Below are 57,348 nucleotides of genomic sequence, written 5' to 3'. Positions count from 1 at the left end.
TCGCGGCAACCGCGAACAGCGCCATCGTGATCAGTCGCCCACTCCGCATACGCGCCACCCTACCGACGCCGTGTCCGAATCTCGGTCGCCGCAGGTCGCCGGCGAACGCTGCCGAGATCGGCCCGCGCCGCCGCCACCGGCCGTGTGCTCGGCGACGAATAGCCAACGGCGCTGCGCCCGGCGGGTCTCGCGCCGCCGCCCGAGCCATGCCGGCGGTGAATCGCCCGGGTTGCCGAATGCCGGCGGGGACGTATCGCCGACCCGGCCGATACGCCCCCGCATGCGCCGAGCGGTGCCCCTCTCAGTCCAGCGCGATCGCCTCCACGATGGGCAGGCGCGCCGCTCGCACGGCCGGTGGAATCGACCCCAGCAGCGCCAGGGCCAGCGCGACCACCGCGTAGATCAGCAGCAACGGGCTGGGCCGGTAGCCGATGTCGATGGAGATGGCGTTGCCGAGCGCGACGGTCGCCAGGTAGTGCACGCCGGAGCCGACGACCAAACCCAGTGCGGCGCCGACGAATCCGATTCCGGCTGCCTCCGCGAGCACGCTGCGGAGCAGGAATCGGCGACTGGTGCCCATCGCCCGCAGCACACCCAGTTCGCGGCGGCGTTCTAGCACCGAGAGCATCAGCGTGTTGAGCAGGGCGACGGTCGCCACCAGCACCACGATCCAGAGAATGGCGGCGCTGATGGAGCTGCCCTGGCGGATGCTGCCGGAAATGGCGTTCAGCGCGCTCGCACCGGTCTCGACCTGGAACTCGGCCGGGACCGCCGCGCGCACCGCGGCCAGCACGACGTCGGGATCCGCGCCGGGCACGAAGTCGACGCCGATGATGGTCTCGCCCGATCGCTGGTACCACTGCCGCAGGATGTCCAGGTCCAGCACCACGATGCCCGCGATGGCCGAGAAGTAGGGGACCACCCGCAGCACGGTCACGTCGTGAATGCCGGTGGGCGTGGGCAATTGCAGCGTCGAGCCCACGACCACGTCCAGCTGCCGCGCCACGTCCCGGGAGATGACCACGCCCTCGCCCCGGGCCATGCGCGCCAGGTCGGCCTCGGTGGTGCCCTCCAGGGCCGAGCTGCGAGCGACGCCACCCTCGTAGCCCTGCAACATGACTCGGCCGCGGCCGAGCGTGGCGAAGGCCATCTGCGCCGCGCCCGCGTCCTCGACGCCCGGGATGGCGCGGATCCTGTCCTTGAGATCGGCGGGCAGGATCGGGCCGGTCGGGAACTGCTCCATGGCGGTGGCGCTGACGAAAACGTCGGTGCGGCTGAGTCCTTCGAAGGTCGAGCCCGCCGCGTCGACCATGTCGCGCGAGGCGTTGCCCATGGCCACCACGGCGGTGACGCCGATCATGACGGTCATGGCGGTCGCCCACACGCGGCGCGGCGCGCGTTCGACCGTGGTCGCCCCGAGCGCGCCCGGTGCACCGAAGAGCCGGGACACCGCGCCGATGACGCGCACGATCGGGCCGGTGGCGGCGAAGCACACCAGCACCGCGCCCGCGATGGAGGTCGAGATGGCGGCCAGCGACAGCCTGCCGATGTCGGCGTTGGCGATGAAGACCCCCGCCACGATCGCGGCCAGACCCGCGGCCAGGGCGGCCCAGCGCAGCAGCGGTTTGACCGCGTCGGCGGAGGAGGTTCCGACCGGGGCGAGCGCCTCGATGGGCGCGACCTTGTACACCTGGCGGGCGGCGATGGCGGCTGCCGCCACACTGGCCAGCACGCACGCGGCCAGGGCCACCGGAACGGCGTAACCGGGCACCATGTACTCGGTCCGCGATTCCACCGATTGCACGATCGCCGCGGGCAGCCTGCCGATGGACACGCGGCCCATGAAGATGCCGACGACCGAGCCGACGAGACCGCCGATCAGGCCCAGCAGCGCGGCCTCCACCAGCAGGCCGAGCACCATGGGCGTGCGCCGGCCGCCGATGGCGCGCAGCAGCGACAGCATCGGGCGGCGTTGCGCCACGGCCATACTCATGGCGTTGTAGATCAGGAACGCGGAGACGATGAGCGCCGCCGCCGAGGACGCGAGGGTGGAGTAACGCACCAGCTGCACCGAACCGCCCGCCTGCGCGCTGCGCAGATCCGGGTCGGCGACCACGGCGCGACCGGCGACGACCCCGGTGAGCGCCGAGCGCAGGGCGTCCACGTCGGCCCCGGGCGCGGCCAGGATCTGCACCGAGTCCAGTTTGCCGGTGTGATCGGCGATCTTCTGCGCCACGGGCAGCGTGGCGATGACGATGTGCCCGCCGTTGACCTTCGCGGAGGTCTCGGCGTCGATGACGCCGACCACGGTGGCGTCCACGGCGCCGAATCGCACCCGATCGCCCTCGTGATGCCCCATGGCCGAGCCGACCAGGACACCGTTGGCGGCGGTGAGCAGCTTGCCGGCCTGCGCGTCGAGCGATCCGCCCAGATCGTTGCCGAGCTGGGCGATGCTCGCGTCCGCGCCGATCAGCAGTGCGCGGCTCTCGCCCGAGCCGATCCCCTGGCGCACCATGGGCACCGCGGTCCCGACCCCGGGGGTGGATCGAATCTGTTGCAGCAGTGCCTGATCGAAGCCCGCGTCGGTGACGCCGGTGATCTCCAGCACGGCGTTGCCGCCCAGGCTGCGGGTGAGTTTGTCCACCGATCCGGTGATGGATCCGGAAATACTGAAGACCGCGACCAGCAGGCCGGCCGAGACGCCCATGACCACCATGGACAGCAGGGTGCGGCCGCGGTGTGCGAGCAGTTCACCGATATTGAACAGCCGCAGGCGATCCCACATCGCTCCGATCATGCGCGCACCACACCCGCGCCGTCGGTCTCTGCGGCGCCGGTCTCGGGCACCGTGCGCACCTCGCCGTCGTCGGTGCGCTGGACCCGCTCGGTGGCGCCGATCTTGCCGTCCCGCAGGGTGATCACGCGGTCGCAGTAGCGCACGGCGCCCATGTCGTGGGTCACCATGACCACCGAGTTGCCCTGGCGGGTGATGTCGCCGAGCAGCTGCAGGATGGACTCACCGGTCTTGGAGTCCAGGTTGCCGGTGGGCTCGTCGGCCAGGATGAGCGGCGGATCCATGATCAGCGCCCGGGCCACCGCGACGCGCTGCATCTGGCCGCCGGAGAGTTCGGCCGGGCGGTGTTCGGCGCGCTCGCCCAGTCCGACCAGGTCCAGCAGTTCGAGCGCGCGCGGCTTGGCCTTGCGTAATCCGGTGCCGTCCAGCAGCTTCGGGATGGCCACGTTCTCCCACGCGGTCAGCGTGGGCAGGAGATTGAAGAACTGGAAGATGAAACCGACCTGATGCCGCCGGAATTCGGACTGCCGATCGTCGTCGAGATCACCGATTTCCTTGCCCTGGAACCGAATCGATCCCGAACCCGGCGAATCGAGCGCCCCGAGCAGATGCAGCAGCGTGCTCTTGCCCGAGCCCGACGGACCGATGATCGCGGTGAACTCCCCCGGTTCGATGCGCAGGCTGATGCCGTCCAGCGCGCGCACACTCTGCCCGCCGATCCGGTATTCCTTGGTGACGTCGGTCAATTCCAGCATGGTCGTTCCCCTCGTGTTCCCTCTGGCGAATCAGCCGGCCAGTGCGCGCACGCGCGGCCGGAAGTAGAGCTGGGCGGTGTCGTAGGTGTCCAGTACCGCGCGCAGGGCGGGCTGTTCGGCGGCGAGTTCGCGGTGGACCTCGATCGCCGACTTGCCTTCGGCCAGTGCGCTTTCCAATTTCACTCCGAGGTGGTTCTCCCATCGGTGCCGCAGCGCGAGCAGTACGCCGTCCGGGCCGCCGAAGAGCCGATCCAGCTCCGGCAGCGCGTGAAACAGGTTCGGGTCGGCGGGATTTCGTGCCGCACGGTCCAGGACGGTGTGCAGGATATCGGTGCGAGCGTGCAGGTCTGCCCAGGTCATGGCCCCCAGCCTTTCGTCTCGCTGCGGATCCGTCCGGATCCGAGCACGGTGGCGATGGTCATGACGCTACGGAGACGTCGTCGCGATGTCGTCGTGCCGCGGACCCGACTTGGCCTCCTACCCCGGTAGGAGACCGGCCCCTGCCCGCGAACGATGTACGCCGTCCAATGCGGCCATTAGCCTTGCAGAATGAACGTGACAGGCGCCACCCCCACCTCGGTCGGGCGCGCACTGGGCGCGGTCGGGCGCAAGGTGGGCTCGGCCGGGCGCGCGTTGGGCGGCACGGGGCTCACGCTGCGCGAGTGCGGGCAGCGCATCCGGCTGTTCGCCCGTCACCCGGTCGAACAGTTCAGAGTGAATGTCGAGCGGACCGGGTTCGGCTACCCCAGCCAGGTCGTGTTCCTGATCGACCTCGTGGTGCTCGCGATTGCGCTGATCGCGGTCGGGCAGCGGATCGGGGAGGGCTATCTGCCCAGCGTGCTGCCCTTCGTCGCGGCGCTGCTGACCCTGGCGCACTGGCCGCTGCACGTGCTCTTCGACGTCATGCCCAAACCGCTGCTGCTGACCGCGATGACCCTCACCGCGGTGGCGTTGTTCCTGGCCCAGCCGGTGCAGAACGACGCGGCGCCGTTCATCCTCATCGCCGTGGCCGGCGAGGTCGCCGCCATCGCCCCGATGATCGTCAGCATCCCGGTCGCGCTGACGATGATCGCGCAACTGATGTTCTTCGAGTCCATCGGGCACGTCGACCTGGGCCTGCCGATCTACGGTTTCGCGGTGCTGTGCGGCTGGATGACCGGGCAGATGATGAACTATCAGCGCCGCTACCTGTACCAGGAACGCGAGTACCAGGAGGTGCGCGCGCTGCAGGCCGCCGACGAGGAACGCAGGCGCATCGCCCGCGAGGTGCACGACGTCATCGCCCATTCGCTGAGCATCACGCTGTTGCACGTCACCGCGGCCCGGCACGCGCTGCAGACCGATCGCGACGTGGACGAGGCGGTGGACGCGCTGGCGGACGCCGAGCGCCTGGGCCGGCAGGCCATGGCCGATATTCGGCGCACGGTGGGCCTGCTCGATCAGCGGCCCGCCTCGCAGACCCCCGAACCCGGGCTCGAGGACATCCCCGAACTGGTCGAGGACTTCGTGCGCGCGGGCATGAACGTGGACTACTCGCTGTGCGGCGACACCACGCGGGTGTCCGCGGGAATCGGCCTGGCCCTGTACCGGATAAGTCAGGAGTCGCTGTCCAACATCGCCAAGCACGCGCCCGGTGCGCGGGCGACGGTGCGAATCGTGCTCAGCGCCAAGGAGGTCGCGGTCGAGGTGCGCAACACCCTGGCCGCGGGTGCGCTGCCGCGGACCGGTCGCGGCATGGGCATCTCGGGAATGCGCCAGCGCGCGGCGCTGCTCGGGGGCACCCTGACCTCCGGACCGCTGGCGGACGGCTGGCACGTGCACGCTCGCATACCGCTGACCAGCGGCCAGCTCGCGTGTATGGCCGCCGTCGCCGAGGATTCGCTGTGGACGGTGCTGCAGTCCATGACCCGCAAGCGCGCGGACGAGGACACCGGGCCCGAGAGCAACCGCGCCGATGCCGAGAAGTCAACGGCCGCACCGGAACAGCTGCTGCCGACCACACACGCCGAGGGGGAACGGTGACCGACCGAGCCGACGACGAGCTCATCGCCGTTCTGGTCGTGGACGATCAGGAGCTGGTACGCGGTGGGCTGCGCCGAATCCTGCGCCGCCGTGACGGTTTCGCGGTCAGCGAATGCTCCGACGGCGACGAGGTGCCCGCCGCGATCGCCACGCACCGGCCCGACGTGGTGCTCATGGATCTGCGGATGAAGCGCATCGGCGGTATCGAGGCCACCCGGACCTTGCGCACGCGGCCGGATCCACCGCCGGTCCTGGTGCTGACCACCTTCGACGACGACCAATTGCTCTCGGGCGCACTGCGTGCGGGCGCCGCGGGCTTCCTGCTCAAGGACTCCCCCGCCGAGGATCTGATCCGCGCGACCCGCACGGTCGCCGGCGGCGGTTCCTGGCTCGATCCCTCGGTCACCCCCCGGGTGCTGAGCGCCTACCGCTCGGTGCGACCGGCGCCGGTCCCGAGCGAGCGGTCCCTGTCCGATCTCACCGTGCGCGAACTCGAGGTGCTCGAGCTGATCGGGCGCGGCCGGCTGAACGGCGAGATCGCGCGCGACCTGGGTATCTCCGAGGTGACGGTGAAAAGCCACGTAGGACACATATTCGGGAAGCTCGGGTTACGAGACCGGGCCGCGGCGATCGTCTTCGCGTTTGACCACGGTGTGGTTTCCCCAGGAGAATCCAGGTCCTGAGGGGTTGGTCGCGGGCGCTTCGCCGTGACCGATCCGGGAGTTGGAGGTTTGACGGGGTGGATGCACCGCCTTCGCGCGCGGGCGGCCGGTTCGGGCCGTACGAGTTGCGCTCGTTGCTCGGCAGGGGCGGCATGGGAGAGGTCTACGAGGCCTACGACACGTCCAAGGATCGGGTCGTCGCCCTCAAGCTGCTACCCGCGGAGCTCGCGAAAGACCCCTCCTACCAGGAACGTTTCCGCCGCGAATCGCAGGCCGCCGCCCGGCTGGCCGAACCGCACATCATTCCCATCCACGACTGGGGCGAGATCGACGGTGTGCTGTACATCGACATGCGGCTCGTGCGCGGACAGGATCTGCGCAGCCTGCTCGACGACAACGGGCCGCTGCCGCCCTGGCGCGCGGTGGGTTTCGTCGAGCAGGTCGCCGCGGCGCTGGACGCCGCGCACTACTCGGGCCTGGTGCACCGTGATGTCAAGCCCGCCAATGTGCTGGTGACCGAGGCCGATTTCGCCTACCTGGCGGACTTCGGCATCGCCCGCACCGAGGGCGACACGGCCATCACCGTGGCGGGCACGGCCGTCGGCTCCTACGCCTACATGGCGCCCGAGCGTTTCGACACCGGCCCGGTCACCGGCCGCGCCGACATCTACTCCCTCGGGTGCGTGCTGCACGAATGCCTCACCGGTAACAAGCCTTTCCCCGCGCACAATGTGAGCGCGCTGATCCGGGCGCACCTGTCCGATCCGCCGCCGCGGCCGAGCGCGCAGCGCGGCGGCATCCCGGACGCGCTGGACACGGTGGTCGCGCGGGCGCTGGCGAAGGATCCCAACGACCGCTTCCTGACCGCGGGCGAGTTCGCGCGCGCGGCCCGGATGGCGCTGGCCGGCGGCGCGGTCGCCCCGCCGCCCCCACCGCCGATGCAGCCCGGCCGCACGGTGCCGCCGCCGAACCAGCCGCCCCCCGCGCAACCCACCTCGGTGCTGCCGGTGCCGAGTTCGGATCCCACGGTGGTGCAACGCAATACCGGCACCTTCGGGCCGTACTCGACGGGCGCCTTCCCGCCCTACACCGATCAGGGCGAGCCGCCCGCGACCTCGGATCTGCCGGTCATCGTGCCGTCCGATCCGACCGTGGTGCGGGTCAGCGACTTCCACTACCAGCCGCTGCCGCAGAGTGCCCGGCCCGCGCAGCCGCAGGCGCCGGTCTGGGGGCACGCGCACGGACCGCAGCAGGATTTCCCGTACGCCCCGACGCCGGATCCGTCGCTGTACCCGACCTCCGATCATCCGCGCTACGACCCCGCCCCGCCGCCCGCCTACCGGACGCGCCGCAGGTCGGTGGCGGTGCCGGCCGCGATCGGCGTCCTGGTTGTCGCGGTCGCGGCCATCGCCGGTGCGGTGGGCTGGCAAGTCCTGGACAGCGCCCGCAACGAAGACTCTCCGACGACAGCGGCGCCGGTGGGACCGGGCTACACCGCGCCGCAGTCGCAACCGAGAACGACCGTCACGACCGCCCCGACGAGCACCGCGGTGCAGTTGCCGGCGGGCGCGACGCCGTGCCCGGTGGTGTACCCGGTGCTCAACGGTTTCACCGGCTCGGCCATCGGATCCACCGTTACCAGTTGCCCTTTCGCGGAAGAGGTACGCCGGGTGTATGCCGACTCGACTGCGGGACGACCGGGTTCGGCAAGTAGTGTTGTGGCCGTGAGCCCGGTGACCAATCGGGCCTACACGATGAACTGCACGGCGACAGGGAAATTGGTCACCTGCATCGGTGGTGAGAACGCGGTGGTGTATGTCTACTGACCCTATTCCGGCCTGTCGCAAGGCCTTTGCGCGGTGTGTTGCCGTCGCGACGCTGCTGGCGGTCTCCGCCTGCGGCGTGCAGGCGGGCACCCCGGGCCCGGCCGAACCCGCGAACCCCGCCGAGGCGCTCCCGGTCGCCGAGGCCGGCGCCTCGAACCTGTCGATGATCGCGCCGAACCTGCCCGATCTGTTCGATCTGCCGAAATCGGTCAGCCTCGCGGTGGATTTCGCGGAGTTGCAGGCCGCGCTGGACGGTCGCATGGGACTGGCCGTGATGCCGGTCGGCGGCGGCGAGATGACCGTGCTCGGCAACTGGTCGTCCGGGATCGCCTGGTCCACCATCAAGGTGCCGCTCGCGCTGGCCGCGCTGCGCAAGGACCGCGATCTGCGCGAGGTCGCCGAGGCCGCCATCACCTACTCCGACAACGATGCGGCGCAGCAGCTTTGGAACTCGCTCGGCACCGATGACGAGGCCGCCGACGCGGTGCAGGCCATTCTGCACGAGGCCGGGGACGACTACACCGACGTGGGCATGCGGCACACCCGGCTCGCCACCGTGGGCTCGGACGAACTGCTCTCCTTCGGCGCCACCGACTGGACGCTGACCGATCAGGTGCGGTTCGCGGCGCGACTGCCCTGCCTGCCGCGGGCGAATTCGGTCATCTCGCTGATGAGCGAGATAACCCCCAGCCAGAGTTGGGGTCTGGGCCATCTGTTCCGCGCGGAGTTCAAGGGCGGCTGGGGTCCCGACGACGACACCGGCATGTACACCGTGCGCCAGTTCGGGCTGATCCCCACCCTCGGCGGTCCGGTCGCGGTGGCGCTCGCCGCCGAACCCGCGTCGGGCACCTTCGAGGACGCCACCGACATGATGGACCGGATGGCATTGCTGCTCGGGGAACACCTTACGGAACTACGCGGCGGACTCTGCGAGCCGTAGGGTTCGAAAAGCGCCCATACGCACCGCATTTGACCCCGCCGCCGCGACCCACCACAATCCTTGCGATTGACGGGTATCGGCGTGTCCGCTGAAAAACGCGGGCTCGCCGATTCCCCGGAACTGGAGGTATCGGGGTGGCCGCACCGTATGCGCGATCCGCTGAACAGGGCGTACGCCGCCGCCGTAGCGCACGCGGCGCCGTGTGCGCGGCGGTGACGCTGCTGGCGGGAGTGCTGGCCGGATGCGGCGGCAGCGACCCGCTCATGGTGCCCGAGCCGACCACCACGGCCACCACGAAGACCGGTGCGGCCGCCACCCCGCTGGTGACGGTGCCCGGCACGCTGGCCTGGGAGTTCATCAACGACCTGCAGCCGACGCTGAAGGGCGAGGTGGCGCTGGCGCTGCTGCCCGTGGGCGGCGATCGCGCACTCACCCTGGGCGATTGGCGCAGCGGCCCGGCCTGGTCGACCATGAAGGTGCCGCTGTCGCTGGCCGCGCTGCGCGCGAACGCCGGGCTGGCGAGTTCGGCGAACGCGGCCATCACCTATTCGGACAACGCCGCGGCGGACACGCTGTGGCAGGCCCTGGGTTCGGGGGCGACGGCCGCGGCCGATGTCGAGGAGGTGCTGCGCGAGGGCGGTGACTCGGTCACCGAGGTGCCCGCCACGCGCACCCGCAAGGACTATTCGGCTTTCGGGCAGGCCGATTGGTCGGTCGACGATCAGCTCACCTTCGCCGCGCGACTGCCCTGCCTCCCCGAGGCGGACGCGGTGACCTCGCTCATGGGCAAGATCAGCTCGGGGCAGCGCTGGGGACTCGGCACGCTCACCGGGGCGGAGTTCAAGGGCGGCTGGGGTCCCGACACCGGCGGCAGCTACCTGGTCCGCCAGTTCGGGTTGATACCCGTGGACGGCGGCCTGCTGGCGGTGGTGATTGCGGCACAGCCCGATTCGGGCTCCTTCGACGAGGGGACCACCATGCTGACCAAGATCTCCACGCTGGTCGGCAAGCACCTGGACGAATTGCGCGGCGGGCGCTGCGCGGGCGGTTCCTGATCACCCCTTCGCACACCGGTCGGTCGGTTGGTAGTGCGTTGACCTGGGGTTCCCGGGGGTGAACCTGACGGTAACCCGAACTACGGGCAAGATAGGGCGCATGCGCATCGGAGTCTTGACCGGAGGCGGAGACTGCCCAGGCTTGAACGCGGTGATCCGTGCTGTCGTTCGTACCGCGAACGGACGCTGGGGTGATGCCATCGTCGGCTTCCAGGACGGGTGGCGCGGGCTACTCGAGGATCGAAAGATCCAGATCCTGAACAACGACCGCACCGATCGCCTGCTCACCAAGGGCGGCACCATCCTCGGCACCGCTCGCACCAATCCGGACATCCTGCGCGCCGGCCTGCCCCGCATCAAACAGACCCTGGACGACAACGGCATCGACGCCCTCATCCCCATCGGCGGCGAGGGCACCCTCACCGCCGCCAGCTGGCTGGCCGAGGAGGGCGTGCCGGTCGTCGGCGTGCCCAAGACCATCGACAACGACATCGACTGCACCGACACCACCTTCGGGCACGACACCGCCGTGGCCATCGCCACCGAGGCCATCGACCGGCTGCACACCACGGCCGAATCGCATCAGCGGGTCATGCTCGTGGAGGTCATGGGACGGCACGCGGGCTGGATCGCGATGAACTGCGGTATCGCCTCCGGCGCGCACCTGACCCTGGTGCCGGAGGTGCCGTTCGACGTGGACGAGGTCTGCGCGATGGTGAAACGGCGCTTCCAGCGCGGGGATTCGCATTTCATCTGCGTGGTGGCCGAGGGTGCCATGCCCGCGCCGGACTCGATGTCGCTGCGCGACGGCGGCATCGACGAATTCGGGCACGTGAAGTTCACCGGTGTCGCGCAGCAGCTCGCGCCGGAGATCGAGCGGCGCATCGGCAAGGAGGTGCGGGTGACCGTGCTCGGCCACGTGCAGCGCGGAGGTACGCCGACACCGTACGACCGGGTGCTGGCCACCCGCTTCGGGGTGCACGCGGCGGAGGCGGTGCACGCCGGGAACTTCGGGCAGATGGTGGCGTTGCACGGCAACGATGTGGCGCTGGTGCCGCTGTCGGAGGCGACCAAGCAGCTCAAACTCGTTCCGCAGGACCGGTATCGCGAGGCCGCCGCGTTCTTCGGCTGATCGCGAGCGCGCCGGCGCGTGGACCGGAAATATTTGGGCCGCCCCACCTGCGTGGGGCGGCCCTCCTATTTTGACATTATTCGGTCTATACCGCGCCTCAGTGGTCGAATCGACCCCGAGTCAACGCGGCGGTGAAGCGATCCCATTCGGCCGGGCCGAATACCAGGGCCGGGCCCGTGGGGTTCTTGCTGTCCCGTACTCCCACACCGGTGTCCAGGAACGCGATCTCCACGCATTCCTTGGCCCCGGTGCTGCGGGTGGTCTTGAACCATCTGACGCCGGACGGTTCGACGTTCACGTCGCGTACTCCTTCGCTGCCTTCCGCAAGAGGTCTCTACTGCTCGCCTCGTCCAGCGCCGAGCGCTGGAGAGCCTGGTACGCCTGGCGATAACGATCGACCGCGGCCTGCTTCTCCAGGTAGAGGTCGCCGAGGAAATTCTCCAGGTACACCACCGTGGGCTCGACCGGTCGGTTTCCGCCGTCCCGGCCGAAGTCCAGAATCACGAACGGCCCCACGGAATGCCCGATGGGAACGCCCGCGGAGAAGGGTAGTACACGCACAGCGATCATTGGGAGTGTCGACATGTCGGCGACGTGCCGCAGCTGTGCCGCCATCACCTTCGGATTGCCAACGACCCTGCGTAACGCGGTTTCGTGGACGATGACATCCAGGCTCGCGGGGTGACGTTTGCGGGTCAGCAGACTCTGTCTGCGGGTCTTCAACTGCACTCTGCGGTCGATTTGATCGCGTTCAGCATCCGGCCAGTAATCGCCGATGAGCACGCGCGCGTACTCGGCGGTCTGCATGAGGCCGGGGATGAGATCGGGCTGATAGGAGACCAGGCCGCGGGCCGAGGCCTCCAGGCCCACATACACGTTGAAGCCCTCGGGGACGATGTCGTCGTATTCGTGCCACCAGGACTTGACGCTGGCCTGCTGGGCCAGACTCAGGACGGCGGCGCTGAACTCGCCGTCGAAGTCGTAGACGCGGCACAGTTCCCGGATGTCCAGGACCCGGATCTTCTCCGCGTTACCGGTTTCCAGCCGCTGGAGTTTCGACTCGCTCCATTCCATCAGCGTCGCGGCTTCGGCGATCGTCATGTTGCACTGCATGCGCCCTTCGCGCAGATATCGGCCCAGCTGGCGGCGCGGCAGAGTGGAACCATGATCGGACATCGAGTCCTCCCCCACGAAGGCGGTTTTCGGTCACTGTGAACGATGCTCCCATGCGTTATGAATGCTGACCTGGCGCTTTGGGAAAGTTTCCGCCCCCGCCCGCAGTGTCGTTGCCGATCGGTGCGGGCGGTGCTGAACTGGAGTCGCGCCCGGTGAGAGCCGGAGCCCTGAATTCGGACCCACTCGTCCCCGAGCCGGGCGCACCCACCGCACGACCGGAGCGCGCGCCGCGCACCGACGGAGGGACGTCATGACCGGGCCCGTGATGTTGATCTTCGACTGCACCACCGATCCGGGCGATCTGCCCCCGGATCTGGCGCGCGAGGCGGAACAGATCCACCGGCACTGCGCCGAGCCCGAGTGCCGGGTGCTCCCCCGCGCCCGGTCGGTCTCGCGAGGCGATCCCCGCCCCTTGCAAACGATCTGAGCCGGCTCCGAGGTGGGCGGTGCCTCGCATGCCGGGCACAGGCCGATCCGGTGCCGACCAACCGACGATGGTCAGCCGACCCGACTGATCCGAGCGGTCGGAGCCGGGCCGACCGAGGCGGTCGCGGCAAGGCTGATGCGGCGGAACCGCATTGGGCCGATGCGACTCACCCGAGGTGGTCGGAGTCGACCAGCGGTCGATCGCCTCGCTACCCGAGCACCATCACGGCGAGGATCAGCAGCATCAGGGCGAGCACCAGGACCGCGAGACCGGACACCACCAGGGCGTTCACTTGAGCGCGGTCGACCTCGGTCCGCCACCCCGCATCGGCCTGCGGTGGAGCGCCGTTGGGGGTGAAATGGCCGGGTTGCGGGGAGCCGTACGCACCGCCTGGCGGGTGGGAGCCGTACTCGGGGGGCGGAGCGCCCGGCGGGGCGTGCTGTGGGTCGGCTGTGCCGAACTCGGCCGCTCCCGGAACGAAATCCGCAGGGGTCGACGCGATTTCGCCGTGCGGAGAGTCGGACTCGCGCAGAACCGGGCCGGAATCGGCTTCCGCTGTTTCGGGCACACCCGCCGCCGTACCCGCGCCCGCGTCGGACAGGAGGTCAGCCGAGTCCGGTTCGGCCTCTGAATGATCGGCGACGTGCTCCGAAACGCTTCCGCCCGAAGCCGTCTCGGAAGACGACGATTCGCCATCCTCCCGCGCGGAGTCCGCATCGGAATCCAGGGCTCTGGCGCGTTCACGATCGAAACGTCCGGCCGCCGCACCGACTCCGGCGGAGGGCACGAACGCTCCCGAACTCGGATTTCGCAGTGCCACATCGGGATAAAGGGACTGTTCGGGGCGGGGGGTGCGACCGGAATGCACGGCTTCCGAGCGGTCAGCGGAACCGCCGTCCCGATCCGAGTGAGCTGCGGAGCCTCGCTGCGCATCGGCATCTTTCGAGCCGGGAAGCACATCGGGGTCGGCATCGGCCGTCACCGCGCCGGCAACCAGGTCGGCGTTCGATACGCCGGCCGAGCGCGCGGCCGCACTACCCCGCTCAGGAAGCTCTGCGCCTGCGACACCCGAACCCGGCGCGGCGGAACCCGAGGAGGCGCCGGTGCCGCCTCCAGCGGATCGCTTCTCACCCTCGCGGCCCGGCATACGTGTGTCCGGGGCACTTTCGGCTCCGGCAGCGTGGTCACCGGCAGCCTGCGGCTCAGCGCCGGGACTGTCCGAGTCGATCGGACGGAGAGTCGCAGAGGAGGGGGCAGACTCGGCGGCCGGGTCATGCCGGGCGGCAGGATCAGATTGGGAGGCGGGGTCTGCGGCGCGATCGAGGGGCGGGGGCGAATCCGCGTAGAGGATGGCGTCGGTTACCTGGCCGGCGGCGGGAGAGTATCCGGCCTCTGCCGGATGGCGAGGGGGTGTGTGGGCATCCGGGCGGGCGAGCAGGTCCGTGCGCTGATCGTCGGAATTCGGCTGCGGCGCTCGAGGTCCCGCGGGTGCGCCGGGGTGGGGCGCGTGGGCGGCGGGCTGTTCGGCATACCCGGCAGGTTGGGGGGCGGGGCCCGCGGGCTGCGGGGGCTGGCCCGCGGGATACGGGACCTGGCCGGCGGGCTGCGGGGGCTGGCCCGCCGGCTGGGGGGACGGCGCGTACGCGGCGGGGCCGGGCGGGAGGGCGGGCTGGGCCGGGTTGGGGGCGGGGACCAGGGCGGGGTAGGCGGGGGGCGGTGGATATGCCTGGGGGGACTGGGGATTCGGGGGCGCGGGGTAGTTGTAGGGCGGGGGGTAGGGGGCGTAGGCGGGAGGTTGGGCGGGGTAGGCGGGGGGCGCGGGCGCGTAGACGGGGCCGAGGTAGGGCGGGACGGGGGTGCCGGGGGCGGCCAGGGCGCGGCGGGCGGCCTTCGCGAAGTCGGTGCTGGTGGGGAAGCGGTCGGTGGGGCGTTTGGCCATCGCGCGGGTGAGGACGGCGTCCATGGCGGTGGTGAGGCCGGGGCGGCGCAGGGAGACGGGGGGCGGCAGGAGCTGGAGGTGGCCGCGGATCAGTTCGGTCGGATGGGGAGAGTCGTAGGGGCCCATGCCGATCAGGAGCCAGTACAGGGCGCAGGCCAGGGAGTACTGGTCGGTGGCGTGATCGAGGGGCGCGCCCGTCATCTGCTCGGGCGAGGCGTAGGCCAGGGTGGCGGTGAACATCCCGGCCTGGGTGAGGTGGGTGGAATCCTCACGCAGACGGGCGATGCCGAAATCGCTGAGGAACACCCGTTCCCCGTGACCCGCCACCGCGCGGGCGAGAATGATGTTGGCTGGCTTCACATCCCGGTGCAGCACGCCCATGCTGTTGGCGTAATCCAGTGCGGCGGCGACACCTTCGATGATCTGCACCGCCCGCTCGGGCGGCAGCTGGGTGACGTTCACGCTCGCGGCGTCGACCCCGTCGACGTACTGCATGGAGATCCACAGCTGCTCGTTCTCCGAGCCGCGATCGTAGACCTCGACGATATTGGGGTGATCCAGCTGCGCGACCAGATCGGCCTCGCGCTCGAACCGGGCACGAATCTCGCGGTCGGCGAACAGTTCCCGGTTCAGCAGCTTGAGCGCGGTCAGCCGCCCCAGCCGGGGGTGCCGGGCCAGATACACCGACCCCATACCGCCCTGTCCGAGCAGTCGTTCAATGGTGAAACCGGCGAACACGTCACCGCTGTTCAACACTGTGACGACCCCCTTCCGGTGACGTACGAGTCCGTGAGCGTACCGCGCGCGGCGCCGCCGCGACCGGCCGTCTCAGCCCGGTGTGACCAGTCCCGATTCATAGGCCAGCACCACCGCCTGCGCCCGATCACGCAGGTTGAGTTTGGCGAAAACCTTCGACACATGGGTCTTCACGGTCTGCTCGGCGACGAACAGGCTCTCCGCTATCTCGACATTGGACATACCCCGTGCCACCAACTCCAGTACTTCGCGTTCGCGAGGCGTCAAGACCGATAGCGCGGGCGCGGGCGTGCGGCGATTGCGCCGCTTGGTGACATCGGCGATGAGCCGGCGGGTGACCGTGGGGGCGAGCAGCGCGTCACCCGCGGCGACCACGCGGACCGCGCGCACCAACTCCTCGGCGGGGGCGTCCTTGAGCAGGAACCCGCTGGCGCCGATGCCCAGCGCCTCGTACACGTAGTCGTCGATGTCGAAGGTGGTGAGCATGAGCACCCGCACCGGCGGATCGAACCCGGCCGCGAGGATCGCGCGCGCGGCGTCCAGCCCGTTCATCTCCGGCATGCGCACGTCCATGAGCACCACATCGGGGCGCAACCGTTTAGCTTCCGCCACAGCGGTTTTGCCGTCGGGCGCGTCACCCACCACGCTGATATCGGGCTGCGCGCCCAGCAGCGCCCCGAATCCCGCTCGCACCATCGCCTGATCGTCGGCGATCAACACCGTTATGGCCACTGCCGCACCTCACGCACGCCAACGAGTCTGCCACGCCGGGCGTGCGTGAGTGCCCGGCACCGCAGCTTCGCACCACCCGGCTCCCGGAGTGTCAGGGAACTCCCGGTTCAGGGGAGGAGGGAGAGCAGCGCGCTCGAGACAGGTAGCCACCGGGCTCCGGAGCGGCGACCGGGACCGTCACACGCCCAGGGCCGTCACCGGGTCGGTGGCGAGGGCCGTGGCGGGCAGCGGGAGCTGGGCTCGGACCTCGAAGCCACCGTCCGGGCGGGGTGCGGCGACCAGGTCTCCGCCCACGGCCGTGGCGCGGGCCTGCATACCGGTGATGCCGCTGCCCGGGGTGCCGGTGAGGTCGGTGACGCGAGCGCCGACGGCGGGACCGTTGGTGACCGCCAGGGTCAGTTCGGACGAGGTGGTGATGCGCACCCAGACCGGAGCGCCGGGCGCGTGGCGGGAGGCGTTGGCCAGCGACTCCTGCAGGATGCGGTACAGGGCGAGACCGGTGGTCTCCGGGACCGTATCGAGGCCGCCCTCCACGCTCCAGGTGAGCGGCACCCCGGCGCGCTGGGCGCCCTCGAGCAGGGTCGCGACATCGGCGGCGGCGGGTTGCGGCGCGTGTTCGGGAAGCTGACCGTCGCTGCGCAGCACGCCGAGCAGGCCGCGAATCTCGTTCAGCGCGGCGCGGGCCCCGGTGCCGATGGACTCGAACTCCTCGCGGGCGGCGGGCGAGAGACCGTCGATGCGGTAGGGCGCGGTCTGGGCCTGCACCACGACCATGGACATGTGGTGCGCGACCACGTCGTGCAGGTCGCGCGCGATCCGGGCCTTCTCCTCGAGGATGGCGCGCCGGGCCCGTTCGAGCTCGGTCTCCTCCTCCTGCCGGACCAGGGCCTGGCGCGAGACCACGACCCAGCGGATGAGCAGGCCGAAGACCACCAGGCCGGAGATGGCGATCGGCCAGCCGAACCCCGCTTCGGCGAAGCTGTCCCCCGCCTGGGCCATGGTGGTGGCGAACAGCAGCGAGGTGGATATCCACGCGACGCCGACGATCTGCAGCGGCGACCGCACCGCGACCGCGAACACCAGCGCGAACAGCGTCAGGATGTGCACGACCTGGAACGGGATGTCGCTGCCCGGCTGATGCGGCACCGCCAGCGCGATCAGCAGGGCCGAGCCGGCCGAAACCGCCCAGCCCAGGGCCGGATTGACGCGCACCAGCAGGATGGGGAACGCGGCGAACCCGGCGATGAACGGCATGGCCGCGATGGGTACGCGATGCGTGACGTGCAGGGTCGGCCACGCTATCGACAGCAGGATGAGCGCGACCGCCACGACCGAGGCATCGAACCAGTAGCGCGACATCAGCGAGCGGCGATTCTTTTTCGCCAAAGTACCGACCATGACGTCGACGGTAGAGAACCGATCCGGCCGGCGCCTCATACCGAGGGTCCAATCAGCACCCCCTACTCCGGTACCGGGCCGGGCCCCCGCTACCCCGCACCGCCCACACCGGAACCGCCCTCTGGCGTGAAGCCCCGCTCAGACCGTGATTCCTAGCGTCGTTCCCCATGAGAGCGTTCCCGAACACCCCGGGCTCCGCACCCCGCCGGGACTCCGAGCACACCCGGTCCGCGCCTGGAACGACCGCCCGCACGGCACCGGGCGAGGCCGCCGTGATGACGGCTGCCCGTGGCACCACGACGCCCGCGCACGATCCGATGCCCCGCGAGGCGTCAGCGCCCGGCAAGCCCGCCGCGGCGCACCCCGAAAACAGCCGCGCGCACGGTCCGCTGCGCCGGGCCGCGCTGCTCGCCGGCGCGAGCGCCCTGCTGTTCTCCGTCGCGGTGGTCTTCGCCCCGAGCACCTCCGCCGCATCCGCCACGCCCCCGCGCACCGAGAACGCCGGCGCCCGGACCGCCGTCCTGGCCGCCAACGCCGTCACCCCCGACGTCCTGGCCGTGCCCGCCGACTTCGCTGCAGCGGCGGGGTACCGGCCCGCCATCGAATCGGGCCTGCTGGTCAACCCCGAGGGCGGCTGCTCCTCCCCCGTCCCGCTGCCCGCCGAGTTCGAGTTGGCCTGTAGGGCACACGATCTCGGCTACGACCTGCTCCGCTACGCGGGCGACCACGGCCAGCCCCTCGGCCCCTGGGCCCGCCAGGCGCTGGACACCGCCCTCGACGAGCGCATGCACGACTCCTGCGCCGCCCGCCCGGACACCCTGTCCCGCACCCGCTGCGAGGTCATGGCCGACGTGGCCGCCACGTTCGTGGACCTGAACTCGATCCGCCAGGACTACGGCGTCCCGGTCCACGAGGCGTCCCTCTTCGACCGCGCGTCCGGCCCGCTCTCCCCCGCCGCCGGCATCGCCCTGTTCGTCACCGGACTCGGCACGGCCGCGGCGATCGCCACCCGGATCACCCGCCGGAACCGCAGGCGCTCCACCACCCCGGAGGACTCCGAATGACGATCCAGCGCCCCCGCCCCGCAACCGAATTCGGCTCCACAACCACACCCCGCTCCCCCTCGACCGATGCCGCACCGCCCGAACACCCATCCCACTCGCACCAATCGGTCCGCACGATGCCGAGGGTGTGGCGGCGGATCGTCGCGCCGCGGCTGACTGTCACGGCGGGAGTCGGGGCGGGGGTGCTGGGGTCGCTGGCGCCGGGGCTGTTGCCGCGGACGGCGTCGGCGCAGGCGATCGTCACCTCGATGCTGGTCGTGCTCGGGTTGGCGGGGGCCGGGGTGGTGCGGATCGGGTTGCGGCGCTTCGGGTTCGACGCGGCGCGGTGGCGGCGATGGCGGTCGCCGGTCCTGGCGGTGACCGTGCTCGCGGTCGCAGCCGCCGTCGCGCGGGCCGAGCACTGGCAGAACCGGTTGCGCGAGGTCATGGGTGTGGCGGCGATCGGGCCCGGCTACTGGGGGCTGTGGGTGCTGGAGTCCGTGATCATCGTCGGGGTCGTCGTCGGGCTGTGGGCCGGATTGCGCCGGCTGGTGCGGCGATTGGGGCGGCTGCGCAGCCTCGCCGGCGCCGGGGCGCTGACGCTGCTGACCCAGTTCATGATGGTGCCCGCGATCGTGGAGTGGCGGCAGGCGAGCTACGCCGCCGCCAATGCCGCCGTGGATCCCGGTGTGGTGCAGCCCGATTCGCCGACCCGGTCGGGGAGTCCGGTGTCGGCGGCCTCGTGGCCCTCGCTGGGCGCGCAGGGACGCCGGTTCGTGGCGGGGACGCCCGCGCGAGCGGTGCGGGTGTACGTCGGGCTCGAGTCGGCGGGCAGCGTGAACGAGCGCGTGGCGCTGGCCGTTCGGGAGTTGGAGCGTTCCGGCGGTTTTCAGCGGGGACACGTGGTGGTGACCGTGCCCACCGGGTCCGGGTGGATCGACGGTGACGCGGCGAAGGGGCTGGACGAACGGTTCGGCGGGGACGTGGCCCTGGTGGGCGTGCAGTACTCGAACGCGCCGAGCTGGGCCACGTTCCTGTTCGGGCGGGCGGCGGCCGAGGACTCGGCGCGCACGCTGTTCGACGCTGTCGAGGAACGGATCTCGCGGCTGGACCACCCGCCGAAGCTCTACGTCTACGGCCAGAGCCTGGGCGCGGTCGGCGGCAGCGCGATCTTCGGCAGCGACGCCGAACAGGACTATCGCACCTGCGCCGCACTGTGGGCGGGTCCGCCCGCCAACGCCGCCCACCGTGCCGGCGCCACGGTCCTGGCGAACGCCTCGGACCCGGTCGTGCACTTCTCCCCCGCGCTGCTCTGGCGCGCACCGGATCTCACCGGCACCCGGCCGGATGCCCCTGTCCCGCCCTGGATCCCGGTACTGAGCTTCCTGCAGACCAGCGCGGACCTGCTCGCCGCGCTCGACGCTCCGCCCGGACACGGCCACCGCTACGGCCTCGACCAGGGCACCGCACTCGGGTCCTGCTGAAAGCACACGGAATCGGCGAGAGCGCGCACACCCGTCATATCGCAGTGTTCAGCCCACCGCCGATCACGATAACTGCGGCCCCGCCGCCGCGGTCACGGCGTAGCCGGGGCCGGTTCTGATCTCGGTCCCGAGAGCGCCAGCGCGAGCGTCAGTTCGGCTGGTCCGGCTGCGGCCCGAGTTCCCGGCACAAATCCGTCGAGAGGCGCTCGATCACCGCCGCCGCGTCCAGGCGACGCCGCCAGTGCTCGGGCACGGCGCGCGCGCCCAGACGTGCGCCGAGCAGCGCGCCGCAGATGGCGCCGATCGAGTCGCTGTCCCCGGAGTGGTTGACCGACAGCAGAACTCCGTTGCGGAAGATCTGTTCACCGGTCCCGCCGATGATCTCCGCGCACAGGGCCGCGCACACGGCGATGGCCAGCGCGTCGGGCCCGATGACGCCGTAGCCGAGCGATTCGAGCATGTCGGGGTCCGGCATGGGCCCGCCCCGGCGGGTGCTCGCGTCGGCCACGCGCAGGGCCGTGGCGAGGCCGTCGGCGGTTTCCTCGTGCCCTTCGTAGCGGGTCAGCTCGCTCGCGGCCAGTTCCACCGACATGCGCAGGTCCAGTCCGCAGGACAGGCCGAAGATGATCCCCGCGAAGGCCCCGGCGGGCAGCCAGCCGCTCGGATTGCCGTGCGTCAACGCCGCCGCGTCGCAGGCCGATTCGAAGGCGTAGCTCAGCGAATGTGTGAAGCCGAACGGCGCGGAGCGCACCACGGCCGCGCACCCCTTGGAGTCGTTGATCGGCCGCGCCCGGGTGCCCAGCGGTGAGCGCGGTTCCAGCCGCTGCGCCGCGGACTGCATGGCCGAGGTGGTGGCGTGGGTCGGCCCCCGGTAGGTCATCAGTTCCGGATACCTGGTCAGCGCGCTGCCGAGCGGATCGGGCTGTTCGGGCACCGGTACGCCCTGCCCGCGCAACCAGGACAGCAGCCCCATCTGCACCAGTCCGGACATCGTGACCCCGCTGCTGCCCGCGCGCTCGCGAATCGCGCCGCGAATCAGCGCCTCGACCGTGAACAGCGTCAGCTGCGTTTCGTCCGAGATGCGGCCCTTGTAGGAGTCCTTCTCCCCCGTCACCCCGCGAGACCCGTAGCGCCGCAGGATATCCGGCAGCGGCATCGATTCGACCGGCGCGCCGAGCGCGTCCCCGACCGCACCGCCGAGCAGGCAGCCGTGCACCACCTCGAAGGACGGCCGTTTGGAGCCCGCGGCCGCCGCCACCCGCGGCTCCTGCGGCGCGCTCAGCGCGCGCCCCACCGCTTCGGCGAACTCCACGCACGAGCGGTACCGATCCTGCGGATCCTTGGCCAGGGCCCGGCGCAGCACCGCGTCCACGGCCTGCGGCAGCTCCGGCCGGAAGGAACTCGCCGCCGGCGGCGGCTGCTGGATGTGCCCGATGACCACGGTCCCGATGTGCGCCGAGTCGAACGGCCCGCGTCCGGTCAGCATGCGAAACAGCGTGCAGGCCAGCGAGTACTGGTCCGAGCGCGGTCCCAGCTTGGCGTTGGTGAGCTGCTCGGGCGAGGCGAATGCCAGTGTGGCGTTGAGCATTCCGGTCTGGGTCAGCACCACCGGATCGTCCAGCACCCGGGCGATCCCGAAGTCGCTCAGCACCACGCGCTCGCCGAATCCGGTGCCCGCGCCCGCCGAGGCCGACAGCAGGATGTTGGCGGGCTTCACATCCCGGTGCAGCACCCCGCGCAGGTGCGCGTAGTCCAGCGCCGCACCGGTCTGGGTGATGATGTCGAGCGCGCGCTCCGGGGCCAGGGTGCGCGCGTCCAGGGCCATGCAGTCGGTGCCGTCGACGTACTGCATGGCGATCCACAGCTGTTCGTCCTCGACGCCGCGATCGTAGACGTTGACGATGTTGGGATGGTCGAGCAGCGCCACCACATCGGCCTCGCGTTCGAAGCGCGCGCGAGTGTCGGGGTTGCCGAACAGATTCCGGTGCAGCAGCTTCAGCGCGATGAGCTTGGGCAGGCGCGGATGCCGGGCCGAGTACACCGAACCCATTCCGCCGCGACCGACTTCGCGTTCGATCGAATAGCCCGCGAAGATCTCACCCGGCCGCAACATCCCCAATTTCCTCCACCGCTAGAACATGGTGGAGCCTACCGGGTCGGCAACGGACCGCACCCCTTTCGTGACACGCCCAGGACGCGAAACGAAAGAGGTGCGGTTACAGCGGTTGTGGCTCGGGCGCCCGGCCTCAGGCGATGGGGCCGCGCGCCAGCTCGTACGCCGCGCCGACCCGGTACAGCCGATCGTCGGCCAGCGCCGGTGCCATGATCTGCAGACCCACCGGCAGCCCGTCGTCGGCGCTCAGGCCCGACGGCACCGACATGCCGCAGTGCCCGGCCAGGTTGGTGGGCAGCGTGCACAGGTCCGAGAGGTACATGGCGAGCGGGTCGTTGACCTTCTCGCCCAGCTTCCACGGGGTGAACGGGCTGGTCGGGGACACGAGCACGTCGACGGTCTCGTACGCGCGGTCGAAGTCGCGCGCGATGAGGGTGCGGACCTTGAGCGCCTGACCGTAGTAGGCGTCGTAGTAGCCGGCCGACAGCGCGTAGGTGCCGATCATGATGCGGCGCTTGACCTCCGGGCCGAACCCGGCCTCGCGGCTGAGCGACATGACCTGGTCGGCGCTGTGCGTGCCGTCGTCACCGGCGCGCAGGCCGTACCGCATGGCGTCGAAGCGCGCCAGGTTGGACGACACCTCCGACGGCATGACCAGGTAGTAGGCGGCGAGCGCGTGCTCGAAGTTCGGGCAGGACACCTCGATGACCTCGGCCCCGAGATCCTTCAGCTGGGCCACGGCCGCGTCGAAGGACGCGATGACGCCGGGCTGGTAGCTGTCGGAGTGCAGTTCCTTGACGACGCCGACCTTCACGCCCGTCAGATCGCCGGTCATGCCCTGGCGGGCCGCCGCGACGACGGGCGCGACCGGGACGTTGCGCGAGGTGGAGTCGCGCGGGTCGTACCCGGCGATGACCTCGTGCAGCAGCGCGGTGTCCAGCACGGTGCGCCCGCAGGGCCCGCCCTGATCGAGCGAGGACGCGCACGCGACCAGGCCGTACCGCGAGACCGTGCCGTAGGTGGGCTTGGTGCCGACGGTCGCGGTGACCGCGGCGGGCTGGCGGATCGAGCCGCCGGTGTCGGTGCCGATGGCCAGCGGGGCCTGGTACGAGGCCAGGGCCGCGGCCGAGCCGCCGCCGGAGCCGCCCGGAATACGCGTGGTGTCCCACGGGTTTCGGGTCGGGCCGTACGCGGAGTTCTCGGTGGAGGAGCCCATGGCGAACTCGTCCATGTTGGTCTTGCCGAGGATCGGGATGCCCGCCGCGCGCAGCTTGGTGGTCAGGGTGGCGTCGTACGGGGAGACCCAGCCCTCGAGGATCTTCGATCCACAGGTGGTGGGCATGTCCGTGGTCGTGAAAACGTCCTTGAGCGCCAAGGGAACACCCGCCAGCGCGGAGGCCACCTCGCCGCCGGCGATGGCGCGGTCCACCTCGGCGGCGGCCAGCAGCGCCTGCTCACCGGCCACGTGCAGGAAGGCGTTGATCTCGCCGTCGACCTCGGCGATCCGGGCGATGTGCGCCTCGGTCACCTCGACCGAGGAGACCTCGCGCGCGTGGATCTTCTCGGCCAGCGCGGACGCGTCCAGCTTGGTCAGGTCGCTCATTCGCCCTCTCCCAGAATCTGCGGAACCAGGAAGCGCTGCTCCTCGACGGCCGGTGCGGCCGCCAGGGCCTGCTCCGGAGTCAGACTGGGCTGCACCACATCCGGGCGCGTCACATTGGTCGCCGGATTCGGGGACGCGGTGGCGGGGACATCAGCGGCGGCGACCTCGGAGATGGACGCCACGTGGGTCAGGATGACATCCAGCTGACCGGCGTACAGATCGAGTTCGTCATCGGTCAAGGCAAGCCTGGACAACCGGGCGAGGTGTGCGACCTCGTCCCTGGAGATGGCGGGCACCGCGGGACCCCTTTCGGCAGGTTCGGGCGAGAGATTCGGCCGAGGACAGCCTAGCGACTCGTGACTGGCCGTCGGCCACAGGCTGTCGGCATACTGGGATACGGTCGATAGGTAACCGATCCGAAAGTGACCCACATCACTCACCTCGCTTCGATTCGATAACCAGCGATGGAGGGTGTAAATATTGCGGGACTCGGGTACCCGTCCGAAAGTTTCGGTCGCACAGGAAAGAAAGGAAGGCACGTGTCCTATTTGCTTCGCGTGCAACTTCCGGATCGTCCAGGCAGTCTCGGCTCACTCGCCCTCGCACTGGGTTCCGTAGGCGCCGATATCCTCTCCCTGGATGTCGTCGAACGCGGTGACGGTTTCGCGATCGACGACATAGTGGTCGAGGTTCCGACGGGCGCCCTCCCGGACACACTGATCACCGCGGCCGAGTCGCTGCACGACGTTCAGGTGGATTCGCTACGCCCGTACTCGGGCATGCTCGACACCCACCGCGAGCTCGAGCTCATCGACCAGGTCGCCAACGCCCGGGACGACCGGCTGCAGGTGCTGGTCGACGGCGTGCCCCGGGTGCTGCGCGTGGGCTGGAGCACGATCATCGATATGGGCCCTTCGGGTGCGTTCCGGGTGGTGGGCAGCCAGAGCGCGCCGTCCACGCAGGCCGCCAACGTGCCCTGGATGCCGCTGGAGAAGCCCGCCGCGCTCGACGGTGAAGCGGACTGGGTGCCGCAGCTGTGGAGCGACATGGACACCAAGCTGGCGGCCGCGCCGCTGGGCAACACCGGCAAGGTGCTGCTGCTGGGCCGCCCGGGCGGGCCGGACTTCCGGCCCTCGGAAGTCGCGCGCCTGGGCTATCTCGCCGGGATAGTGGCTACCGTTCTGGGCTGAGTCGCCGCTTCCCCCTTCTCTTTTCGCGCGCCGGTGTGAGGTCATTCATACCGGCGCGTTTTGCTGTGCGCGACAGGTCTTTTCGCGCGGATGCCGGAAACGCCCAGCCGATTCTCAGGCTCTTCCTACTATCGGGCTACGTAGATTATCTACTATCTAGCTACGTAGAAGAGTCGACGATCGAGAGAGGCAACGACGCCCATGCAGCAGTACCGATCACCCTCGACACCCCGCGCCCGGCGATTCTCGCTGACCGTGGCGCACCTGATCGGCGCGGCCGCCGCCGCGACCATCACCGCGGGCGCGGCCGGCGCCGAATCCCTGTCCCGGGGCGATGTTTCCCCGGGCAACTCCGGCGCCGCCGCCAACCGGCAGGCGCCCGCCGGGTCCGGTCCCGGCGGGCGGGACACCACCGGCGCGCACGCCATCGACCCGTTCGGCTACGGGCACACCGACCCGGGCTCCCTGGCGCAGGGGCAGCATCAGGACGCGCTGCGCGACTATCACGCGCGGCAGCGGCCCGCCCCGCGCACGCCCGCCGACGGCAACGGCGCGGCCACCTGGACGCCCACCGGCAACGCGGACGGCACCGGCTGGGCCGTGTGCCGCCCGCAGGCGAGCTGGTGCTGATCGTGCGACGACTACTCGGACCCCTCGTCATCGGCGCATTGGCCACCGCCGCACTGCCTTTCACCGGCGCGACCGCGCAGGCCCGCGGCATCGCCCCCGAGCCCGCTCAGACCTGCCTGTGGGACGGCGCGGCCTACCGCTCCGGCGCGACGGTCGTCGCCGGCGGCGACGCCTACCGCTGCGGCAGCCAGGCCGGCGCGCCCTACTGGTTCCGCACGGCCGCTCCCGGAGCGTCGAGCACGGTCGCCAATCCCGGCGCGAGCGGCGCGCCGCAGGGCCGATTCAGCGCGGGCGCACGGCAACCCGGCACCAGCTACAACGACTACTGCGTGGGCTACCAACTGATCCCCGGCACCGACGACGTCTACCAGGTGGTGCGCCTGCCCGACGGGCGGATGCTCTGGAAGGCGGCCGCGCCGATCTCGCAGTGGGCCTTCGCCGCGAGCGGGCCGGATTCGGTGCGTCCCGCCGAGACCTGGCGCAGCACCAGCTCGTGCAACGACGGCAACATGGCCTGATCGGGCCCTACCGGACCAAGTGCGGCTCCGGTCGCGCCGCGCGGCCACCGGGCCGGATTCTGTACGGCCCACGGCGATCTGACCAGCACGAGTTCGTGCAACGACGGCAATGTGGCTCGAGACAGCACCGATTCGGCGGCAGTCGAGCGACCGGGGTCGATCACCCGAAGCGGTGTCTGCCGGCGCCGCGAATGCTATCGAGCCTGATCGACCTGCAGCTCCCGCGGATCGCCCTGTCAGGTCCGGCCTGATCGATCGGAGGCAGGGCCGTTTCGTGCTACGCGGGCGACGCGGCCTGATCGGGCCCGATCGCGAACCGCATGACGGTCAGTGGGAGGCCCGCCATGGTGAACCAATCCCGTTCCGGCACATGGGCGAACCCGATGCGGTCGTACATGCGCCGGGCATCGACCATGGCGGGCATGGTGGTCAGCACCACCGCATCGAAACCCTCGGCGCGGGCGATCTCGAAGACCGCGTCCACCAGCGCGGTCCCGACCCCGAGCCCGCGCGCGGCCTTGGCGACGGCGAGCATGCGGAACTCCAGCTCGCCGGGCCGGGCGATGTCGGCGAACGCGGTGCCGGGGCGGGCCACGGTGAGCGAGCCGACGATCTCGCCCTCGTGCACCGCGACCAGGATCTGCGCGGCCCGGGCACGCGCGGGCGTGTCGGCGAGCTCGGCGACGTACGCGCTGGCCGGGTTGATGAACCCCTCGCCCACGTAGGTGTCGACCGTGACCCGGCCGACCGCGTCGTACTCCCCGGCCCGCGCGTCGCGGATCTCGACGACGCCGTTCCGTGCACCCATGCTCACCACTCCGTCCACCTCACCGATTCCGAACGCCGACCCCGCCACCGACGAGCCTCGCACCCGATTCGACCACGAACGCCACCGGCGACAACGCGGCGGTGTCGGGAATCGATTCCCGCGCGGTGGAGGCACCGCGCGGGAATCGCGAGATGGGCTGGTGTCGCGCGACCGGCGCTACAGGACCGGTGGGCTACCGAGTGATCACGCGACGGCTTCGGGGCCGCCCTCGAGGAGGCGCTTGAACCCCTCCTCGTCGAGGATGGGCACGCCCAGCTCCTCGGCCTTGGCGGCCTTGGAGCCGGGGGCGTCGCCGATCACCACGAAGGCGGTCTTCTTCGACACCGAGCTCGCGGCCTTGCCGCCGCGGACCAGGATCGCCTCCTTGGCGCCGTCGCGGGTGAAGTCCACGAGCGAACCCGTGACCACGATCGACAGGCCCTCGAGGTTCCGGGTGATCGACTCGTCGCGCTCGTCCGCCATCCGCACGCCGGCGGCGCGCCACTTGTCGACGATGTCGAGGTGCCACGGCACGGTCAGCCACTCCTCGAGCGCGGTCGCGATGGTCGGGCCGACGCCGTCCACGGCGGCGAGTTCCTCGGCCGTGGCCTCCTGGATGCGCTCCATGCTGCCGAACGCCGACGCCAATGCCCGTGCGGCCGTTGGCCCTACGTGCCGGATCGACAGCGCCACCAGCACCCGCCACAGCGGGCGATCCTTCGCCGACTCCAGGTTCTGCAGCAGGCGTTTGCCGTTCTGCGACAGCGTGCCGCTGTTGTTGGTGAACAGCGAGGTGGTCAGCAGTTTGGCTGCGTCCAGATCGAACAGGTCGCCTTCGTCGCCGATCGCGCCGGACTTCAGCAGATCGACCGCGGCCTCGTAGCCGAGCGCCTCGATGTCGAACGCGCCGCGCCCGGCCACGTGGTAGACGCGCTCGCGCAACTGAGCGGGGCAGAACCGCTGGTTCGGACAGCGGATGTCGGCGTCGCCCTCCTTGGCCGGGGCCAGTTCGGTACCGCACTCCGGGCACAGGGTCGGCATCACGAACTCGCGTTCGTCCCCGGTGCGGGCGTCGACCACCGGGCCGAGCACCTCGGGGATCACGTCGCCGGCCTTGCGAATGGTGACGGTGTCGCCGATCAGCACGCCCTTGCGCTTGACCTCGGAAGCGTTGTGCAGGGTCGCCATCGAGACGGTGGAGCCCGCGACGGTGACCGGGGCCATGACCGCGAACGGCGTCACCCGCCCGGTGCGCCCGACGTTCACCTGGATGTCCAGGAGCCTGGTCGTCACCTCCTCGGGCGGGTACTTGTAGGCGATGGCCCAGCGCGGCGCGCGCGAGGTCGCGCCGAGCCGGCGCTGCAGCGCGAAATCGTCGACTTTGACGACCTGACCGTCGATTTCGTGCTCGATGTCGTGCCGGTGCACACCCCAGTAGGCGACGCGGTCCAGCACCGCCTGCACGCCTTGGACCCGCACCGTGTGCGCGGACACCGGCAGGCCCCAGGCCGCCAGCGCCCGGTACGCCTCGTGCTGGGAGGCCGCGGTGAAGCCGACCAGCCTGCCGAAGCCGTGGCAGATCATGCGCAGCCGGCGGCGCGCGGTGACCGCCGGATCCTTCTGCCGCAGCGACCCGGCGGCGGTGTTGCGCGGATTCGCGTACGGCGCTTTGCCTTCCGCGACGATCGAGGCGTTCAGGTTCGCGAAGTCCTCGAGCGTCATGTACGCCTCGCCGCGCACCTCGAGCAGTTCGGGGACGGGGAACTCGGCGGTGCCGGTCAGCGTGTGCGGGATGTCGTCGATGGTGCGGGCGTTGAGGGTGACGTCCTCACCGGTCGAGCCGTCGCCGCGGGTCGCGCCGCGCACCAGCCTGCCGTTCTCGTAGACGAGGTTGAGGGCGACGCCGTCGATCTTGACCTCGCACACGAAGTGCGTGTCCGCGCCGGTCTCGGTCTCCACGCGCGCCACCCAGGCGCGCATCTCCTCTTCGTTGAAGACGTTGTCGAGCGAGTACATGCGCTCGAGGTGATCGACCGGCGCGAACTCGGTGGTGAACCCGCCGCCGACGACCTGGGTCGGGGAATCCGGGGTGCGCAGATCCGGATGGGCGTCCTCGAGCGCGCTCAGCCGCTGGAACAGCTCATCGAACTGGCCGTCGGAGATGGTGGGTGCGTCCCGGACGTAGTACCGGAACTGGTGATCGCGCACCTGCTCGGCCAGTTGCTGCCACTGCACGCGCTCGTCGCCACTCGCCGGGGTGATCTCGATTTCCGATTCGCTCACAACCCCTACGATAGTCCAGGCCACCGACAGGTTCGTGCGACATTCCCGCACGTCGGGGCGCATTTTTCGAAGAATTTCGGAGCCCTGTTCGCGGGCGCCGGCGGGCCGTGCGGGCCCGGTGCCCGGGTCCGGATTCGGCTCTCGCGGGCGAGATTTCGCGGTCGCGCGGGAGGGATGTTCCGACCGCAGGCTCGAAGACAGCGGAACTCGCGGCTGGCCGGGCGGCCCGGTGTCGTGTTGGCTGTCGGCGTGGAGTCCGTGGGGTCGAAGACATCGGTGAAGTTCGCGAAATCCAAGGGTGTGCGCATCGCCGCCGAGGTGCTCGGGTGGGGCGCGGTGGCGGGCGGGGCGCTCGGAATCGGTTTGCACTTCAGCCGATCCGACGCCCAGCCGCTGGTGCTCGCGGCCTCGCTGGCGCCGTATCTGATGGGTTGCGCGCTGGTGGGCGCGGCGGTGTTCGGGATCGCGCGGCGCTGGGCCGGAACCGGGATCGCGGTCGCGGTGCTGGGTGTCGCCGTCGCGACACAGGTTCCGCTGTTCGCCGGCGATCCGGCGGGCGAGGGGCCCGAGATCACGGTCATGCAGGCGAATCTGCTGTTCGACGGCGCGGATCCGGGGGTGCTGGTCGAACAGGTCCGGAAGCGGAACGTCACGCTGCTGACCGTCAACGAACTCACCGCACCCGCGATCGCGGAGCTCGAGCGGGCGGGGCTGGATCGGCTGCTGCCGCACAAGTACGTCTCCCCCGCGAAAACCGCTGCCGGAACCGGGATCTGGAGCGCCTATCCGCTCTCCGACACCGTCGAGTACGACGGCTACATCCTGAATCAGCTCTCGGCGACCGCGACCCTGCCCGGGATCGGCCCGGTGACCGTGTTCGCCCTGCACCCCGTGCCGCCGGTCTACGGCACCGATGTCTGGGCCGACGAGCTGTCCCGGCTGCGCGCCATCCTCGACGCGGCGCCGGCCGACCGGCCCGTCATCGCGGGCGGCGATCTGAACGCCACCTACAACCACGCGCAGTATCGCGCAATGGTTTCCGGCCGCTACGCCGACGCCGCCGAACAGGCCGGAGCCGGCTACCTGCGCACGTATCCGACCGACAAGCCCTGGCCGCCGCTGGTCGGCATCGACCACATCCTGCTCTCCGGGGCGCGTGCGGCGGCGGTGGAAACCGTCGAGTTGCCGGGCGCGGATCACCGCGCGCTCGTGGCTCGAATCCATCTGGAGCCCCGTTAATCCGGTGTGTCGCGGACTCGCGCCGGTGTGTCGCGTTCACCGGGACGGTTGTCCGAAAGGTGAGAGTCGCATTTCGGGCCCGCTACCGGCAGGATGACCAGGGTGTTGCGCAGTTTTCAGGTGACGAACCACCGATCCCTCGCCGAGCCGCAGGAGCTGCGACTCACCCGCGGCAATGGCCCGGTTGCCGCCCCGGTCACCGCCGTATACGGTGCGGCCGCCACCGGCAAGACCGGGCTGGTCGACGCCCTGGACCGCATGCGTGACGCGGTACTGAACTCGGTCACCGGGTGGGACCCGTTCTCCGGGCCCGTCCGGACCCCGCATCTCGGATTCGCGGACCGCCCTTCGGAATTCGTGGCGCACTTCGTCGCCGAGGGGTGCCCGTATACCTACGGGTTCAAACTCGACAACGCCGATGTGAGCGCGGAATGGCTGCACTCGCATCCGCACAACCGCAAGCGCGTGGTCTTCGACCGGCACGGGGACGACATCCGCATCGGGCCCATGTTCGAGGCCGCCCGCTACGGGCTGGGCGCGGTGGTGCCGCTGGTGCGGCCGAATGCCCTGCTGCTCAGCCTGTCCGGGCAGCTGTACGCCGAACCGCTGGTCCCGGCCTACCGATGGTTCCAGTCGCTGCTGGAAGTGCAGGTGGGGCAACCGGATCCGAGCGACATCGCGCACCGGGTCGGCGCGCACATCTCGCGCTCCACCGAGCACGCCATGCGGTTGCTGACGCTGCTGCGCGGGGCCGATCTCGGCATCACCGATCTGCTGCTGCCCGAGGACGATCCCATGTACGCGGACTACCTGCGGGATCTGGACACCGATATCGCCGCGACCACCAAGGAGGTCGAGAACTGCACCATCTCGGCCAATTACGCCGAGGAGATGTTCCTCGAGCACGGCATCACCGTGACCCTGCTGCGGCGCGAGCTGGCCAACCTGTACGCCGCGCGCGACGCGCTGTACTCGCGCATGGTCGCGCGCCGCGGCGTGGGCCTCGGGCTGTCCCACGAGGGGATCGAGACGGCGTTCGACATCACCGACGAGTCCAGCGCGACGCTGTCGATGCTGCGGCTGCTGCCGCCGATGCTCGACGCCCTGGACGCGGGTGGTGTTCTCGCGGTCGACGACATCGACGCGCACCTGACCCCCGAGGTGGCGGACCGCCTGATCCAGCTGTTCCAGAATCCCGAGACGAACACCCAGGGCGCGCAACTGGTGTTCACAACCGCGAACCGCAGCCTGATCGATCGCGGGAACGGGCGGTCGCAGAGCAAGCGGACGACGGTGTGGCAGTTGCGCCGCGGGGAGTTCGGAATCACGGACCTCACTCCGCAGTGAGGTAGAAGAAGCCCGCGGCTGCGGGGCGGGGTCCGGAAACGGACATCGAGGGGCCTAGCATGGGGTTCATGCTGGAGCTTGCGTTCGTCGTGTTGCTCGTTGGTGTGCTCGTCGCGTCGCTCATGTACTACCGGCGGGCGGCGCGGGATGGCGCGCCGCTGGGGGCGAACGCCGAATCGGGGACGCTGTACGTCCACGGGGTCAGTCCGCATCCGCAGGTGACCGGGGAGCAGTACGTCACGCTCACCGGGACCATCTCGGGACCGTCGGTGGTCGCGCACGAGGTGTACGGGCGATTCGCGTGGGATACCGCGCAGTGGCCGTCGATCGGCGACCAGATCGCGGTCGTGTACCCGGCGGGGAAGCCGGACAGCTGGTCCATCGCGCATCCGGGGGCGCGGCCGTACTTCGGGTCCAAGCAGTCGCGGGAGCAGCAGGGGCAGGGGCAGGGGCAGCAGGGCTTCCCGCAGCACGAGCAGCTGAACCAGGACCCGTTCGGCAAGCCCGGCCAGGACCCGCTCGGCAAACCCGATCAGCCGGGCCAGGACCCGTTCCGCAAGCCCGACCAGCCGGGCGACCAGCGGTACTGAGGCCCGACCAGCGGGGTGCGGCTCGCCGGCGCTGCCGAACCGGCGTCCAGCCGACGGCGGCACGCCGACGACTACGTTCAGGGTGCCGGTAATCCTGTGCGGTCGATCAGCGAGTCGGTACCGGGTCGGTGAAGTCGAGGGACTCGGGCTCGTCGGCGTAGACCGCGGCCGTCTCGGTCGCCAGGGTCAGGGCCTTGCGGGCCCACTCCAGCGACGCACCGGCGAGGCCGCAGGCGGGTGAGACCAGGACCTGGTCGGCGAGCAGGCGGCGGGGGAAGCCGAGGCGATCCATCAGGCGCACACCGGGTTCGGCGACATCACGCCAGGTGATGGGGACCTCGGGCGGGGTGGTCGGGACCAGGCCGAGCACCAGATGCCTGCCGTCGTCGAGCAATTCGCCGACGCGGTCGAGGTCGGAAACGCCGATCGCGGCCATGTCGAAGGCGACGCCGGCGGCGGCGGTCTTGCGCAGGAAGCCGAGCGCCGGGGTGGACGAACAGCTGTGCAGCAGAACCGGTCCGGGCTGGGCGGTGATGACCGTGTCGAGGATGTGCAGCGCCTCCGGTTCGGGGACGGCGCGCACGGTGTTCAGGACGCTGACCCCGCGCAGGGTGCCGTCCAGCACCCGGCTCAGCAGCGGTTCGTCCAGCTGGAGCAGAACTTTCGCGCCGAGCCGCTTCTCGACCTCGGCGACGTGGCGCGCGAGCCCCTCGGTGAGCGACTCCGAAAGGTCGCGCACCGCACCGGAATCGGTGAGCACCCGGTGCCCGTGCGGCAGCTCCACCTCCGCTGCCAGCGTGAGCGGACCGGTGACCTGGAGTTTGACCGTTCGCCCGGCGCCCGCGAGACCCGCTGTCTCCCAGGCTTCTTCGAGCCGGTCCAGATCCTCGCGCAGCAGATCGTGCGCGCGTCGCGCCACCGCGCCCGGCCGGACCGCGAGCTTGTACCCGCGCGTGGTGCCGTCGAAGCGCATGTCCACCAGCAGCGGCGACACCCGGCCGATCATGTCGGCCCCGACGCCCCGGGCGGGCAGCTCCACCAGATGCGGCAGGCCGCCGAGTTCCCCGACCACGGTCGCGGCGGACTCGCGCGCGTCGACGCCGGGCCAGGAGCCCATGCCGGTCGCGATGCCGCCGCGCAGCACCGAAACCCCGTCGTCGACGTCACTCATCCGCGCCACCACCGTTCACTCGGTCGTACCCGATATTTCGCAGCCGCCCGGTGACGACTACGCGAACCTTCGCACAGGCCCGCATCCGTGCGACGGACCGGGCACGCTATTTCGGAGAACAGCCGCCGGACCCGTACTCACAGCGCTCCCGTTCCGCCTGTTCGCGCCGCGCGGCCGCGGTCCATTGTGCTCAGGACATGAATCCCGGCCAAATGCGCGGCCGGAGAGACCCCGGGGAGGACGAATTCCGTGCCAATTGAGCGCGGGCATGGTCCCGGGCGGCGAACATGTCCGTTCACACGCGGTACGGGCGCGGTCACCAAGCCGGCTTACTCGCGACGACCCCGCGGTCGACCCGACTCCCGGCTACGCCTTGTCGGAGACCAATTCCCCAGCGTACGAATGCCGTTCGCGATCGGTGCCGGAGATCGTCCCGCTGCCGAGCACCTCGTCGCCGTCGGTGTCCGGGCGGTAGAGGACCACGGCCTGACCGCGGGCCACGCCGGTGAGGGGCTCGCGCAGGCGGACCACCAGGCCGTCGCCGTCGGGTTCGGCCACCGCGGGGGCGGTGCCGCCGTGGGCGCGGACCTGGGCCACGCACTCGACCGGGCCGTCCGGGGTCTCGCCGGAGGTCCAGATCGCGCGGTCGGCCAGCACGGTCCAGACCTCGAGGTCCTGCGCCGAGCCGACGGTCACGACGCCGGAGTCGGGATCGATGTCGGTGACATAGCGCGGCTTGCCGTCGGCGGCCGGGCCGGGCAGACCCAGGCCCTTGCGCTGGCCGATGGTGAACTCGTGCACGCCCTTGTGCTCGCCGAGCTTGGTGCCGTCGGCGTCGAGCACCGCGCCGGGGCGGATGCCGATCTTCGCGCCCAGGAACGCCTGGGTGTCGCCCGAGGGAATGAAGCAGATGTCGTGACTGTCCGGCTTGTTCGCGACCGCGAGCCCGCGCTCGGCGGCCTCCTCGCGAATCGCCGGCTTCGGGGTGTCGCCGACCGGGAACATCGCGCGCGAGAGCTGATCCGCGGTGAGCACCGCGAGCACGTACGACTGATCCTTGTCCGCGTCGACCGCGCGGCGCAGCACGCCGTCCTCGAGCCGCGCGTAGTGCCCGGTCACCACGGCGTCGAAGCCGAGGGCGACCGCGCGATCGGCCAGCGCCGAGAACTTGATCTTCTCGTTGCAGCGCAGGCACGGGTTCGGGGTCTCCCCGGCGGCGTACGCGGCGACGAAGTCGTCGATGACGTCTTCCTTGAAGCGGTCGGCGAAATCCCAGACGTAGAACGGAATTCCGAGCACGTCGGCGGCCCGGCGGGCGTCACCGGCGTCCTCCTTGGAGCAGCAACCGCGCGATCCGGTGCGCAGCGTGCCCGGCGAGGCGGACAGCGCCAGGTGCACGCCCACCACCTCGTGTCCGGCGTCCACGGCGCGGGCGGCCGCGACCGCGGAATCCACACCACCACTCATCGCGGCAAGTACTCGCATCAGAAGCCTCCTTTCGCCCCGGCCATGCCGGCCGCCTTCGCCCTTTCGACGACCTGCGGCAGCGCGGCCAGCGCGGCGTCGATATCGGCGTCGGTCGAGTTGTGTCCCAAGGTGAATCGCAGCGACCCGCGCGCCAGCCGCGGTTCCACACCCATGGCGAGCAGCACATGGCTGGGTCCGGCGACACCGGCGTTGCAGGCCGATCCGGTCGAGCATTCGATCCCGGCGGCGTCCAGCAGCATGAGCAGCGAATCGCCCTCGCAGCCGGGGAACGTGAAGTGGGCGTTGCCCGGCAGGCGTCGCTCGCCGGTCGCGCCGTTGAGGATGGCGTCGGGCACCAGGGCCCGTACGCCGTCGATGAGCCGATCCCGCAGCCGCTCCAATTCGACCGTGCGAACGGTCATTCCGGCGACGGTCTCGCTGACGGCCGCCGCGAGCCCCACCGCCGCGGGCACGTCGGAGGTGCCCGAGCGCACGTCGCGTTCGTGCCCGCCGCCGTGCAGCAGCGGCACCGCGGTGACCTGACGGCCCAGCAGCAGCACGCCGACCCCGTGCGGCCCGCCGACCTTGTGGCCGGCGAAACTCGCGGCGGCCAAACCACTGCGGCCGAAGTCGATGGGGAGCTGCGCCGCCGCCTGGACCGCGTCGCTGTGCATGGGCACGTCGAATTCCTGTGCCACGGCGGCCAAGTCGAGGATCGGCTGAATCGTGCCGACCTCGTTGTTGGCCCACATGATGCTCACCAGCGCCACCTCGTCGGCGTGCGCGGCGAGCGCTTCGCGCAGCACGCGCGGGGTGATGATGCCGTCGGCGTCGGCCTCGAGCCAGGTGACGCTCGCACCCTCGTGCGCCTCGAGCCATTCCACGGTGTCGATCACCGCGTGATGCTCGACCGAACTCGCCAGGATCCGGGTGCGCCGGGAATCGGCGTCCCGCCGGGCCCAGTAGATCCCCTTGACCGCGAGGTTGTCGCTCTCGGTCCCGCCGGACGTGAAGATCACTTCCGAGGGCCGGGCGCCGAGCCCCGCCGCGATGGATTCGCGCGCTTCCTCGAGCAGCCGCCGCGCCGCGCGTCCCGACCCGTGCAGTGACGAGGCGTTACCGCCCGACCCGAGCACAGCGGTCATCGCCTCGACGGCGACCGGGAACATGGGAGTAGTGGCCGCGTGATCGAGGTAGACCGTCTGGGCACCGATGGACCCCGGGAAAGCCGACTTCATGACTGATAAAGGATAGCCGCCGCCGTCTCGCCGATATTCCCGCCGTACCCGCCGGCACCACAACCCCACCCCGATACCTCCGCCACGTCGACCCGCACAGCAGCAAGACAACCACAATCGGGGCTTGCGCCGCCCGTCCGGCCGGGTCCGCGCGGGCGGTCGGCGCCTCCGGTCGCGTCCGGGCGGAATCCGCTCGCGACGGGGGCGGGAGCGGTGAACTGTCGTTACGGTGGGCTGCGTACCGAATACCGACCCGGGCAGGTTCCCGGGCTCCGAAAGGGTGACCGAGTTGATCGAGGATCGGCGGCCTGTCCCGGCCGGAACCACCCGTGTGCTGCTCGCGGCGCGCACGCACGCGCCCGCGCATCTGGGTGCGTTCCTGCTCGCACCTTCCGGCACACGGCACGACGACACCGACTTCGTCTTCGGCGCGAAACGCGAGGCCCCGGGTGTGCGCTCGCTCGACCCGGAACCGGGCGTGTTCTCCGCGCTCGCGCTGGATCTCGAGCGGATTCCCGCCGATGTCTCCACGGTGCGGGTGGTGCTGGGCCTGGACAATCCCCACGGGACGTTCGACGCCGAGACCGCGACCATCGAGGTCGGTGACGATCGCGGCACGATCGGCCACAGCTACAAGCTCTCCGACCTCGGCGACGTCAGCGCACTGATCGCGGTCGACATCGAACGCGTGGACCACCGGTGGCAGGTCGTCGATCGCGGTCGCGGCCACGCCGGCGGCTTCATCGGGCTGATGGCGCAGCACCACGTCTTCCTCGAAGGCTCGTCGGTGCGCGTGCAGCCGCCGAGCGAGGCCGTCATCGACATCACGCATCCGCTCGCGCTCGACCCCGGTCAGACCATTCGGCTGCGCACCGGCACCGGCGAGAGTCTCGATCACGTCCAGATGAGCGTCGGATGGGATCCGTCGGCGCCGCTCGAGGTCACCACCCCGGCATCCGAGCACATCGATCTCGATTCCGCGGCACTGCTTTTCGACCACAGCCACCATCTGCTCGATGTCGTGTATTTCGCCCAGCTCATGTCCAAGGACGGCTCGGTCCGGCATCTGGGCGACGATCTGACCGGGCACGGCACCGGCGAGGGCGAGATCATCACCGCCGATCTCGCGCGCATCCACGGTCAGGTCGCGACGGTCGTGCTGATCGTAACCTCGTACGGCGGGCACACTTTCGACACGATCGGCAACGCGCACTGCCGCCTCTCGGACAGCGTTCGCGGTGTCGAACTCGCGCATTTCGATCTCGCGGGCGGCGGCCCGCACACCGGGCTCGTGCTGGGAAAGCTCTACCGCACCCGGTCCGGCTGGAAACTGCAGGCCATCGGCGACCCGATCGTGGCCACCCACCCCGGCGAAGCGCTCCCCCAGCTCACGAAGTACCTGGCCTGAACCCCGGCGGCTCGGGCGCGGCACGCTGAGCGGTAGTGCCCGCCCGCGCGCGGCGGGGGCGATGGTTCCGCACCCGCCGTCGCGCCCGGGCATCGGTAAGCGGCGAGATCAATCCTCGCTGGTCGTGGTCAGACCGGTGGTGCCGTGCAGGCTCAGGGCGGTAACGGTGAGCACGGTCCCGCCTATCACCAGGAAACCGACTATCGCGGCTACGACGAGCGGGGAACGCAGACGAGCGATGGTGCGGCGGACGATCGATGTCATGACGGCCTCCTCGGGACGTGGACTCGTTCGCCGCCCACCTTGACAGCCCGGGGCCGACACGAGGGGCGATGACACCTGAAGGGTTCTTCAGGAAGGATCTGCCAGGCTTGAGGCCATGCGCCTGCTGATCGTGGAGGACGAGAAGCGGTTGGCCGACGTGCTGGCCAAAGGACTGACCGCGGAGGGGCTGGCGGCGGAAGTCGCCTACGACGGCATCGACGGACTACACAGAGCGCGCGCCGGGGACTACGACCTGATCATCCTGGACATCATGTTGCCGGGCATGAACGGCTACCGCGTGTGCTCGGCGCTGCGCACCGCGGGCATTCCCACCCCGGTGCTGATGCTGACCGCCAAGGACGGGGAGTACGACGAGGCCGAGGGCCTGGACACCGGCGCGGACGACTATCTGCGCAAGCCGTTCTCGTACGTGGTGCTGCTGGCCCGGGTCCGGGCGCTGCTGCGCCGGGGCGGGCGCGAACGCGCCACCGTGCTGCAGGTCGGGGATCTGGTCGTCGATCCGAACACGCACGGTTGCCGGCGCGGTATCCAGGAACTGCCGTTGACGGTGAAGGAGTTCGCGGTCCTGGAGTACCTGGCGGCGCGGGCAGGGCAGGTGGTCTCCAAAAACGAGATCCTGGACCATGTTTGGCACAACGAGTACGACGGCGACGCCAATATCGTCGAGGTCTACATCAGCGCGCTGCGGCGCAAGATCGACGCGCCGTTCCAGTGCCGGTCGATCACCACCGTGCGCGGGGCCGGCTATCGGCTGACATCGGGTCATGACTGAACCGCGCTGGTTCGGCTCGGTTCGCGCGCGCACCACCTCGGTGGCGACCATGGTGGTCGCGGCCGCCATGATCGTGGCCGGTGCGGCGGTGCTGCTGGTGTTGCGGCACAACCTGGTCGACAGCGCGAGCCTGCACGCGGAGATGACCGCCCGGGAGGTCGCCGCCCAGATCACCACGGGGGCAGCACTGTCCGAGCTGAAGCTGCCCGACCCGAATGATCAACCGGTACAGGTGGTCTCGGCCGACGGAACGGTGCTCGCGGCCGACGAGGAACTGCTGGGGCTCCCGCCCTTCGCGAGTTTCGCGCCCGCGATTGCGGTCGAGGACGCGAACGCGGACGACCTGTGGGAGGACGGCGAACTCGAACCCGGCGCGATGACGGGGGCGAGCTTCCGGGACATGAAACTGCCCGTGGCCGAGGAGGATACGGGCAGCTACGACTTCCGGGTGGCGGCCATCGCGGTCACCGGACCGGACGGGCGGGCGGTGACGATCTACTCGGCCGCGTCCCTCGCCACCGCGGACGAGGCGGTGCTCGAGGTCCGCGACGCCATGCTCATCGGGCTGCTGCCGTTGCTCGCCCTGGTGGCCACGGTGACCTGGTCGGTGACGCGCCGCGCGCTGCGGCCGGTGGAGTCGATCCGGGCCGAGCTCGCCGAGATCATGGGCGGGGACCTGTCGCGGCGCGTGCCCGAACCCTCGTCCCGGGACGAGATCGCCCGGCTGGCGGTCACCACCAACGCGACCCTGGCGGCGCTGGAGGAATCCGCGCGGCAGCAGCGGCAGTTCATCGCCGACGCCGCGCACGAGTTGCGCAGTCCCATAGCCAGTTTGCGCACGCACCTCGAGATCTCCCAGGCGCATCCGAACCTGCTGGATCTGGATGGTCTGCTCGCCGACACCGTGCGGCTCGGGCAACTCGCCACCGATCTGCTGCTACTGGCCCGGCTCGATGCCGGTGAGCAGCCCCGGCCCGACCGGGTGGACGTGATCGCGCTGGCGCACGAGACACTGCTGCGCCGCATCGCCGATCCCTACCCGATCTGCGTCGATCTGCCGAGCGCGCCCGCGATCGTGCTGGGCAGCCGGATCCAGCTCGGGCGAGTCCTGGACAACCTGCTCGACAACGCGCAGCGGCATGCCGCGAGCGCCGTCCACGTCACGGTCCGCACCGGGCACACCGTCGAGGTGGTCGTGGCCGACGACGGGCCGGGCGTGCCCGAGGCCGACCGCAGGCGCATCTTCGAACGGTTCGTGCGCCTGGACAACGCCCGCAGCCGCGATCACGGCGGGACCGGGCTCGGGCTGGCGATCGCGGGGGACGTCATCGCCCGGCACGGCGGGTCGATCGAGGTGAGTGAATCCGAGTGCGGGGGTGCGCGATTCGTCGCCCGGTTCCCGGCGGCCGATGCGGCTGACGCGCCGCGCCAGCGGATGTCGCGACCGGGCAGGTCGGGAGCTGAGCAGCCCGGGCTGCCGAGACAACGCGGGAAATCCGGTGCGGGGCTGCGCAGCTAACACGTAGGCGGGCGGCCACCTGGTCCGCATGCATGAGGTTGCGGGCCTGAGTTCGGCGGGCACGCAATCGGCTGCTGCACGATCGACGGGCGGCGGGCCTTGGTGGATACCGCCGACCGCGACGCCGTCATCACCGGGCGCACGGGAGCTGACGGGGCGCTTTGCGGGCTGACGCGTATCGAGCCGGAACGCGGCTGTCCCGGGGATCGGTGTGCTCGCCGCCGACCGGGACACAGGAGCTGACGGGTTCGCGTCGTGGGCTACCGCGTGTCGAGGCGGACCAGATCCCCTGACTCGGTGGCCAGGACCAACTGGTGCGGGTCGGACGGGTCGGACGCGAGAGCGGTTGCGGGCTGCCCGGATACGACCGTGCAGGTCGTACCGGTGCGGGGATCGAGGCGGACGACCTGGCCGACCGTCGTCGCCACGTAGAGGGAATCGTCCACGGCGAGTAGATCATCGGGGAGGGCGGTGCCGGCGAACAGGAGATCGGCGGCGACCTCGGGGCGGTCCGGGGCGTGCAGGGGGATGCGCAGGACACGGGCGGTCGGGCTGGAGGTGACGGTGACGTACAGGTCCGAGCCCCGGATCGCGGCGCCGTTGAGCGTCATGCCGTTGACGTTCTTGGCGAGGTCGAAGTTCTTGGGGGCGAGCGCGTTCCAGGCGGCGTCGAACCCGCCGCCCGGGAGCAGGCGCAGCACGCCGAGCCTGCTGTCCGCGACGTACAGGTTGCCGTCGGCGTCGAAATCGAGGCCGTTCGGCATCCCGAGCCCGGTCGCGTACGGCTGCGCCACGGGCGATTCCGCGCCGGGGTCGAAGCGCACGACGGTCCCGTTCAGGGTGGGGGTGAGCAGATTCCACGGCAGTACGCCCGAGGCCACGTACATCCAGCCGTCCGGTCCGAGCCGCACCGCGCCGGGCGCGGGCACCGCGACGGTCGCGGTCAGCCGACCGGCGGCGTCGTACCGCTGCACCTCCCCGCGCAGAATCCGTGCGACCCAGAGGTTCCCGGCCGCGTCGTAGCCGAGGTTCTCCGCCCAGTCCAGCACCGGGACGCTCGCGCGCTGCACGCCGATCTCCACGGCCGGGGCGCAGCGCGGCGCGTCGGTCACCTCCGTGGCGCCGGGGACGGCGGACGCCGTGCCGGTCGTGATAGCGGCCAGCGCCAGCACCGCCGCGATCGGCAGTCCACCCCTGGTTCGGTTGCCGCGCATAGTCGATCGGCGCACGCGCCCACCCCTTCTCATTTACGATACGATCCGTAAATTAAGTAGCATGACGGGGTGCCAGGTCAAGACCCCCTCGATCCGCCCGCGCGTGGCCGCCCCCGCCGGCCCGATATCGATCACGACATCGTGCGGGCGACCCTGAACATCCTGGCCGCCCAGGGCTACTCCGCCCTCTCGCTGGAGGCCGTCGCGAAAGCCGCGGGCGTCACCCGCCCGACGATCTACCGGCGCTGGCCCGGAAAAGCCGCCCTCGTGGCCCACGCCCTCTCCGCAGGTCTTCCGCCACTGCCGACCCCAGACACCGGCGACCCCCTCGCCGACCTGAAGTCGGTGGCCACCGACTTCATCACCGCATTCACCGAAAGCCCCTACGCCCCCATCGCTTTCGTCCTGCACGCCGAGGCCCGCCACGATCCCGACCTGGCATCACAACTGTTCGCCTCCTATCTGGAGCCCCGAGCCCTGGCCGTCCACACCCTGATAGAACGCGCCCAACGCGCCGGCGCGCTCCGCCCCGACCTCTCCCCCGACCTGGTCCGCGACCTGCTCTTCGGCCCCCTGGTCTACCGCTGGCTGGTCGCCGGCCAACCCATGGATCGCCCCGCCGCCCAAGAGCTCGTGGAACTCGCCTGCCGCGCCCTCACTCCGTAACTCGTCCCAGCACGAGCACCTGGTCGGCGAGGCGGTCGACCACTTCGGTTTGATGGCTGATCAGGATGAGCGCCGTTCCGGCGCGGCGCAATTCGTCCAGGAGGTCCACGACGCGCGCACGCGTGCGGGGGTCCAGGGACGCGGTGATCTCGTCGCAGATGAGGACCCGGGGCTCGGCCGCGAGAGCGCGCGCGATCGCGGCGCGTTGCTGTTGACCGCCGGAGAGGTGGGCGGGACGGCGATCCACCAGCGGCGGGGCGAGGTCGACCTCGGCGAGGTAGCCGAGGGTGCGGGTGCGGGCGGCGTGGGCGGTGCTGCCGTGCAGCAGGCGGGACGGGCGGTCGATCTGGGCGCCTATGCGATAGGAGGGGTTGAGCGAGGTGGCCGGGTTCTGGAAGACCAGCTGGATCGCGCGCCGCTGCTCGCGGGTGCGCTGATCGACGCCGGCCGGCAGGATCGCACCGCCCACCTCGATCTCGCCCCGCACCGGCACGTGCAGACCCGCCAACGCCCGTGCCAGCGTGGTCTTTCCGGCCCCCGACCTCCCGGTGACAGCGAGACACTCCCCCGCCCCCACCACGAACGACACCCCCTCGACGACCGGAGCGCCCCGCCCCCGGTGCGCAACGGTCAGGTCCCGCACGCTCAGCACCGGCGCGCCCGCCGACTCCGAGGCACGCCGTTGTGTCGACTTCACCAGCCGCCCGGCATCCACCGGTGATCCTCTCCCGGAGGACGGTTCGACGACCGACTCCCGCCCGGGTCTCGGCGAAAGGTGCTGACCGACTGCGGCATTCGGACCCATCGGCGACGGTCCCGCGATCCCTTGCGCCGGTTCACCCAACCCGCCCAACGACGCCGTCACCGCTCGCTCCGCGTCCGGCTCCTGCGCAGGCGAGCACGTAGGCAGAACCGACTCGACGGGCAGGTTCGGTTCGTCGGGCACGAGGTTGTCGGGGGCTGTCGGCGCGGACCCCGGAACCCGGGCCGGGGTCAGGGAAGCGACCCGCCCGGCGTCGAGTTCCAGCACCTGATCCACGAGCGGCGCAACGGATTCCAGGTCGTGGGTGATCACCAGCAGGGTGATCGCGGTGGTGCGCCGGACCCGGGTCAGGGTCTCCAGCAGCAGGCCGCGGGCGTGGGCGTCCAGGCCGGTGGTCGGTTCGTCCAGGACCAGGAGCGCCGGACTGCCGAGCAGGGCCTGGGCGAGCAGGACGCGTTGCTGCTGACCGCCGGAGAGCTGGTGCGGGTAGCGGCGGGCGAAGGCGCGATCGTCGGGCAGGCCGACACCGCGCAGCGCCTCGGCGATCGCGGCGTGGTCCGCGGAAGCACCGTGCAGTCCTGCCATTTCGCGCAGGGCCGCGCCGATCCGCAGGGCCGGATCGAGTCCGGTGGCCGGATCCTGGGGCACATAGCCGACCGAGCGGCGGCCCGGCCGTCGATCCAGGCCGACCGTGCCCGAGGCCGTCATCCCGGCGGGTAGCGCGCCGAGAGCGGCCAGGGCGAAGGTCGTCTTGCCCGCGCCGGAGGGACCGATCACCGCCAGGCCAGCTCCCGCGGGCACCTCCAGCGAGATGTCCTCCAGCACAGGCGTTCCGCTCGCGTCGCGAACGGTGAGCCCGGACACCGACAGGCCCGTGCCGGTGGGCGCGTCGACCGGCCTCGGCGGCACGCTCGGCGGCGCGACGGCGTCGTTGGCCCGGTCCGTCACCATGTTGACCGAGACCACCAGCACCATGATCGCGAGCGCCGGGGCGAGCACCGACCACGGCTGCATCGAGAACCCGGGCCGATTCTCGGTGATCATCAGCGCCCAGTCCGAGGACGGCGGCCGCATGCCCAAGCCGAGGAAGCCGCTCACCGCGACCAGCGAAATGGTCGCCGACATGCGCACACCCGCGTCGGCGAACAACACCGCGCGGAGATTGGGCAGCACCTCGACCACGGCGAGCCGCCACAGCGGTTCGCCCCGGGCGCGCGCGGACTCCACGTATCCCGACGGCGCGAGTTCCAGCACCCGCGTGCGCACGATCCGGATGATCCACGGCACCGACGCCAGCGCCGCGGTCAGCGCGATCGCGATCGGCCCCGCGCCCACGGCCGTGGCGATCACGGCGATCAGCAGGAACCACGGGAGCACGATGATCGCGTCGGTGGGCCGGATGATCCAGCGATCCCAGCCTCGGCGCAACCCCGCGAGCAGCCCGAGTCCGACACCGAGCGCGTAGGCCACCGCGAGCGCCGGCAGCGCGATGGCGAGCAACGGCAGCCCGCCGTGCAGGACGCGCGAGAACACGTCGCGACCGACCACGTCGGTCCCGAAAAGATGCTCCGCCGACGGCGATTGGAACGGCCGCCCGGCCGACACGGTCGGGGAGTGCGGCGCGAGCACGGGCCCCAGCACGACGAGCAGCAGCATCGCCGCCAGCACCGGCAGCCACAGCGAACGAGATCGCTTCATACCCGCTCCCCCAGCACCGCGTGCCGCGCCCGCGGGCTCACCAGCAACGTGCACAGATCCGCCAGCAGATACACCACGATCCCGACCGCCGCCAGCAGCACCGCCGCCGATTGCACGAACGGGAAGTCGCGAGCCTCGATGGCGCGCAACAACTCCTGCGAGAGCCCGGGAAACGCGAAGAGCGTCTCCACCACCGCGACACCGCCGATCAACCCGACCACCGACCCCGCCAGCGGATGCAGGGAGGCCGACAGCGCGTTGGGCGCCACGTGCCGCAGCATGAGCCGCAACCCGCCGACTCCGTTGAGCCGCAACGTCTGTACGTACGGGCTCGCCATGACCTCGGTGGTCTGCGCGCGCACCATCCGCACCGGATGCGGCAGCAGCCCCAGCAGCAGGCAGGTCACCGGCAGCACCAGAATCTCCGGCCGGCTCCACACGCTCGCCCCGGTCGGCACCAGCGACACCGCGGGCAACAGCCGCAACGAGAGCGACACCGTGGCCACCAGCAGCACGCCGAACACGAAGGAGGGCATGGATTCCACCGCCAGCGACCCGACACTGATCACCCGATCGGTGCGGGTACCCGGGCGCGCACCCGCCAGCAGGCCGAGCCCGAGCGCGATCGGAATCAGCAGGGCCGCGGTCAGCGCCGCGAGCGCCACGCTGTTGCCGACCCGGCCCAGCAGCACCTCGGCCACCGGTCGGCCGGAGATCAGCGACTCGCCGAAATCGCCGCGCACGAACCCGGCGACCCACTCGGCGAACCGCACCGGCGCGGGCCGGTCCAGTCCCATGTGCGCACGCAGGGCGGCCAAGCGCTCCGGGGTGGGATCACCGCCGCCCGTGCGCGAGGCGACGACCGTCGCCGCGTCCGAGTCCAGCGTCTCGAACAACCCGAAGACCAGCAGCGCCACGACGAACAGCACGACGATCCCGCCGCCGGCCCGCCGGGCGGCATAGCCCATCACGACCGGCGAATCATTGCTCGGCCAGCCAGGTGGTCGCGTAGTTCGCCCAGTCGTCGGTGCCCGGCACACCGTCACGCACCCCGCCCACGTGCACGCGGGCCGCGTCGGGCCGCTTGGCGAAACTGTGCAGGATGTACCCGCCCTCGTCCCAGAGTTCGCGCTGCAGTTCGCGATACAGGGTGGCCCGGCGCGCCGGATCCATGGCCGCGCGCGCCTGCGCGAACTTGGCATCCCAGCCGGGCCGCTTCCAGCCGGTGCCGTTGCTCGGCGAATCACTGGTCATGGTCTGGCCGTAGAAGTAGTCGAGACTGTAGTTCCACCAGCCGATGTGCGACAGCGGGGCCTTGCCGCTGACCTGGGAGAAGTAGGTGTCCGCCGGCACCGATTCGAGCTTTATCGTGATGCCCGCGACCTTGGCCTGTTCGGCGAACAGCGTCGCGGATTCCAGCATGCCGGGGAAGCCGTCGGCGGTGGGCAGGGTGACGGTCAGATTCTCCTTGCCCGCCGCCCGCAGCAGCTCGCGCGCCTTCTGCGGATCGTAAACACGCTGGGGCAGATCGGCGTCGTAGAAGGGCGCGCCCTTACCGTAGATGTCGTTGCCGAGTTCGGCGTAGCCGTAGTACACCGAATCCACCATGGCCTGCCGGTCCACCGCCAGCCGCATGGCCTGGCGCACCCGCACGTCGTCGAACGGCGCGGTGTCCACGCGCATCTGGAACGCGCCCATGAGACCGGCCGGCGGGGTGACCACCGTGATGTCGCTGTCCCCGGACAGGTTTCGCGCCTGCAGATACGAGATCTCGTGCACCACATCGGCTTCCCCGGACAGGAAGGCGTTCACCCGGGCCTCGGTCTCGGCGATCTGGATGATCTCCACCTCGTCCAGGAAAACCTGCCCGTCCCAGTACTTCTCGTTGCGCCGCAACAGGATCCGGTCGCCCGGAGACCACTTGACCAGCGCGAACGGCCCGGTGCCCACCGGCAGCACCGACCCGTCGATGACGCCGGTGCCGTCCTTGACGATGTAGCAGTACCAGCCCGCGAGCACCGAACCGAAGTCCGCCAGCGGCGTTTTCATCTGCACCGTCACCACGAGATCGCTCTCGGCGCGGGTGCGCGACATGTCGACCGCGGAGAGATCGCCCGAGGAGTTCCGGGCCGGATCGAGCATGCGCTGGAAGCTCCACAGCACATCGCGCGCGGTCAGCGGGGAGCCGTCGCTGAACAGCACGCCCGGCCGCAACGTGATGCGCCATCGGCTGCCATCGGCATTCGGCACGACCGACTCCGCCAGCCGGTAGCGCAGCGTCAGGTCGTTGTTGTAGGCGACGAGCTTGTCCCAGACGTTCTTGGACACCGCGCCGCCGGCCGAACTCCCGGCCTGATGCGGATCGAGCACGTCCGCGCTCGCCGAGCGCCCGGCGATCACCGTCCGCAGGCGGCCGCCCGGCCGGGGCGGGCCCGAGGCCGCGGTGCGCGCACCGGTGTCCGAGCCGCAGCCCGCCAGAACGCCCGACGTGCCGAGCAGGACGGCCCCGAGCGCGCCCGCGCTGCCGAGCAGGAATGTGCGGCGGCCGACATCCGGCCGTCGCGGTGTGTAGTTGTTCATCAATCCTCGTTGGTGTGATCCCGATACCGCGGGCGCAGGTATCCTGGCTCCCGGATCGACACACCCCGCCGGCCTTCCAACCTGGGCAGGTCGTGACCATATTTCGGCGGATTGCTCCCCGGTGACAGTTGCGGGACAGCCCCGGATTCACACCGGTGTTCCCTACGCCGGATACCGACCCTACGGGACGGACCGGGCGCGCGGGGGACGCCCGCCGGACCGGCGGCAGCGGCTCGGTCGCGCCGCCGGGCGCGGCTATTCGACCACGGCGGGCGCCGCGCAGCTGTCCGGAACGGCGACGAGCGAGCAGGTCACCGGGTACCGCGTGGGCTTGTAGTCGCTCGGGACTCCGCCGCGCGCGGTGATGTCGCGGTAGGCGGCGACACCGTCGGTGGGACGGCGGGTCAGGCTCGGATCGTGCTGGGCGTCAACGGTGTACAGGCCGAAGCGGGCGGAGTAGTCGCCCCATTCGTAGTTGTCGGTGAGGCTCCAGTAGTTGTAGGAGACCACGTCGACGCCGTCAGCTTTGGCGCGCTGCAGCCAGTAGACGGTGTCGCGCAGATGATCGCCGCGGGTGTAGCCGTCGTCGCGACCGCCGTCCGGGCCGGTGGCCAATCCGTTCTCGATCACGCGAATGGGCTTGCCGGGGAACCGCGCCGCGATGTGGCGGAGCACGTAGTAGATGCTCTCCGGGGCCTGGGTGCTCTTCCAGAACTCCCCGGTCGCGCCGTACGCGGCGGACAGGTCGGTGACCGAGGTGGAGTAGTAGTGATCCACGCCGATGAAGTCCAGGCTCTCGCGCATCTGGTCCGGGAACAGCTGCTCCAGCCACGACTGCACGCCCGGGATCGGGATGTACGCCAGATTGGAGGAGACCTGCGCGTCCGGCTGCACGGAGTGGATGTGGCGGTAGATGTCCCGGTGCGCGGCGACGATGCCGGACACCATCGCGCCCGCGTTCTCCGGGCGCAGACCGCCGTACATGAGCTCGCGCCGGACGTATTCGGTCGGCTCGTTGAAGGTGATCCACAGCGGGCGCGCCCACGCGTAGCGATCGACCACCCGCCGCGCGAAATCGACCAGTTCCGAGGACATCTCGGGTCGATTCCAGCCGCCGCGATCCACCTCCCACCCGGGATGGACCCAGTGGTTCAGGGTGATCATCGGCCGCATGCCGGAGTCCACGATCCGCGCGATGACCGCGTCGTAGAATGCCCACCCCGCCGGATCATCGCTCCCCGGAACGGTTTCCACGCGCGACCACTCGACCGAGGTGCGATAGATCCCCACCCCCAGGCTCCGCGCCCGCGCGATGTCGGCCGCGTAGTTGTGGAAGAAGTCGACCGAGTTGCCGATGGGCTCGCGCACCCGGCCCTGATCCCCGTACCGCAGCCAGTTGCTGTCGGGGCTGTAGCCCTCGGACTGGAATCCGGACTGCGCGACACCGAACTCGAAGTCCTCGCCGAGCCCCGGCACATCCGCACCCGCCGGCCCGGCGCCCGCCACGGTCATCGTCGCGATCGAGAAGGCCGCGGCCACCCCCGCCGTACACAGTTTCGACCACCGCTGCCGCACTTCGATCCTCCGGTCCACCGAGCTCTACCGATACACCGATGCATCCGGATGCATCGGTGTACGCGGAAGTATGCTGCGCGCCCGCGATGTGCGCCAGGGATCGCGAACAAGATTCCGGTACAGGCGAATCCCGGCGCGCGTGCTCAGCCCCGATCGGCCGGGGTCGCCGACGGCTGCAGCAGGCGTTCCTCGAGTGCCGCCACCTGGGCCGCGACGCGTTCGTGCTCGGCGAGGTGCACCAGATCCGCGAACGCGCGATCAACACCGGAGTCGGCGATGGCGCGTTCACAGCGACGGGCCAGCTCGTGCCGGTCGGTACCGGGCGGCACCGTGGGCTGCAGGGTGAGCTCGGCGACCACGCCCCGCGAGCGCAGGACACGGCGGATCGAGTCCGCCATCGTGTCGACGCCGACGAACGCGGGGACCGTGGAGACCGCGCCGTCGGCGTCGAGGTAGCGCAGCTGGATCGGCTGCACCGGCGTGCCGGTGTCCACCGCGGCCTGGAACAGCGCGGGCCGCAGGTGACCGTGGGCGCGACCGCACCAGGTGGTGCCCTCGGGGAAGATGCCGACGCGCTCGCCCGCGCGCAGGCGGGCCGCGATCTCACCGATCACGCCGGGCAGGGCGCGCAGGCGTTCGCGTTCGATCGGGATGACGCGGACCTTGCGGGCGACCGCGCCGAGCACCGGCCAGTCGATGAGGTCGGCGCGGGCGACGAAGGAGGTCGGCTCCACCGCGGACAGCGCCATGACATCGGTCCAGCCGATGTGCGGGGCGACCACGAGCACCCCGCCCGGGGTGTCGCCTGCCGCCCGATTGTCGATCACACGTACGCGAATTCCACAGCAGTGCAGCAGTGTCCGCGCGTAGCGGCTCTGCAGGGCCGGACGGCGGCGGCGCGGGGTGAGCACGTGCCCCAGCGGGAACGAGGCCAGCACCGCACCGAAGCCGACGATGCGGGCGGCCATCAGCAGCAGGCTCGCCTCGGGTGCGGTGCGCACGCACTCGGGGCCGCAAGGGCTGTGCGGCATCCACGCGTGGGCGCCGGATTCAGCGGGCGGACAAGACAATCCGGCCGTTCCGGGGGAAAGCAGGGCAGGCATCATGATTCATCACCGGGCATCCATACTGGCGACCGCGGACTGCAGGCGCTCCAGGTAACGGGTATTGACGGTCGAAAGCCCCAGCAGCGCGACGAAATCCGCGACCGCGAAGTCGGGGTCGTGCGCCGGTTCGCCGCAGATCTGAGCGTTGAGGCGCAGGTAGCCGTTCATCAGCGCGGGCAGCTTGGGGCGCGCGGGCGGCTCGATCTCGTCGAGGGTGCGGCCCTCGACGACGACCGGGTTGTACGGGCGCACACGGCGTTCCGGCTCCAGGCCGTGCTTGCGCAGGATCAGGTCGCGCACCCCGCGCACGTTCGCGCCGGGCCGATCGCCGGGCTCGGGAACCATCGGGACCGAGACGCAGCCCATGATCCACTCGTAGCCGGTGAGCTGGATGTAGTGCAGGATGCCCGCCCACATCAGGGTCAGCACCGAGCCGTTGCGGTGATCGGGCACCACGCAGGCGCGGCCCATCTCGACCATCCGGTTGCCGACCGGATCCAGTGCGCCCAGATCGAATTCGGTGGCGGTGTAGTAGCCGCCGGCGGCGGTCACCTTGTCCGGGGGCAGCATGCGGTAGCAACCGACGAACTGATCGGTGAGTTCGTCGCGAACCAGCAGGTGGTCGCAGTGATCGTCGAAGCGATCGGCGTCCAGGCCGGCCGGGTTGGCGGGGATGGCGAAACCCGGCTCGTTGGCGAACACCTGGTAGCGCAGCCGCTGGGCGGCCTCGCGATGCTCGGCATCGGAGGAAACGACCAGGGAGTACTGCGAACGGCCCTGGGTGCGGGGCGGTTCCGGGCGCGAGAGGGGGGCAGACGCTGCGGGGAGCAGGCTGGACTTCGACACTGCCGTGCTGGTCATGCTGTTGATCAAGCCAGGCCCAGACTGCGCCGGAGCGACCGCCAGATGGCGGGTCGATGCCAGTCCGATGAACGCGTCGGGGCCCGCACCCGGAGTTCATCGGATCGCTTCCGAACGTTCCCTACCAGGACAAACGCTCGTATTCCGAGTGGGTACGGCGTGCGTTCCGGACACCCGGTACGCCGGTGGGCGGACGTCCGGCGCACCCGCCGGGCGCGCTCGCGTACTCCGGTCAGCGGGCCGAGATCGCGAGCCTACGCCACCGCGCCGGACGCCTCCGCACCGGGTCGGCGGCGGAACAGCAGTGCTGTGTCACCGAATTCGTGCCAGAGGTATCCGGTGTCGACGGCCGCGCGGTAGGCCGCGCGCACCACCTCGGCCCCGGCGACCGCTTCCAGCAGGTGCAGATGCGAGGCTCCCGGCGCGTGCCAGCCGGTGATCAGGCCGTCCACCACCCGGGCCGGGCGCGATCCGTCGAGCACGAGCGAGGTCCAGCCCGCGGTGGCGCGCACCAGGCCCCGGTCGTCGGCGGCCGACTCCAGGGCTCGGGTCACCGTGGTGCCGACCGCGATCACCCGCCCGCCCGCGGCGCGGGTCAGGTTCACCAGGCGGGCGGTCAGATCGGGAACGGTGAGACGCTCCGGATTGGGCGGCTCCCCGGTCTCGGGCGAGGAGACCCCGGTGTGCAGGGTGATCGGGGCCAGCGCGACCCCGCGGGCCACGAGCTCGGTGACCAGCGCGTCGGTGAAGGGCCTGCCCGCACTGGGCATTTCGGCGCTGCCGGGCTCGCGGCCGAAGACCGTGCGGTAATAGTCCGCCGACCAGCGTTCGGGGACATAGGAGTAGGTGATGGGGCGGCCGTGCCGGGCGAGCAGGTCCCGGACCGAGGTCTCGACCTCGGCCACCCACAGGCGGGTCGCGCCCGGCAGCCACGGCTCGGCCAGCAACGCTGTCGAACCGTCCGGAAGGCGCAGCCGGGCACCGGTTTTCAGCGGCGGGCCCGCCCACGGGATGCCCGCCGGATCACGCGGCTCGACCGCCCAGCGCCGGCCGGTCAGCCAGGTGGAGAAGTGCAGCACCGCGGGCACACCGTCGAGCTCGGCTTCCACCGCCGCCGCGAGCATGGCCGAATTGTTCACCACCACCAGGTCTCCCGGGCGCAGGAACGCGGGTAGCTCGCGGAAGCGGGCGTGGGTCAGCGCGCCGCCGTCGCTGACCAGCAGGCGAACCTCGTCACGGGCGACACCGCGCGCCTCGGGCGGGGTGGTGGCCGAGAGCTCGGCGGGCAGGGTGAAGTCGAGACCGGTCAGCTCCGTGGTCATGACGCCACCACCGGATCCGATACCGCGTACCGGCCACTGGGCAGCCGTGCGTCGAGCAGGCGGAGCAGGGCGGGGACGACCGACTCGGGTTCGGGGCGGTCGGAGATGTCCTCGCCGGGGAACGCCGCCTGATGCATGTCCGTGCGCATGTCGCCCGGGTCGAAGGCGTAGATCCGCAGGCCGGGATGCTCCACCGCGAGTACAGCGGTGAGGTGGTCCAGCGCCGCCTTGCTCGCCCCGTACCCGCCCCAGCCCGGGTACGCGGCGACGGCGGCGTCCGAGCTGATGTTGACCACGACGCCCTCGGCGGCGCGTACCGCGGGCAGCACCAGCTGGGTGAGCGCCAGGGGCGCAACGACATTGGTGTCGAACAGCGCCGTCAGATCGGCGAGGGGGTAGTGCTCGAGCGCGGGCAGCGGACTGGTTCCGAGCGCACCGGCGTTGTTGAGCACCAGGCCGACCGGTCCCCCGCCGAGCGCCCGGACCAGGTCGCGCCGATGCGCCGGGTCCGCGATGTCCCCCGCCACGGCCGTCGCCCCGGTCGCGGCCCGCACGCGCTCCAGGCGCTCGGCTCCGCGCGCGGAAATGACGAGCTGCCAGCCCCGGGCGGCCAGCTCCAGCGCGACGGCCCGCCCGAGTCCCGCCGACGCTCCCGTGATCAGTGCCTTCTTGTTTCGCTCCATGCAGCCATCGTTCAACCTCAACCTAACTCGAGGTCAATGGCGCGGGCCCGCCTTCCGCCCACGGCAGAACCGGGAACGATTTTGTGGTCGGCGCGGTCCCGGCTCGGGTCTCTACCCCACACGGGTCCAAGAGGATCTCGCAGCGGCATTCCGTGTTCGATGAAGGGGGCGCTGACGGCGGGTCCGAGGTCGGGCCGAAGTCACCGACACGCTCCCGGCCGAGGACATCGGCATGACGCCGGGTGAGGCGGCCTGCCCGAGACCGGCAACCTCACCGTCGCGGAGATCGCGCGGGCCGAGCCCACCAATAGTCCACTACGGCAACACGATTGGACCCCACACGAGGCGACCGGCGCGATGCTCAGCGCAGTTCGCCGTCGAACGCGCACCGCGCGAGACCCAGCAACTGGTCTCGGCCGGCAACAGCGCGCACCGGGTCAGCGCCCGGAGCGTGCGCGCCAGGCCGCGGCGGATTCCAGATTCGCGAGCGGGTGCAGCATCTCGAAGTCGAAGGCCGCCAACGCGGCACCCGCGCGAACACGCTGCGGCAGATCGGGATTCGCGAGCGCGCCGCGGCCGAGGCTGAGCACGTCGGCGTGTCCGCCGGTCAGCACCGCCGCGGCCTGCTCGAGCATGTGCATTCCGCCGTTCGCGATCACCGGGCGGCCGGACACCTCGCGGGCCACCTGGGTGATGGTGCGGCCACTCGAGAAACGCGCGGTCTCGATGAAATCCTTTCCCTCACTGGCGATGTGCAGGTAGTCCGCGGCGCGCACGGCCTCGAAGACCACGCGGGCGTCGGCCTCGCCACCGGGCCAGCGGTAGGTGAAGTCGTTCACCTTGGTCTGCGACAGGCGCACCCCGACCACGAGGTCACCCGCCGCGGCGCGCACCGCGTCCAGGACCCGGGCGGTCAGCCGGATGCGATCGGCCACCGATCCGCAGTACTCGTCGGTGCGGCGATTGGTGTAGTCGGTCAGGAACTGGTCGAGCAGATAGCCGTTGGCACCATGGATCTCGACGCCGTCGAAACCCGCGGCCCGGGCGTTCGCGGCGGCGGCGGCGAATCCGGCCACCACCTCGTCGATATCGCGGGCGGTCATCTCCCGGGGCGCGGCCCACGCGCCGCCGACGCCGCCGTAGTCGACCATCATCTGCCCGCGCGGCGGCACCGCCGACGGGCCGATGGTCTCGAAGCCGTTGGCATTGCCCTGCGAGATCGCGCCCGCGTGCATCAGCTGCGCGATGATCACCGCGCCGGCCTCGTGTGCGGCGGCCACCACCGGGCGCCAGCCGTCCAGGTGCGCGGCGGTCACCAGTCCGGGCTGGTGAAAATAGCCCTGGCTGTGGGTGGCATCGGTGTAGACGCCCTCGGTGATGATCAATCCGAAACCGCCCGTGGCGTAGTCGCGGTAGTACTCGGCCATGGCCGCGGTCGGGGTGCCGTCGGCGGTGGCGGACACCCGGGTCATGGGCGCGACCGCGAGCCGGTTACGCAGGCGCAGACCGCCGAGATCGGCGGGGTCGAGCGCGGGGTGGGTGGACTGCCGTTCGGCGGTGGTCATGCGAAAGCTCTCCTCGAGAATGCGTGCGACATCGTTCGGGGAAACCTTCATCGACCGCGTGCGCGGGTACCAGCGCCTGGTTCACCGCTGACCCGCCAACCTGGGTCCGCCAGACCTACCCTTCGGGTTCGAGGTCGGCGGTTTCGCCCGGCGCGCCGGACAGGAAGGCCCGCAGCGCGCGCTGGGCCGGGGTGCCCGGCGCCGCGGTGTAGGTCACGAGGGCGCGGGCGCCGGGATCGCCCGTCAGCGGCAGGAATTCGTAGTTCAGCTCGATCGGGCCGAGCGCGCGGTGCCGGAAGTGGTAGCTGCCGAACGCGACGCCGGTGACGTCGTGGCTGCTCCAGAGTTCGTCGAATTGCTCACTGCTCGAACGCATTCGCTCGATGAAGGCGGTGAACTCCGGATCGCCGGGGCGATGCCCCGCGCGCAGGCGCAGGTCGCTCGCGATCTGCCGGGCCAGGCCGGGCTGCTGCTCGGCGAGCAGATCGTGAATGTGCGGATCGAGGAACACCAGGTACGCCCAGCTGCGTTGCGCGGCAGGAACACTCGCGAAATCCACGCCGAAGAACAGCTCCGCGGCCCGGTTCCAGCCCAGAATGTTGGTGTGGTGGCCCACGATGTAGGCCGGGATGTGCTCCATCGCGGCGAGCAGCGCGTGCAGCGCCGGGCGCAGCGTGGGGGTCTCCTCCGCGCCGTCGGCCGCGACCGGGGGGCGGGCCAGGTTGTAGAGGTGGGTGCGCTCGTCGGCGCTCAGGCGCAGGGCGCTCGCCACCGCGTCGAGCACCGCAGGCGACACGTTCTCCAGGCGGCCCTGTTCGAGCCGGGCGTAGTAGTCGACGCTGACTCCCGCCACCTGGGCGAGTTCCTCGCGCCGCAACCCCGGCACGCGACGCCGGGTGCCGAAGAAGGGCAGGCCGACGTCTTCCGGGCGCAGGCGCGCACGGCGGGAGGCGAGAAATCCTCCGATGTGCTCAGCGCTGTCCACGAGTTCCGAATTCTAGGGTGGGTCCGCCAGACCTCGGTTCGGTGGCCATCGGTTACGGCGGGACTGGTTCCCCCGCCCGGCGGCCGACAGGCTGGACCGGCACCGCCCGGTGCCCACCCGACCGTGAGGAATCGCCCGATGAGCGACCGCAATCCGCGCATTCAGAAGATCGCCACCAGCCCCGACTGGTACCACCCGTACCGCATCTCCCAGGCCATCACCGCGGGCGGCCTGATCCACGTCTCCGGCCAGGCCGGATTCGCCGAGGACGGCAGCACCGTGCCCGGCGGGTTCCTGAATCAGGGCCGCCAGGCCTTCCGCAACGTCGAACGGGTGCTGGCCGAGGCCGGCGCGAACCTCACCGACGTGATCAAGGTCGGGATCTTCGTCCGCGATATGCCCGCGAACCTCGCGCACGTGATCACCCTGCGCACCGAGTTCCTCGCCGAGCCCTATCCCGCGGACACCCTCCTGGAGGTCACCGCCCTGGCCCAGCCCGACTGGCTCATCGAGGTGGAGGTGGTGGCCCTGGCCCCCTGACCCCGGTTCCTCAGTGCCCCATACCGATTCCACCGTCCACGTTGATGACGGTGCCGGTGATGTACCCGGCGTCCGGGGAGAGCAGGAAGGCCGCCGCCGCGGCGATCTCGCGTGGCGTGCCGAAACGGCCGAGCGGAATGTGCGAGAGCGCGGTTTCGACCATCTTCGCGCTGACCGTCTCGGCCATGTCGGTCTCGGTGAAGCCGGGGGCGATGACGTTCGCGGTGATCCCGCGCGAACCCAGCTCCCGAGCCAGCGACCGGGCGATACCGACCACGCCCGCCTTGGCGGCGGTGTAGTTGACCTGGCCGGGCATACCCGACAGCCCCGATGCCGAACCGATGATGACGATGCGCCCGGCACGCTGCTTGAGCATGTTGCGGGTGGCGCGCTGCACGACCCGGAAGACGCCGGTGAGGTTGGTGTCGATCACCCGGCCGAACTGCGCGGTGCTCATGCGCATGACGAGGCCGTCCTCGGTGATGCCCGCGTTGGCGATGACCGCCTCGATCGGCCCGTCCTCGGTCTCGACGAGCGTGAACGCCCGGTCCACCGATTCGTCGTCGGTGACATCGCATTCGACCCCGCGCACCCCGTCCGGAACCGGCGCGCCGCGATGGGTGCCCCACACCGTATGTCCTTCGGCGACGAGACGACTGGCGATGGCGGCTCCGATGCCGCGATTGGCTCCGGTCACGAGGACACGCACGGGTACAACCTCCGGGGGGGTAGCTGGCGAAACGGCTGCGCCCGATAAGGATTCGGGTACGGCCGGGGTATACGGCGACCTCGATCGCGTTCCGGTTCGCCGGTATACCCCTGTCGCACAGCATAAGTGAGAGTTCACCACTGTCCGCTCGACCGCAGCCGAGGCCGGGCCGGATTACCCGTCGGCGCCGCCGGACCGGTTGCGCTGCGGGGCAGGGGTTTCCGGGGTCATGGCGGCACGGACGGTGTGGGGATCGAGGGGCTCGCCGGGGAGGGGGTGGGCGGCGCCGGCGCGCAGGCCGTCGAGCAGGATCGCCACGTGGCGGCGCCAGGCGTCGGGGGCCAGGGGGCGCACCGACTCGGTCGCGCGTACCACCGACCAGAGCAGGAGGCCGACGTCGGCCGGATCCACGTCGGGGCGGAGCTGGCCGCTGTCCCACGCCCGCTGCAGCAGTCGCTGAAAGAGGTGGTGGCCTTCGACTTTGGCCAGCTCGATGGGGGTGTCGGCGGGGAGGGAGCGGACGCAGATGTCGGTGAAACCGCGATCGGCGGCCTGCCACTGCGCCAGGGCCGTCAGGTGATCCACCAGGCCGGTCCAGGGATCGGGGGCCGCGAGCGAGCGTTCGGCGTGGCGCACCGAATCGAGTACCAGATCCCGCAGGGCGGCGTCGATCAGCAGATCACGGGTGGGGAAATGGTTGTAGAGAGTGCCGATGCTGACCCCGGCCGCCCGCGCGATGGCGGAGAGCGAGGCGTCCAG

51 protein-coding genes and 1 riboswitch (2 of these 52 cut by a window edge) are annotated in these 57,348 nt (G+C 70.7%); of the genes, 20 read left to right on the top strand and 31 right to left on the bottom strand.

Annotated features, from left to right (window positions below; all coding sequences use genetic code 11):
• The 4 genes from ACWIGI_RS17270 to ACWIGI_RS17255 all read right to left on the bottom strand — a co-directional run.
• Positions 1-49, bottom strand: the start of a protein-coding gene (locus ACWIGI_RS17270) for an alpha/beta hydrolase family protein (protein ID WP_454203377.1). 1,328 nt of this gene lie to the left of the window's left edge; 49 of the gene's 1,377 nt are visible here — the first part of the coding sequence; its start codon is at positions 47-49; the stop codon falls past the left edge of the window.
• Between the two features lie 252 nt (positions 50-301).
• A complete protein-coding gene (locus ACWIGI_RS17265; protein ID WP_454203376.1) occupies positions 302-2,797 on the bottom strand; it encodes an FtsX-like permease family protein in 2,496 nt (831 codons plus the stop codon).
• Positions 2,794-3,549, bottom strand: coding sequence for an ABC transporter ATP-binding protein (locus ACWIGI_RS17260; RefSeq protein ID WP_454203375.1), 756 nt, complete (start codon positions 3,547-3,549; stop codon positions 2,794-2,796). Before ACWIGI_RS17260 ends, ACWIGI_RS17265 begins: the two co-directional genes overlap by 4 nt.
• Before the next feature lie 30 nt (positions 3,550-3,579).
• On the bottom strand, positions 3,580-3,909 hold the full coding sequence (locus tag ACWIGI_RS17255; protein ID WP_454203374.1) for a hypothetical protein: 330 nt from the start codon (positions 3,907-3,909) through the stop codon (positions 3,580-3,582).
• Positions 3,910-4,098: 189 nt separating this feature from the next.
• Between ACWIGI_RS17255 and ACWIGI_RS17250 the strand changes: the two genes are divergently transcribed.
• From ACWIGI_RS17250 to ACWIGI_RS17225, 6 genes are all read left to right on the top strand, one after another.
• On the top strand, positions 4,099-5,571 hold the full coding sequence (locus tag ACWIGI_RS17250) for a sensor histidine kinase (protein WP_454203373.1): 1,473 nt from the start codon (positions 4,099-4,101) through the stop codon (positions 5,569-5,571).
• Positions 5,568-6,254 (top strand): response regulator, encoded by a 687-nt coding sequence (locus tag ACWIGI_RS17245; RefSeq protein ID WP_454203372.1) that lies wholly within the window; start codon positions 5,568-5,570, stop codon positions 6,252-6,254. Before ACWIGI_RS17250 ends, ACWIGI_RS17245 begins: the two co-directional genes overlap by 4 nt.
• Positions 6,255-6,310: 56 nt before the next feature.
• Entirely contained in the window at positions 6,311-8,059 is a 1,749-nt protein-coding gene (locus ACWIGI_RS17240) for a protein kinase domain-containing protein (protein ID WP_454203371.1), read from the top strand.
• Positions 8,049-8,999 carry a hypothetical protein gene (locus ACWIGI_RS17235; protein ID WP_454203370.1) on the top strand — a complete coding sequence of 317 codons (951 nt, stop codon included), beginning with the start codon at positions 8,049-8,051 and terminating at the stop codon, positions 8,997-8,999. Before ACWIGI_RS17240 ends, ACWIGI_RS17235 begins: the two co-directional genes overlap by 11 nt.
• 134 nt (positions 9,000-9,133) lie before the next feature.
• Positions 9,134-10,054: a hypothetical protein gene (locus ACWIGI_RS17230; RefSeq protein ID WP_454203369.1), complete on the top strand. Its 921-nt coding sequence runs from the start codon at positions 9,134-9,136 to the stop codon at positions 10,052-10,054.
• A 100-nt stretch (positions 10,055-10,154) separates the two neighbouring features.
• Positions 10,155-11,186 carry an ATP-dependent 6-phosphofructokinase gene (locus ACWIGI_RS17225; protein ID WP_354985157.1) on the top strand — a complete coding sequence of 344 codons (1,032 nt, stop codon included), beginning with the start codon at positions 10,155-10,157 and terminating at the stop codon, positions 11,184-11,186.
• 97 nt (positions 11,187-11,283) lie between these two features.
• Here ACWIGI_RS17225 and ACWIGI_RS17220 read toward each other — a convergent pair whose 3' ends face one another.
• On the bottom strand, positions 11,284-11,484 hold the full coding sequence (locus tag ACWIGI_RS17220) for a DUF397 domain-containing protein (RefSeq protein ID WP_454203368.1): 201 nt from the start codon (positions 11,482-11,484) through the stop codon (positions 11,284-11,286).
• Complete coding sequence (locus ACWIGI_RS17215; protein WP_454203367.1) at positions 11,481-12,362, bottom strand: helix-turn-helix domain-containing protein; 882 nt, start codon at positions 12,360-12,362, stop codon at positions 11,481-11,483. Before ACWIGI_RS17215 ends, ACWIGI_RS17220 begins: the two co-directional genes overlap by 4 nt.
• Positions 12,363-12,612: 250 nt before the next feature.
• Between ACWIGI_RS17215 and ACWIGI_RS17210 the strand changes: the two genes are divergently transcribed.
• Positions 12,613-12,789: a hypothetical protein gene (locus tag ACWIGI_RS17210; protein ID WP_454203366.1), complete on the top strand. Its 177-nt coding sequence runs from the start codon at positions 12,613-12,615 to the stop codon at positions 12,787-12,789.
• 208 nt (positions 12,790-12,997) lie between these two features.
• Here ACWIGI_RS17210 and ACWIGI_RS17205 read toward each other — a convergent pair whose 3' ends face one another.
• The 3 genes from ACWIGI_RS17205 to ACWIGI_RS17195 form a co-directional block, all read right to left on the bottom strand.
• A complete protein-coding gene (locus tag ACWIGI_RS17205; RefSeq protein WP_454203365.1) occupies positions 12,998-15,484 on the bottom strand; it encodes a protein kinase domain-containing protein in 2,487 nt (828 codons plus the stop codon).
• 72 nt (positions 15,485-15,556) lie between these two features.
• Positions 15,557-16,216, bottom strand: a complete 660-nt coding sequence (locus tag ACWIGI_RS17200; RefSeq protein WP_354985152.1) for a response regulator transcription factor — start codon at positions 16,214-16,216, stop codon at positions 15,557-15,559.
• Between the two features lie 177 nt (positions 16,217-16,393).
• Positions 16,394-17,614: a sensor histidine kinase gene (locus ACWIGI_RS17195; RefSeq protein ID WP_454203364.1), complete on the bottom strand. Its 1,221-nt coding sequence runs from the start codon at positions 17,612-17,614 to the stop codon at positions 16,394-16,396.
• 167 nt (positions 17,615-17,781) lie between these two features.
• Between ACWIGI_RS17195 and ACWIGI_RS17190 the strand changes: the two genes are divergently transcribed.
• Positions 17,782-18,678 (top strand): hypothetical protein, encoded by an 897-nt coding sequence (locus ACWIGI_RS17190; protein WP_454203363.1) that lies wholly within the window; start codon positions 17,782-17,784, stop codon positions 18,676-18,678.
• 116 nt (positions 18,679-18,794) lie between these two features.
• Entirely contained in the window at positions 18,795-20,141 is a 1,347-nt protein-coding gene (locus tag ACWIGI_RS17185; RefSeq protein WP_454203362.1) for an alpha/beta-hydrolase family protein, read from the top strand.
• A 148-nt stretch (positions 20,142-20,289) separates the two neighbouring features.
• On the opposite strand, the gene ACWIGI_RS17180 is transcribed toward ACWIGI_RS17185, so the two are convergent.
• From ACWIGI_RS17180 to gatC, 3 genes are all read right to left on the bottom strand, one after another.
• Positions 20,290-22,254 (bottom strand): ADP-ribosylglycohydrolase family protein, encoded by a 1,965-nt coding sequence (locus ACWIGI_RS17180; RefSeq protein ID WP_454203361.1) that lies wholly within the window; start codon positions 22,252-22,254, stop codon positions 20,290-20,292.
• Positions 22,255-22,387: 133 nt separating this feature from the next.
• On the bottom strand, positions 22,388-23,857 hold the full coding sequence (gene gatA, locus ACWIGI_RS17175) for an Asp-tRNA(Asn)/Glu-tRNA(Gln) amidotransferase subunit GatA (RefSeq protein WP_454203360.1): 1,470 nt from the start codon (positions 23,855-23,857) through the stop codon (positions 22,388-22,390).
• Positions 23,854-24,153 (bottom strand): Asp-tRNA(Asn)/Glu-tRNA(Gln) amidotransferase subunit GatC, encoded by a 300-nt coding sequence (gatC, locus tag ACWIGI_RS17170; RefSeq protein WP_354985145.1) that lies wholly within the window; start codon positions 24,151-24,153, stop codon positions 23,854-23,856. The genes gatA and gatC overlap by 4 nt, the downstream gene beginning before the upstream one ends.
• A 243-nt stretch (positions 24,154-24,396) precedes the next feature.
• On the opposite strand from gatC, the gene ACWIGI_RS17165 reads away from it, so the two are divergent.
• From ACWIGI_RS17165 to ACWIGI_RS17155, 3 genes are all read left to right on the top strand, one after another.
• Entirely contained in the window at positions 24,397-25,047 is a 651-nt protein-coding gene (locus ACWIGI_RS17165; protein ID WP_354985144.1) for an ACT domain-containing protein, read from the top strand.
• Between the two features lie 201 nt (positions 25,048-25,248).
• Entirely contained in the window at positions 25,249-25,677 is a 429-nt protein-coding gene (locus tag ACWIGI_RS17160; protein WP_454203359.1) for a hypothetical protein, read from the top strand.
• Complete coding sequence (locus ACWIGI_RS17155; RefSeq protein WP_454203358.1) at positions 25,671-26,195, top strand: hypothetical protein; 525 nt, start codon at positions 25,671-25,673, stop codon at positions 26,193-26,195. The genes ACWIGI_RS17160 and ACWIGI_RS17155 overlap by 7 nt, the downstream gene beginning before the upstream one ends.
• Positions 26,196-26,472: 277 nt before the next feature.
• Here ACWIGI_RS17155 and ACWIGI_RS17150 read toward each other — a convergent pair whose 3' ends face one another.
• Entirely contained in the window at positions 26,473-27,003 is a 531-nt protein-coding gene (locus ACWIGI_RS17150; protein ID WP_454203357.1) for a GNAT family N-acetyltransferase, read from the bottom strand.
• 204 nt (positions 27,004-27,207) lie between these two features.
• Positions 27,208-29,286: an NAD-dependent DNA ligase LigA gene (ligA, locus tag ACWIGI_RS17145; protein ID WP_454203356.1), complete on the bottom strand. Its 2,079-nt coding sequence runs from the start codon at positions 29,284-29,286 to the stop codon at positions 27,208-27,210.
• A gap of 276 nt (positions 29,287-29,562) precedes the next feature.
• Here ligA and ACWIGI_RS17140 point away from each other — a divergent pair, with 276 nt between their 5' ends.
• From ACWIGI_RS17140 to ACWIGI_RS17130, 3 genes are all read left to right on the top strand, one after another.
• Positions 29,563-30,525 carry an endonuclease/exonuclease/phosphatase family protein gene (locus ACWIGI_RS17140; RefSeq protein ID WP_454203355.1) on the top strand — a complete coding sequence of 321 codons (963 nt, stop codon included), beginning with the start codon at positions 29,563-29,565 and terminating at the stop codon, positions 30,523-30,525.
• 120 nt (positions 30,526-30,645) lie between these two features.
• On the top strand, positions 30,646-31,872 hold the full coding sequence (locus ACWIGI_RS17135) for an AAA family ATPase (RefSeq protein WP_454203354.1): 1,227 nt from the start codon (positions 30,646-30,648) through the stop codon (positions 31,870-31,872).
• 68 nt (positions 31,873-31,940) lie between these two features.
• Complete coding sequence (locus ACWIGI_RS17130) at positions 31,941-32,462, top strand: hypothetical protein (protein WP_454203353.1); 522 nt, start codon at positions 31,941-31,943, stop codon at positions 32,460-32,462.
• 106 nt (positions 32,463-32,568) lie between these two features.
• Here ACWIGI_RS17130 and ACWIGI_RS17125 read toward each other — a convergent pair whose 3' ends face one another.
• From ACWIGI_RS17125 to ACWIGI_RS17115, 3 genes are all read right to left on the bottom strand, one after another.
• On the bottom strand, positions 32,569-33,633 hold the full coding sequence (locus ACWIGI_RS17125) for a methionine synthase (RefSeq protein ID WP_454203352.1): 1,065 nt from the start codon (positions 33,631-33,633) through the stop codon (positions 32,569-32,571).
• Between the two features lie 366 nt (positions 33,634-33,999).
• Positions 34,000-35,118, bottom strand: coding sequence for a tRNA 2-thiouridine(34) synthase MnmA (gene mnmA, locus ACWIGI_RS17120; RefSeq protein WP_454203351.1), 1,119 nt, complete (start codon positions 35,116-35,118; stop codon positions 34,000-34,002).
• The gene (locus ACWIGI_RS17115) at positions 35,118-36,338 is read right to left on the bottom strand and encodes a cysteine desulfurase family protein (protein ID WP_454203350.1); all 1,221 of its coding nucleotides are present in this window, start codon (positions 36,336-36,338) and stop codon (positions 35,118-35,120) included. The genes mnmA and ACWIGI_RS17115 overlap by 1 nt, the downstream gene beginning before the upstream one ends.
• A gap of 280 nt (positions 36,339-36,618) precedes the next feature.
• On the opposite strand from ACWIGI_RS17115, the gene ACWIGI_RS17110 reads away from it, so the two are divergent.
• Positions 36,619-37,746, top strand: a complete 1,128-nt coding sequence (locus tag ACWIGI_RS17110; RefSeq protein WP_454203349.1) for a TerD family protein — start codon at positions 36,619-36,621, stop codon at positions 37,744-37,746.
• A 108-nt stretch (positions 37,747-37,854) separates the two neighbouring features.
• Here the strand turns inward: ACWIGI_RS17110 and ACWIGI_RS17105 are convergent, their stop codons facing one another.
• Positions 37,855-38,010 carry a hypothetical protein gene (locus ACWIGI_RS17105; protein ID WP_454203348.1) on the bottom strand — a complete coding sequence of 52 codons (156 nt, stop codon included), beginning with the start codon at positions 38,008-38,010 and terminating at the stop codon, positions 37,855-37,857.
• Positions 38,011-38,125: 115 nt separating this feature from the next.
• Between ACWIGI_RS17105 and ACWIGI_RS17100 the strand changes: the two genes are divergently transcribed.
• Together ACWIGI_RS17100 and ACWIGI_RS17095 are read left to right on the top strand one after the other, a co-directional pair.
• On the top strand, positions 38,126-38,803 hold the full coding sequence (locus ACWIGI_RS17100; RefSeq protein WP_454203347.1) for a response regulator transcription factor: 678 nt from the start codon (positions 38,126-38,128) through the stop codon (positions 38,801-38,803).
• Positions 38,796-40,322 carry an ATP-binding protein gene (locus tag ACWIGI_RS17095; RefSeq protein WP_454203346.1) on the top strand — a complete coding sequence of 509 codons (1,527 nt, stop codon included), beginning with the start codon at positions 38,796-38,798 and terminating at the stop codon, positions 40,320-40,322. The genes ACWIGI_RS17100 and ACWIGI_RS17095 overlap by 8 nt, the downstream gene beginning before the upstream one ends.
• A 260-nt stretch (positions 40,323-40,582) precedes the next feature.
• Here the strand turns inward: ACWIGI_RS17095 and ACWIGI_RS17090 are convergent, their stop codons facing one another.
• The gene (locus ACWIGI_RS17090) at positions 40,583-41,551 is read right to left on the bottom strand and encodes an SMP-30/gluconolactonase/LRE family protein (protein ID WP_454203345.1); all 969 of its coding nucleotides are present in this window, start codon (positions 41,549-41,551) and stop codon (positions 40,583-40,585) included.
• Between the two features lie 54 nt (positions 41,552-41,605).
• Between ACWIGI_RS17090 and ACWIGI_RS17085 the strand changes: the two genes are divergently transcribed.
• Positions 41,606-42,202 carry a TetR/AcrR family transcriptional regulator gene (locus tag ACWIGI_RS17085; protein WP_454203344.1) on the top strand — a complete coding sequence of 199 codons (597 nt, stop codon included), beginning with the start codon at positions 41,606-41,608 and terminating at the stop codon, positions 42,200-42,202.
• On the opposite strand, the gene ACWIGI_RS17080 is transcribed toward ACWIGI_RS17085, so the two are convergent.
• The 10 genes from ACWIGI_RS17080 to ACWIGI_RS17035 all read right to left on the bottom strand — a co-directional run bounded on the left by ACWIGI_RS17080 (position 42,192) and on the right by ACWIGI_RS17035 (position 55,340).
• Positions 42,192-44,663, bottom strand: coding sequence for an ABC transporter ATP-binding protein/permease (locus ACWIGI_RS17080; protein WP_454203343.1), 2,472 nt, complete (start codon positions 44,661-44,663; stop codon positions 42,192-42,194). The two genes, ACWIGI_RS17085 and ACWIGI_RS17080, sit on opposite strands and share 11 nt — an antisense overlap.
• Positions 44,660-45,631 carry an ABC transporter permease gene (locus tag ACWIGI_RS17075; protein WP_454203414.1) on the bottom strand — a complete coding sequence of 324 codons (972 nt, stop codon included), beginning with the start codon at positions 45,629-45,631 and terminating at the stop codon, positions 44,660-44,662. The genes ACWIGI_RS17080 and ACWIGI_RS17075 overlap by 4 nt, the downstream gene beginning before the upstream one ends.
• A 13-nt stretch (positions 45,632-45,644) precedes the next feature.
• A complete protein-coding gene (locus tag ACWIGI_RS17070) occupies positions 45,645-47,243 on the bottom strand; it encodes an ABC transporter substrate-binding protein (RefSeq protein WP_454203342.1) in 1,599 nt (532 codons plus the stop codon).
• A 14-nt stretch (positions 47,244-47,257) separates the two neighbouring features.
• A riboswitch (cobalamin riboswitch) is annotated at positions 47,258-47,442 on the bottom strand.
• A gap of 56 nt (positions 47,443-47,498) precedes the next feature.
• Positions 47,499-48,755, bottom strand: a complete 1,257-nt coding sequence (locus tag ACWIGI_RS17065; RefSeq protein ID WP_454203413.1) for a family 1 glycosylhydrolase — start codon at positions 48,753-48,755, stop codon at positions 47,499-47,501.
• 206 nt (positions 48,756-48,961) lie between these two features.
• Entirely contained in the window at positions 48,962-49,819 is an 858-nt protein-coding gene (locus ACWIGI_RS17060; protein WP_454203341.1) for a lysophospholipid acyltransferase family protein, read from the bottom strand.
• A gap of 111 nt (positions 49,820-49,930) precedes the next feature.
• Positions 49,931-50,785 (bottom strand): GNAT family N-acetyltransferase, encoded by an 855-nt coding sequence (locus ACWIGI_RS17055; RefSeq protein ID WP_454203340.1) that lies wholly within the window; start codon positions 50,783-50,785, stop codon positions 49,931-49,933.
• Positions 50,786-51,039: 254 nt separating this feature from the next.
• A complete protein-coding gene (locus ACWIGI_RS17050; protein ID WP_454203339.1) occupies positions 51,040-52,107 on the bottom strand; it encodes an S-adenosylmethionine:tRNA ribosyltransferase-isomerase in 1,068 nt (355 codons plus the stop codon).
• A complete protein-coding gene (locus ACWIGI_RS17045; protein WP_454203338.1) occupies positions 52,104-52,790 on the bottom strand; it encodes an SDR family NAD(P)-dependent oxidoreductase in 687 nt (228 codons plus the stop codon). The genes ACWIGI_RS17050 and ACWIGI_RS17045 overlap by 4 nt, the downstream gene beginning before the upstream one ends.
• A gap of 437 nt (positions 52,791-53,227) precedes the next feature.
• Positions 53,228-54,355: an oxidoreductase gene (locus tag ACWIGI_RS17040; protein ID WP_454203337.1), complete on the bottom strand. Its 1,128-nt coding sequence runs from the start codon at positions 54,353-54,355 to the stop codon at positions 53,228-53,230.
• Between the two features lie 115 nt (positions 54,356-54,470).
• Positions 54,471-55,340 carry a helix-turn-helix domain-containing protein gene (locus tag ACWIGI_RS17035; RefSeq protein ID WP_454203336.1) on the bottom strand — a complete coding sequence of 290 codons (870 nt, stop codon included), beginning with the start codon at positions 55,338-55,340 and terminating at the stop codon, positions 54,471-54,473.
• Positions 55,341-55,478: 138 nt separating this feature from the next.
• Between ACWIGI_RS17035 and ACWIGI_RS17030 the strand changes: the two genes are divergently transcribed.
• A complete protein-coding gene (locus tag ACWIGI_RS17030) occupies positions 55,479-55,880 on the top strand; it encodes a RidA family protein (protein WP_454203335.1) in 402 nt (133 codons plus the stop codon).
• A 10-nt stretch (positions 55,881-55,890) separates the two neighbouring features.
• Here the strand turns inward: ACWIGI_RS17030 and fabG are convergent, their stop codons facing one another.
• Both fabG and ACWIGI_RS17020 read right to left on the bottom strand, forming a co-directional pair.
• Positions 55,891-56,589 carry a 3-oxoacyl-ACP reductase FabG gene (gene fabG / locus ACWIGI_RS17025; RefSeq protein WP_454203334.1) on the bottom strand — a complete coding sequence of 233 codons (699 nt, stop codon included), beginning with the start codon at positions 56,587-56,589 and terminating at the stop codon, positions 55,891-55,893.
• A gap of 174 nt (positions 56,590-56,763) precedes the next feature.
• Positions 56,764-57,348 carry the 3' portion of a TetR/AcrR family transcriptional regulator gene (locus ACWIGI_RS17020; RefSeq protein ID WP_454203333.1) on the bottom strand. Its footprint extends 105 nt past the window's final position, so only the last 585 of its 690 coding nucleotides appear in the window; the start codon falls outside the window, past its right edge; its stop codon occupies positions 56,764-56,766.

The organism is Nocardia sp. NPDC055321 (genome assembly GCF_053645575.1).
This window is presented reverse-complemented; position numbering and strand designations above follow the sequence as displayed.

Bases quoted from the DNA above. Each gene is read 5' to 3' on its own strand.
- ACWIGI_RS17160 (WP_454203359.1), top strand. From the start codon at position 25,249: ATGCAGCAGTACCGATCACCCTCGACACCCCGCGCCCGGCGATTCTCG.
- ACWIGI_RS17180 (WP_454203361.1), bottom strand. From the start codon at position 22,254: ATGTTGCGGCCGGGTGAGATCTTCGCGGGCTATTCGATCGAACGCGAA.
- ACWIGI_RS17125 (WP_454203352.1), bottom strand. From the start codon at position 33,633: ATGAGTGACGTCGACGACGGGGTTTCGGTGCTGCGCGGCGGCATCGCG.
- ACWIGI_RS17080 (WP_454203343.1), bottom strand. From the start codon at position 44,663: ATGAAGCGATCTCGTTCGCTGTGGCTGCCGGTGCTGGCGGCGATGCTG.
- ACWIGI_RS17150 (WP_454203357.1), bottom strand. From the start codon at position 27,003: ATGGGTGCACGGAACGGCGTCGTCGAGATCCGCGACGCGCGGGCCGGG.
- ACWIGI_RS17030 (WP_454203335.1), top strand. From the start codon at position 55,479: ATGAGCGACCGCAATCCGCGCATTCAGAAGATCGCCACCAGCCCCGAC.
- ACWIGI_RS17195 (WP_454203364.1), bottom strand. From the start codon at position 17,614: ATGGTCGGTACTTTGGCGAAAAAGAATCGCCGCTCGCTGATGTCGCGC.
- ACWIGI_RS17210 (WP_454203366.1), top strand. From the start codon at position 12,613: ATGACCGGGCCCGTGATGTTGATCTTCGACTGCACCACCGATCCGGGC.
- ACWIGI_RS17115 (WP_454203350.1), bottom strand. From the start codon at position 36,338: ATGAAGTCGGCTTTCCCGGGGTCCATCGGTGCCCAGACGGTCTACCTC.
- ACWIGI_RS17075 (WP_454203414.1), bottom strand. From the start codon at position 45,631: ATGGGCTATGCCGCCCGGCGGGCCGGCGGCGGGATCGTCGTGCTGTTC.
- ACWIGI_RS17100 (WP_454203347.1), top strand. From the start codon at position 38,126: ATGCGCCTGCTGATCGTGGAGGACGAGAAGCGGTTGGCCGACGTGCTG.
- ACWIGI_RS17265 (WP_454203376.1), bottom strand. From the start codon at position 2,797: ATGATCGGAGCGATGTGGGATCGCCTGCGGCTGTTCAATATCGGTGAA.
- ACWIGI_RS17095 (WP_454203346.1), top strand. From the start codon at position 38,796: ATGACTGAACCGCGCTGGTTCGGCTCGGTTCGCGCGCGCACCACCTCG.
- ACWIGI_RS17215 (WP_454203367.1), bottom strand. From the start codon at position 12,362: ATGTCCGATCATGGTTCCACTCTGCCGCGCCGCCAGCTGGGCCGATAT.
- ACWIGI_RS17065 (WP_454203413.1), bottom strand. From the start codon at position 48,755: ATGACCGTGGCGGGCGCCGGGCCGGCGGGTGCGGATGTGCCGGGGCTC.
- ACWIGI_RS17190 (WP_454203363.1), top strand. From the start codon at position 17,782: ATGAGAGCGTTCCCGAACACCCCGGGCTCCGCACCCCGCCGGGACTCC.
- ACWIGI_RS17225 (WP_354985157.1), top strand. From the start codon at position 10,155: ATGCGCATCGGAGTCTTGACCGGAGGCGGAGACTGCCCAGGCTTGAAC.
- mnmA (WP_454203351.1), bottom strand. From the start codon at position 35,118: ATGCGAGTACTTGCCGCGATGAGTGGTGGTGTGGATTCCGCGGTCGCG.
- ACWIGI_RS17050 (WP_454203339.1), bottom strand. From the start codon at position 52,107: ATGACCACGGAGCTGACCGGTCTCGACTTCACCCTGCCCGCCGAGCTC.
- ACWIGI_RS17255 (WP_454203374.1), bottom strand. From the start codon at position 3,909: ATGACCTGGGCAGACCTGCACGCTCGCACCGATATCCTGCACACCGTC.
- ACWIGI_RS17250 (WP_454203373.1), top strand. From the start codon at position 4,099: ATGAACGTGACAGGCGCCACCCCCACCTCGGTCGGGCGCGCACTGGGC.
- ACWIGI_RS17185 (WP_454203362.1), top strand. From the start codon at position 18,795: ATGCCGAGGGTGTGGCGGCGGATCGTCGCGCCGCGGCTGACTGTCACG.
- ACWIGI_RS17260 (WP_454203375.1), bottom strand. From the start codon at position 3,549: ATGCTGGAATTGACCGACGTCACCAAGGAATACCGGATCGGCGGGCAG.
- ACWIGI_RS17040 (WP_454203337.1), bottom strand. From the start codon at position 54,355: ATGACCACCGCCGAACGGCAGTCCACCCACCCCGCGCTCGACCCCGCC.
- ACWIGI_RS17070 (WP_454203342.1), bottom strand. From the start codon at position 47,243: ATGAACAACTACACACCGCGACGGCCGGATGTCGGCCGCCGCACATTC.
- ACWIGI_RS17045 (WP_454203338.1), bottom strand. From the start codon at position 52,790: ATGGAGCGAAACAAGAAGGCACTGATCACGGGAGCGTCGGCGGGACTC.
- ACWIGI_RS17055 (WP_454203340.1), bottom strand. From the start codon at position 50,785: ATGACCAGCACGGCAGTGTCGAAGTCCAGCCTGCTCCCCGCAGCGTCT.
- ACWIGI_RS17235 (WP_454203370.1), top strand. From the start codon at position 8,049: ATGTCTACTGACCCTATTCCGGCCTGTCGCAAGGCCTTTGCGCGGTGT.
- gatA (WP_454203360.1), bottom strand. From the start codon at position 23,857: ATGAGCGACCTGACCAAGCTGGACGCGTCCGCGCTGGCCGAGAAGATC.
- ACWIGI_RS17105 (WP_454203348.1), bottom strand. From the start codon at position 38,010: ATGACATCGATCGTCCGCCGCACCATCGCTCGTCTGCGTTCCCCGCTC.
- ACWIGI_RS17130 (WP_454203353.1), top strand. From the start codon at position 31,941: ATGCTGGAGCTTGCGTTCGTCGTGTTGCTCGTTGGTGTGCTCGTCGCG.